Source organism: Kitasatospora cineracea (assembly GCF_003751605.1).
In the GTDB taxonomy this organism is placed as follows: domain Bacteria; phylum Actinomycetota; class Actinomycetes; order Streptomycetales; family Streptomycetaceae; genus Kitasatospora; species Kitasatospora cineracea.
In genome coordinates this window covers 1,592,515-1,648,432 of the sequence record NZ_RJVJ01000001.1, presented here as the reverse complement: position 1 = coordinate 1,648,432, position 55,918 = coordinate 1,592,515, and the positions used below count along the sequence as shown (strand labels likewise).

Sequence of the window (55,918 nt, the reverse complement as noted above, 5' to 3'; positions counted from 1 at the left end):
GTCGAAGACGAAACCGGTGCCGGTGCCGGACTCGCTGGAGCCCTCGGCCTTGATGGTGACGGTGGACGGCAGCGCCTTCGCGGCGATCCCGGCGACGGACTCGGGGGCCCGGTCCAGGTTCTGGTGGGTGTTGCCGACCGCCACGGTGGTGCTGTTGCGGCTGGCGCTGCTGCCGCCGCCGTTCTTGTCGTTGTTGGTGACGGAGGCGCCGATCGCACCGCCGGCCAGGCCCGCCACCAGGGCGACGGCCGCGACCAGGGCGACCAGCGAGCCGCGCTTGCGCTTGCCGGAGCCGCCGTCGCCGGGCTGCGGCGCGCCCCACGGCGCGCCGGGCCCGCCCGCGCCGCCGGCGGTGTCGCCGCCGGACGGGTGGCCCCAGCCGCCGACCGGGTGGCCGGCCCCGAACGGGTGCTGCGGCTGCTGGGGGCCGGCCGGGCCGCCGGGCGCGCCCGGGGCCTGCTGGAGCAGCGGCGCGGGGGCGACGGCCGGGTTGACCGCGGTCTGCGCCTCGTCCGGGCGGGCGAACGGGCCGGCCGGTTCGGCGACCGAGCCGTACGGGTTCTGGAACGGCGGCGGCGCGTCCACCGGAACGGCGGGGGCAGCCGGGGCGAGCGGTGCGGCCGAGGCGGCCGGGGGCAGGTCGGGCACCTTGCCGAGCTGGATGGTCTGCTCGACCGGTGCGGGCGCCGGAGCCGGAGCCGGGGCGGCGGCCGGGGCCGGGGGCAGCACCGGCGGCGGGGCGTCCAGGTAGGCGGGGGCGGGCGTACCGGAGCCGGCGGCCACCGCCTCGGTGCCGGCGGGCGCGGCGGCCGTCTCCGGCGGGGTGGTACCACTCGCGTGCTCGGTGCTCACGGACGACCTCCATCGCTGAACAGAACCTTCGGTGGCGAACCGCGGCGCTGAGGGCACGGCTCGCAACCTCGGTGCACAGTTTTTCCTATACCGGATTCGGACACCGTAAGCGGGCCCCTGAAGAAATGATGAGAAGCCTTAGGCGGCCCTGACATGCACATCGATGGTCCCCGCGGCGCGGTCCCGCGATGCGGACGCCCCTCCCCCGGCCTTGGCGTTCCTCCGTCCGGAGGCTAGCCTGTCGCTCCTGTAAACCGAAGAACGTCGCGGGAGCTTGGACCAGCCAGGCTGAGAGTGCGCCGGTTCGACCGTGGGCATGGCGGTGACGCCACCACGGCCGAGGGGGCGCTGACCGCCGGAACCTGTCCGGGTAATGCCGGCGTAGGGAGTATCGGCCATGACGGCTGTTCCGTCTGCCCAGATGTCCGACCGTGCCGCCGAGGCGCGGTCCGAGGCCCCGCTGACCCTCGACACCGCGCCGCCGCGCACCCTGGACTTCCGGGCGCTGTTCGCGCTGTGGGCCAACCTCGGGGTCAGCCTGATCGGCTTCACCAGCGCCGCGACGGTGCTCGGCGAGCGGGGCCACGAACTGGGCTTCACCGCCGCGGTGACGGCGATCGTCGCGGGCACCGCGATCGGCACCGCGATGCTGGCGGTGGCCGCCCTGGTGGGCGCCCGGACCGGCGCGCCGGCGATGGCGGTGCTGCGCGGCCTGTTCGGCACCCGGCTGTCGTACGTGCCGACGGTGCTGAACATCGTGCAGTGCATCGGCTGGGGCGTGTACGAGCTGACGGTGATCGCCTGGGGCGCGCAGACCGTGTCGGGCACCGCGGGCTGGCGGTGGCTGTTCGTGCTGCTGGCGGGCGTGCTGACCACGGTGCTGACGATCTGGCCGCTGGGCGCGATCGCGGTGCTGCGCAAGTACGTGGCGGTGGCGGTCGGCGTGGCGATGGTCTACTTCACGGTGCAGTTCGCCCGGGTGGGCTTCCCCGACCCGGGCGCGGGCAACTGGGACGGCTTCCTGGGCGCCACGGACGCGGTGATCGCGGTGTCGATCTCCTTCGTGCCGCTGGCCGCCGACTACACCAGGCACGCGCGCAGTTCGGCGAAGGCGTTCTGGGGGACGTTCTCCGGCTACACGGTGGCCCAGGTGTGGTGCTACGTGCTGGGCGTGGTGGCGCTGCTGCAGTCGGGCGGCGACGCGAACCGGATCTTCGAGTCGTTCACCGGCGTGGCCGCGGGCTGGGCGTTCCTGCTGGTGCTGGTGCTGCGGGAGACCGACCAGTCGTTCGCGAACGTGTACTCGACGGCGATGTCGATCCACAACCTGTGGCCGCGGGTGGACCGCCGGGTGCTGACCGGCGGGATCGGCGTGCTGGTGACGGTGCTGGCGCTGCGGATCAAGGAGTTCACCGACTCGTACTACGGGTTCCTCGGCCTGATCGGCTCGGTGTTCGTGCCGCTGTTCGCGGTGCTCGCGGTGGATTACTTCCTCGGTGCGGGCCGGCGCGGCTGGAACCTGTCGCAGGACGCCCCGGCGCGCTGGGTGATGCTGCTGCCGTGGGCGGCGGGCTTCGCGGTGTACCAGTTCCTGGCCCCGTCGAAGATCGGCGGCTGGTGGACCGGCCGTTGGGAGGACCTCCAGCAGCTGGTGCACTTCACCCCGGCGGCGTGGTCCTCGGCCTCGCTGTTCTCCTTCCTGGTCGCGGCGCTGGCCACCCTCGCGGTGACCGCGCTGGAGCGCCCGAAGGCGGCAGCAGGCCCGCAGCAGGACTGACCCGCGTCCGGCGCCGGCCCCCCGTTCACGCCCGCTCGTTCCCGTCCGTTCCCGTTCACGCCCGCCCGCTCCCGCCCGCTCCCGTTCACGCCTGCTCGTTCGCGTTCAGGGGACCAGCACCACCTTGCCGGTGACGGTGCCGGACTCGGCCAGGCGCAGCGCCTCGGCGGCGTCGGTGAGCGGGAGGCGGGCGGCGATCGGCGCGGTGAGCTCGCCGCGCCGCAGGGCGTCCAGGACGGCGGTCAGGTCGGCGCGCAGCCGGGCCCGGAAGCGGGCGGGGCGCAGGGTCCGGCCGGCCCAGATGTTGTAGAAGTGCGCGCGGCGGCCGTTCGGCAGGGCGTTCCACCACCAGGTGCGGGCGAGCACCTTGAGCACCGGCCACTGCTTGGAGCCGGTGTCGTCGCGGGTGGCGGCGCTGCCGTAGGCGACCAGGGTGCCGCCGGGGGCGAGCAGGCGCCAGGAGTCCAGGACGCTGCGGCCGCCGACGTGGTCGAAGACGGCGTCGACGCCGCCGGGGGCGAGTCGGCGGACCTGGGCCGGGACGTCGCCGGTGCGGTAGTCGACGGGGGTGACGCCGAGGGCGCGCAGCGCGTCGTGATGGCGGGCGGAGGCGGTGCCGATCACCTGCGCCCCGGCGGCCAGGGCGAGTTGGGCGAGCAGTTGGCCGACGCCGCCGCCCGCGCCGTGCACCAGGACGGTCTGCCCGGGGCGGACCTTGGCGTGCCGGTGCAGCAGCTGCCGGGCGGTGATGCCGTTGACGACCGCGGTCTCGGCCGCCGCGGGCTCCAGGCCGTCCGGGACGTCGACGGTGTCGGCGGGGTCTAGCAGGACGTGGCTGGCCCAGCCGCCGGTCTTCACCAGCGCGGCGACCCGGCGGCCCGCCAGCGCCGGGTCGGTGCCGGGCCCGGTGGCCGTCACCGTGCCGACCAGGTCGTAGCCCGGGACGAACGGGAACGGCGGCTGGTCGTAGTAGCGGCCGCGGCGCATCTGCTGCTCGGCGAAGGACACGCCGGTGGCCTCGACCGCGACCAGCACCTGCCCGGGGCCGGGCTGCGGCAGCGGCGAGCGGCGGATCCGCAGGCCCTCCGGCTCGACGATGCCGGGCAGGACGATCTCGACGAGCTGTTCTTCTCGCATGACGGTCTCCCATTCGATAGAGCCACTCACTTGAGTTAGACCCTCTAACAAGAACCGTTGTAACACCACGCCCCCGTGAGAGTCAACAACGAACGCGATAGGGTCTAACGGAAGAAAGAGGGTGCAACGCGACCCGCGGCAGCACCGCGACAGCCCGCGACAGCCCGCGGCAGCACCTCGGCGCGGTAGGACGAGAGGAACCCCCATGGAGACCGAGACCGGCACCCCCCGGGAGCGCTACCGCGCCCAGGTCCGCGAGGAGGTCAAGCGGCACGCCCGCGAGCAGATCGCCGAGGCCGGCGCCTCCGCGCTCTCGCTGAACGCGATCGCCAAGCGGATGGGCATGAGCGGTCCGGCGCTCTACCGCTACTTCGCCAACCGCGACGAACTGATCACCGACCTGGTCACCGACGCCTACCGCAGCCTCGCCCTGGCCCTGCGCGCCCCGGCCGAGGCGGGGGCCGACCTGCCGGCCCTGGCGGCCGCCCTGCGGCAGTGGGCGCTGGCCGACCCGCAGCGCTACTTCCTGCTGTACGGCACCCCCGTCCCGGGCTACCACGCCCCGTCGGAGACCACCGCCATCGCCACCTCGATCATGACCACGCTGCTGGACGCCGCCGTCCTCCACCAGACCCCGGCGGTCGACCCGGGCCCGGCCGACGCCCGCCTCTACACGCACCTGGCGCACCACCACGAGTGGGCCGGCGACCACCCGGCCCCGTCGCACGCGCTGCGCCGGGCGCTGGTGTTCTGGACCAGGCTGCACGGCGTGCTCTCGCTCGAACTGGCCGGACACTTCACCGGCATGGAGCTCGACGCCGACCTGCTGTACGCCTCCGAGGCGGAGTCCCTCGCCGGCCCGCGCTGACCCGGCCGCCCGCGTCCGCCCCGCTCCCGCCCACGCCCCCCACACAAACCCAAGCCCGCCCCGCCCGCGTCCGCCCCGCCCGCGTCCGCCCCACCCGGCCCAGGCCCCCGCCCACGCGCCCACGCGCAAACCCCCGCACAGGCCCAAGCCCGCCCCGCCGGCCGGTTGTTCACCCGCCCGCCACCGTGCCGGAGGACGGGCGACATCCGGTGCCGCGTACGGTGGTTCACGTGGACACCCAGCACAGCACGGCCGGTTCGCCCGGCGCTCCGACCGACCGCACCGCCGTCAAGGTGATCGCGCACCGGGGCTCCTCGGCGGCACTGCCGGAGCACACCGAGGCGGCCTACCGGCGGGCGCTGGAGGAGGGCGCGGACGGCCTGGAGTGCGACGTCCGGGTCACCGCCGACGGGCAGTTGGTGTGCGTGCACGACCGGACGGTGCGCCGGACCTCGGACGGGCAGGGCGTGGTGTCGGCGATGACGCTGGCTCAGCTGTCCGCGCTGGACTTCGGCTCGTGGAAGCACCCGGAGCGGCCGGAGCCCAGTCCGGTGCTCACCCTGGAGCGGCTGCTGGAGCTGACCGCGGACGCCGGGCGGCGGGTGGAGCTGGCGATCGAGACCAAGCACCCGGTGCGCTACGCGGGCCGGGTGGAGTCCGAACTGCTGCGGGTGCTGGGCCGGTTCGGGCTGCTGCCGACCGACCCGGCCGAGTCCTCGGTGCGGGTGATGAGCTTCTCCGAACTGGCCCTGCACCGGGTCCGGCGGGCCGCCCCGGCGGTGCCCCGGGTGTACCTGTGGGAGCGCCGGCTGCCGGTGCTGGGCCGGACCAGGTCGCTGCCGGGCGCCGCCACGATCGCCGGCCCGGGCATCGAGCTGGTGCGGCGCGACCCGGGCCTGGTGACGGCGCTGCGCCGGGCCGGGCACCGGGTGCACGTGTGGACGGTGGACCGCCCGGAAGACGTCGAACTCTGCCTGGAACTGGGCGTGGAGGCGCTGATCACCAACCGCCCGGCCGAGGTGCTGGCCCAGCTCGGCCGCTGAACCGGAACCCCCGCCGCCCCCGACCGCCCCGCCGCCCCTCGCCCGGCCCGCCCAGCCCGCCCCCTCGCCCAGCCCGCCCGGAAACCCGGTGGCCTCGACTTCCGCTCCGGTGGCACTCGCCCGCCAATCGCGTGACAGAAATACCGAACGGGGTATTTCCGGGGCCCGTTTCCCGCCGATCACCACCGCGGAACGTGAGACCTCCCTCACCTTTTGCCCGCGCGGCCGGCCAGATGTCGTTAATACCGCCATCGGATCGTCGAACGCCCGTTTCCGGGGCATTACCTGCGGGCATCCATCCCTCGGCAGAAGCTGAAGGAGGTCCGGGGGTGGCGTTGATGGTGGCGCGAGCTGTGCCAGTTCAGGCCGGGTCGACCTCATCGGCCATGGCGGTTCCGCACGGGCCGGCCAGTGTTTCGGCCGCGCGGCGCAGGCTGCGCGGCGATCTCGGTGACCGGTCGATACCGGAAGCGGTGATTGACGACGCGGTGTTGATCCTCTCCGAACTGCTCAGCAATTCCTGTCGGCACGCGAGACCGCTGGAAGCGGCCGCGGGCGCCGCCGGGGAGGACGCGGAGAGCGGTACGGTGCTGGTGAGTTGGCAGATGCGCGGCGACGGCCTGCTGACCCTCGAGGTGACGGACGGCGGGGCGAGCACCCGGCCGGTCCCGGCCCGCCCGTCGGTGACGGCGCACGGCGGCCGCGGGTTGAGCATCGTGGGCCGGCTCGCGCGGGACTGGGGCGTGCGGCACGCACCCGGTCAGGTGACGGTCTGGGCGGAGCTCCCGGCGTTCGGGCAGGTCGCGGACGGCGGGCGGCGGCGCAGCGCCTGAGCGGCCGGAACGGGAGGTTCCCGGCGAAGTAGGCTGCCCGGTGCAACGTCCGACGTCCCCGGGAGAGCCGCACCATGGCCAAGAAGGCCGCGAAGAAGCAGCCCAGCCAGTCCACCGCCGTCGAGGGCGAGGTCCCGGTCGTCGGGGCGCGCGAGGCCTGCCCGTGCGGCTCGGGCCGCCGGTACAAGGCCTGCCACGGCCGCCAGGCGGCGCACGCGGTGCAGGAGTTGGTGCACCGCCCGTTCGAGGGCCTGCCGGGCGAGGCCGACTGGGTGGCGCTGCGCGAGCTGGTCCCGGCCGCCACGGTGCCGCTGGTGCTGGCCGCCGGGGTGGCGGACGAGGCGGTCGGCGAGGTCCCGTCGGTGACGCTGGCGACGGTGCTGCCGCTGGCCTGGCCGGCGCTGCGCCGTCCGGACGGCTCGATCCTGCTGGGCCTGCAGACCCAGTCCTCCTCCGGCGACCTGAGCCGTGACCTGGCGGACGCGCTGGAGCTGGCGCTGGCCACCGAGCCGGGCACCCCGGTGCCGGCCCGCCGGACCAACCCGGGCGGCCGCCGCCTGCAGGAACTGCTGGACACCACGGCCGCGTTCGTCCCCGAGGTGCACACCGGCTTCGAGTTCTGGCTGGAGGACGCCGAGTCGGCGACCGGCGAGGTGGCGGCCTCGCTGGAGCGGGCCAACGCCTCGGCGATCCCGACCGAGAAGCTGGCCGGGGTGGACTCCGCGTACTGGTGCGGCACCCCGGACAAGAACCACCTGCGCTGGGTGATGGACGTCCCCGAGGAGCAGTTGCTGGACGCGCTGTCCCGGCTGTCGGCGGCCGGTGACAGCTCGCTGGGCGAGGGCACCAAGCTGGTCGGCTCGTTCCGGGCGCACGGCCTGACCGTCCCGGTGTGGGACCTGCCGCTGGAGATGACCGCCGCGGACGTGGAGAAGCCGGCCGTGGAGTTCGCCGGGAAGCTGGCCGCGGTGCTGGCCGCGCCCGCGCCGCTGACCGCGGAGGAGCGCCGGGCCCGGGCGAACCTGGTGAGCCGTCAGATCACCCTGAACTGACCGGAACTGGCCGGAAGGTGATGTGAGTCACATTTCCGGCCCGGTCAAAGGCCTTTCCGCGTGGACAAATTGGCGCGGAGCCGGATCTTTGTTACTGTTTGAAAGGTCCGACCGCTGGTGCATCCCCCGTCGCCAGCGGTCGGACTTTTCTCGTTTCCGGGCTGCGGCTTCCCCACCAGGCACCATAGCTGACGGGACATCATCAAAGAAGCAGGCCCGGCGCCCCGGCTCAGCCCTGCGGCAGCGCCACCGCGCTGGCCGTGATCAGCCCGCCCAGCAGCGTCCCGACCTCCGGCAGCCACGGCCGCCCCGGCCCCGGCCGGCGCACCCAGTGCACCGGGCCCGCCCCCGTCCGGGACGGCGGCAGCACCAGGTAGCCGCCCGGCCCGTGGTAGCGCAACACCCCGGGCACCCAAGGCCGTTCGGCCAGCAGCCCGCCCAGCTCCGGCAGCGTGTACGGCGCGGTCAGCAGCACGAACCGGCCCGGCGTGCCGAGCACCGGCCCGTACGGGACGCCGGTCTCCTCCAGGTGCCGCAGCAGCCACGGCCCGGCCGGCCGCGGCAGGCTCACCGCGCCCAGCGCCCGCCCGGTCGCCACCAGCACCGGGGCGCCCGGTGCGCGCCGCTCCCACCACCAGCGCACCATCCGCGGATCGGTGGTGGCCGCCTCCAGCGGCGGGTCGTCCGGGTGCCCGCCGGGCACCGCGCAGGCCCGGTCGCCGCACGAGCAGCGCCCCGCCGCACCGCGCGGCACCCGGGCTCCCGGCAGCACCGGCCAGCCGCACCCCTCGGCGGCCTTCAGGGCGGCGGCGAGCGCCAGCGAACGGCTCCGGCGGCCGGGCCACCACCGGCCGACGCGCTCCGGCAGCAGCTCTCGGCGGGGTGGGCGCATGGCGGCTCGTTCCTTTCCGCGTCCATCGGGGCGCACGGCACGGTCGGTGCGATCGTCTGATCGTTCGGATCGGCGTGGTCGGGGTGGCGGGCGGTGCGTGTGCGTCTCGGCTACCCGCTGCTGGAACGAGAATCCCCCATACGTCCGGATGGACGCGGCCGGGCGCCCCCCGGTTCCACCGTACGAGTGAGTGCGGGTCGCCCCGGGTGGCACCCCGGCGGCCTGCGCATACGATCCCTGGCACGTTCGGCCGCCGCACTCCTGGACATGCCCCGATCGGCCTGTGTACAAGTGGGGGAAACATGCCGAGTAGTGAGTAAAGACATCGTTTCGGTCGGTCTCGGTGGTCTTGCGTGACACGTTCCGGATTGTGGGGAGTTGCGACATGACCGACGTCCACCCGTTGACGTCCACGGCGCCCGCCGCCACGGCGCTGCCGCCCGCCCCGGCCGCCCCGGCGGCCGACCCGCTGCTGCTCCCGGAGCTCGGCGAGGTGCCCGCCGCCGACCTGCAGGACCGTTTGGCCGGATGGCTGTCCGATTTCACCAGCCTCCAGGAGCACCTCGAACTGCTGGCCCGGGCCGACGGCCTGGCCGGCACCCTGGACGCGCTGCTGGACTCCGGCGCGGCCCTGCTCGGCGCCCGCCGCGGCCTGGTGGTGACGCTGCCGCCCGGCTCCGAGGGCCAGCCGGCCCGCCCGGTCGGGCTCGGCCTGGACCGGGCGACGCTCGGCACGCTGGAGACCGTCCCGGTCGAGCACGGCCCGTTCGCCGGGCTGCTCGGCCGCCCCGGCCCGGAGGGCCGGCTGCTGATCGCCGACCTGGCCGCCGACCCGGCGGTCGGCCCCCGCTTCCGCGAGGTCGCCGAGCAGCTCGGCCTCGGCGCCTGCTACGCCCTGCCGCTGGCCACCGGCCCCGCGGAGGAGGTGCTCGGCGCGGCCGCCTGGTTCTACGACGAGCCCGGCAGCCCCGACGAGCGCCGCGAGCACCTGGTGCGCCGCTACTGCGAGTTCGCCGCCCCGCTGCTGGCCCGCCAGCTGGCGGCGGACCGGGCGGTGCGCGCCGCCGAGACGCTGCGCCGCTCGCTGCTGCCCGGCCACCTGCCCGCCCGCACCGGCCTGAAGGTGGCCGCCCGCTGCGTGCCCGCCGCGCTGGAACGGGCCGCCGGCAGCGACTGGTACGACGCGATCGCGCTGCCCGACGACACCGTGGGCCTGACCGTGGGCAGCGTGCTCGGCGGCGGCCCGGGCGCCGGCCCGCACGCGGGCACCGACGCGGCCGCCGCGATGGGCCGGGTGCGGGCCGCGCTGCGCGCCTACGCGGTGCTGGAGGGCGAGGACCCGGTCTCGGTGCTCGGCGACCTCGAACTGCTGCTGAAGACCACCGAGCCGACCCGCTCCGCCACCGCCGTCTACGCCTGCGTCGACCCGGCCGGGCGCCGGATCGCGCTGGCCGGCGCCGCCAACTGCCCGCCGGTGCTGCTCACCCGCTACGGCGCCAACTTCGTGGAGACCTCGCTGTCCGCGCCGCTGGGCATGCTCAGCTGCTGGGAGGCCCCCGGGGTGGAGCTCACCGCGGAGCCCGGCGACGTGCTGGTGCTGTACACCGAGGGCCTGGCCCGCCGCTTCGCCCCCGCCCTGCACGCCGGGCAGAGCGCGCTGCGCCGGGCCGCCGCCGACGCCCCGCGGGACGTCCGGCTCGACCCGGACCGGCTCTGCGCCCACCTGCTGGAGCAGGCCGGCGGCGGCGAGCCCGGCACCGACGACCTGGTGCTGCTGGCCGCCCGCTTCGAGTAGCCCCGGCCGGCCCGGCCGGACCCCGGACGCCCTTCCTCCGTTCGAACGGCCCTACGTACCATGGGGGCGACATCCGCCCGCACGCCCCGCGACCCGGGGACGGGCGGGCGGTAGCACGCGCAAGGAGGCGACGCAGTGACCGAGGACCGCAGCCCGGCGGTGTCCGAGAACCCCGAGGGTTCCGTCGAGGGCGAGGAGGCCGAGAAGCCGGTCAAGAGCCGCAAGAACGGCCTGTACGGCGAGATCTCCGACGAGCTCGCCGCGTCCATGCGCACCGGCTGGGCCGACACCGAGCTGCACGGCCTGCAGCCGGACGTCCAGGCCCCGTACGCGGCCGAGCGCCGCGCCAAGCTGTCCGCCGCCTTCCCCGGCGAGCGCCTGGTCGTCCCCGCGGGCAACCTGCGCACCCGGGCCAACGACACCGAGTACTCCTTCCGCGCCGCCAGCGAGTACGTCCACCTGACCGGCAACCGGACCGAGGACGCCGTCCTGGTCGGCGAGCCGGTCGAGGGCGGCCACGAGTTCGCGCTGTACCTGCTGCCGCGCTCCGACCGGGAGAACGGCGAGTTCTGGCTGAGCGGCCAGGGCGAGCTGTGGGTCGGCCGCCGCCACTCGCTGGCCGAGTCCGAGCAGCTGTACGGCCTGCCGGTGCGGGACGTCCGCAAGGCCGCCGAGGAGCTGGCCGCGGGCGACGTCCCGACCCGGATCGTGCGCGGCTACGACGCCGCGCTGGAGGAGGCCCTCGCCGAGCGGCTCGACGAGGAGGGGGACGACGAGCTGAAGGTGTTCCTGTCCGGGCTGCGCCTGGTCAAGGACGAGTGGGAGATCGGCGAGCTGCGCGCCGCCTGCGACGCCACCGTGAACGGCTTCACCGACGTGGTGCGCGAGCTGGACCGGGCCGTCGCCACCTCCGAGCGCTGGATCGAGGGCACCTTCTGGCGCCGCGCCCGGGTCGAGGGCAACGACGTCGGCTACGGCTCGATCGCCGCGGCCGGCCCGCACGCCACCACCCTGCACTGGGTCCGCAACGACGGCGACGTCCGCCCCGGCGAACTGCTGCTGCTGGACGCGGGCGTGGAGACCCACACCCTCTACACCGCCGACGTCACCCGCACCCTGCCGATCAACGGGCGCTTCTCCCCGCTGCAGCGCAAGGTCTACGACGCGGTGTACGAGGCCCAGGAGGCCGGCATCGCCGCGGTGCGGCCGGGCGGGAGGTTCCGCGACTTCCACGACGCCGCGCAGCGGGTGCTCGCCGCCCGCCTGCTGGAGTGGGGCCTGATCGACGCCTCGGTGTACGACCTGGAGAAGGTCCTGGAGCTCGGCCTGCAGCGCCGCTGGACGCTGCACGGCACCGGCCACATGCTCGGCCTCGACGTGCACGACTGCGCGCACGCCCGCCGCGAGCAGTACGTGGACGCGCTGCTGGAGCCCGGCATGGTGCTGACCGTCGAGCCCGGCCTGTACTTCCAGGCCGACGACCTGACCGTCCCCGAGGAGTACCGCGGCCTCGGCGTCCGGATCGAGGACGACATCCTGGTCACCGCCGACGGCCACGAGAACCTCTCCGCGGCCCTGCCCCGGCAGGCCGACGAGGTCGAGTCCTGGATGGCCGGCCTGACCGCCTGACCGTCCGCGCGGCACGTACCGAAGCCCCCGTCCGGCCGGTCCGGCGGGGGCTCCGTCGTGCTCAGTGGCGTCGGCCCCAGCCGGAGCAGGCCGCGCAGGTCGGGAGGTTCTTCGCATAACGGGCATGACGGAACACGGACATCTGACGCTCTCCGGACATGGTGGTGGAAGAGGACGGGGAACGGCCGCACCGGACCCCGATGTGATGACTCCTCATCCTCCCGGGAGGTTGTCTCCCGATTCCAAAGGTTTTCCGCCGCCGTCCGCCCCCGTCCGATCAGCCTGCGCCACCGTCCGTGCGCACCCGCCCACCCCGCCGCCGCTCCCGGCGGGCCGGCTCCCCGGACGGCTAGACTCGGCGCGAAACCGCCGACGGCCGCCCCGGGAGCACCACATGGCCGAGCCCGTGCCCATCACCATCGGAAGGCGCCCGGCGCCGGTGCACACCGTCGCGGTGTACGCCTTCGCGGGCATGGCCCCGTTCGAACTCGGCGTGGTGGTCGAGGTGTTCGCCCTCGCCCGGCCCGAGCTGGCCGGGCTGCTGGCCGCCCCCTGGTACGACGTCCGGGTGTGCGCCGAGCGCCCCGGCCACCCGCTGGAGGCGGTCGGCGGGTTCTCCCTGACGCCCCGCCACGGCCTGGAGGAACTCGCCGCCGCCGACACCGTCGTGGTGGTCGGGGTGCCCGACCCGCACGGCGACGTCCCGCCCGCCGTGGTGGCCGCGCTGCGCACCGCGCACGCCCGCGGCGCCCGGGTGGTCTCGATCTGCTCCGGCGCCTTCGCGCTGGCCGCCGCCGGACTGCTGGACGGCCTGCCCGCCACCACGCACTGGCGGTACGCGCCGGAACTGCGCCGCCGCTACCCGCACGTCCGGGTCGACCCGGACGTGCTGTACGTCGACAACGGCCAGGTGCTGACCAGCGCGGGCAGCGCCGCCGGCATCGACCTGTGCCTGCACCTGGTCCGCCAGGACCACGGCGCCAAGGTCGCCAACACCGTCGCCCGCCGCTTCGTCGTCCCGCCGCACCGGGACGGCGGGCAGGCGCAGTTCATCGAGGCGGCGGTGCGGCCGGTGGACGAGCCGGAGGACGGGGTGGCCCGCTCGATGCGCTGGGCGCTGGACCACCTCGCCCGGCCGCTGACCGTGCCGCTGCTGGCCCGGGCGGCCGGCATGTCCGACCGCTCGTACCTGCGGCACTTCACCGCCCGCAACGGGGTCAGCCCGATGCGGTGGGTGGCGATCCAGCGGATCGCGGCCAGCCTGCCGCTGCTGGAGTCGCCGGAGGGCAGCGTGGAGGAGATCGCCGCGGCGGTGGGCTTCGAGTCGGCGGCGACCTTCCGCCACCACTTCGGCCGCACCATGCGCACCTCCCCGACCGCCTACCGGCGCACCTTCGGCCGGGCCGCCTGACGCCGGGCGGCCCCGGCCCCGAACCGCTCGGGGACCGGGCTGCCCGAGCGCCGGACCGCCCGGCGCCGGCCCGCCGTCAGTCCTGCTGCTGCTCGCGCTCCAGCCGGTCCGCGTTGGCGTGGATCGCGTCCCGCAGCCACTGGGCCAGGCCGGGGGCGAGCTTCTCGTACGTCTCGGTGAACCGCGGGTCGGCGAGGTACATGTCGCCGAGGCAGCGGTGCATCTGCGGGCCGCAGTCGTAGAAGTTCAGGCCGATGTGCCGCCGGTGCTGCTCGGCGACCGACATCGCCTGCTCGCTGTCCGGGGCGGTGCCGGCGGTGAGCGCCGCCACCATGGCGTCGTTGATGCCGTCGGCCTCGGCCTTGATCCGCTCCCAGTCCGCCTTGGTGTAGCGGGCGGTGCGCTGCTGGGACTGCTTCCAGGCGTCGGTCTCGCCCCAGCGCTGCTGGGCCTCGTCCTCCCAGTCCTCCTGGTAGTCCTTGCCGAACACCTCGAACTTCTCCTCCGGGGTCAACTGGATCCCCAAGGTCCTCGCCTCCATCGCTCGCTCTACCGCCGCGGCGAGTTCCTCGAGCTTGCGGATCCGGTCGCCGATCAGCTCGCGCTGCCGGCGCAGGTGCTCGCTCGGGCCGACCGTCCGGTCGTCCAGGATCGCCGCGATCTCCTCCAGCGGGAAGCCGAGTTCGCGGTAGAACAGGATCTGCTGCAGCCGGTCCAACTCGGCCTCGCTGTAGCGCCGGTAGCCGGCCGGGGTGCGGTCGCTCGGCGACAGCAGCCCGATCCGGTCGTAGTGGTGCAGGGTGCGCACCGTGACCCTGGCGATCGCTGCCAGCCGTCCGACCGTGTAGCCCTCGTCCATCGCGTCTTCCTCCTTCCCGCCGCTGTGCGACCAGCCTGGGGCCTGACGCGACGTGAGGGTCAAGCCGCTCCGGCCCGGCCCCGGGCGGCGCGCTCCGCGGGCGGCTACTCGGACTCGCCGTAGCGGATCAGGTAGGCGGCGAACCGGTCCAGGTCCTCGTCGTCCCAGGAGGTGAAGCGGTCGGTGAAGGCCCGCCGCCGCTGCTCGTACGCCTCCGCCAGCAGCTGTTCGCCGGCTTCCGTCAGGTGCAGCAGCTGGCCGCGCTGGTCGTCCGGGTCGGCCTGGCGGCCCAGCAGCCCGAGCCGCTCCAGCGCGCCGACCTGCCGGCTGACGGTGGACTTGTCGAGCATGAAGTGCGACGCCAGGTCGGCGGCCCGGCACGAGCCCCGCTCCTTGACCAGGTCGAGCATGCTGTACGTGACCAGCGAGAGCTCGGGGTGCAGCTGGGCTGCCTTGTGGCGGGCCCGGCGGGCGAACGCGGTGAGCTCGCGCTGGATGGTCTCCAGCGCGGCGTCGCGGTCGGGCATGGCGTGGCTCCTTCGTCGTGCGGTGTTGCCGACCACGGTAGGGGTAGCCGCGCTCAGACGCCGACCGCCTCCTCCATCTCCTCCTCGGCGGCCTCCGCCGCGGGCTGCTCGACGGACTGCTCCGCGGTCCGCTCGGCGGCCTGTTCCGCGCCCGGCGCGACGGTCGGCGCCGGTGCCGGGGCCGCGGCGAGGGCCCGCTTCCGCTCGGTGCGGGCGGCAGCCAGGAGCAGCACCGCGCCGGCCGCGAGCCAGCCGAACAGGGTGGCGACGTGGCCGCCGAGCCCGGCCCGGCCGCCGAAGTGGACGTGGTCGCGGACGCCCTCCAGGAAGCCCGCGCCGTTCCAGAAGGAGTGCAGGGCGCGGTAGAAGCCGTTCTGCAGCTCGGGCTGGAAGATGCCGCCGGAGCTGGTGAAGTTGAGCATCACGAACAGCGCCATCATGGTCAGCGTGGTCCACCGGCCGAGGAAGGCGTGCAGGGCGGTGCCGATCGCGAGGATGCCCGCCGAGTACAGCCAGCTCATCGCCCAGACGCCGAGCAGGCCGTGGTCGACCAGGTGGAAGACCGGTCCGGCCAGCGCCGTGCCGAGCAGGCTGACCACCAGGGCGACGCCGAGGCCGAGCAGGGCCCGCACCCGCATCGCCAGGGCCGCGCCGGCCGCGCCGAGCACCGCGACCGAGCCGTAGGAGCCGATGCTCAGCGCCACCAGCAGGAAGAACAGGCCCTGCCCGGTCGGGTCGCCGGCCGGCAGCGGGGTCAGTTCCTGGACGGCCAGCGGCTTGCCCTGGTGGGCGGCGACCTGGGTGAACACCTTCTCGGCGGCGCTCGCCGAGGTCTCCGAGTTCGCGGTGGCCACCAGCAGGGTCGGCGCGTCGGCGTCCGGCACGTACGCGGCGACCAGGTCGCGGTCGAGCAGCCGCTGCCGGGCCGCGCCGGTGTCGGCCGCGGTGGTGACGTCCAGGCCGTCGCCGGCCTTGTCCTTGAGGGTCTGCGCCAGCACCTGGGCCTGCGGCCCCTGCCCGACCACCGCGACCGGTAGCTGGTGCGGGGCGGGGGCGTGGAAGGCGGACAGGTACGCGATCCCCATGCCGAGGCACATCAGCAGCGGTGTGACCAGGTGGGTGAGGACGTGCCGCAGGGCGGGGCGGGACACCGCTGACACCGAGGACATCACAACTCCATGGTTGGAAAGTACAACTATTATTTAGTTGCACTTTACAACGCGACAGTCCTCCGCAGCCATCCCCGGCCCCGCCCTGTGGCACACCTCACCCGCCTACAGCAGGTCGTCGAGCTCCCGCAGCAGGCGGCTCTTCGCCCGCGCCCCCACCAGCGACCGCACCGGCTCGCCGTCCTTGAACACCATCAGCGTCGGCATCGACAGCACCCCGTACGCGTTCCGGGTCTCCGGGTTCGCGTCCACGTCCAGCGCGACCACCGCCAGCCGCCCCGCCTGCTCCGCCGCCACCTCCGCCAGCACCGGCGCCAGCTGCCGGCACGGCGGGCACCAGTCGGCGGTGAACTCCACCAGCACCGGCCCCGGCACCGCCAGCACCCGCTCGGCGAAGTCCCGGTCCGTCACACTGTCCACGCCACCCATCGCGTCCTCCTGTCGTCGGTCGTCGTCACTCCTCGGTGCGGACCAGCTCGCAGCGCGGCTCGCCGCCGCCGGCCCCGGCCAGCGCGTCCCGGGCCGCCTCGGCCCGGGCCAACTGCCCGGCCACCGTCTCCCGGACCTCGCTCAACCGGGCCACCATGGCGTCCAGTTCGGCCAGCTTCGCCCGGTACACCTCCAGCGAGGCCGGGCACGAGTCACCCTCCGGGTGGCCCGCCTGCAGGCACTCCACGAACGGCCGGGTCTCCTCCAGCTCGAACCCGAAGTCCTGGAGCATCCTGATCTGCCGCAGCAGCCGCAGGTCCTCCTCGTCGTACGCCCGGTACCCGTTGCCCCCGCGCCGCGCGGGCAGCAGCCCCCGCGACTCGTAGTACCGGAGCGCCCTGGTGGTGGTCCCCGCCCGCTGCGCCAGCTCGCCGATCCGCATGCCACGACGCTAGACCTTCACCCCGACGTCAACGCCAGCCCCTTTTCCGCTGTCCGCCGTCCCGCGGTGATCGTTACGCTCACCCGATGACCGAACTGACCACGGCCCTGCTCGCGGCCTACGACGAGCACATGCGCGGCCTCGGCGTCCGCGCCGAGGCCGAGACCCACGACAGCGACGGCCCGTTGCTGCGCAAGTACGGCGGCTTCCGCGGCTTCGTCACCTCGCCCCGCCCCGACCTCGGCCTGCGCGGCGACGCGCTCGACGAACTCATCGCCCGCCAGCGGGAGTTCTTCGCCGCCCGCGGCGAGAGCGTCGAGTGGAAGACCCGCGGCCACGACCTCCCCGCCGACCTCCCGGCCCGGCTGACCGCCGCCGGCTTCGTCGGCGAGGAGCCCGAGACCGTCCTGGTCGGCCTCGCCGCCGAACTCGCCGCCCCCACCCCCGCCCCCGAGGGCGTCACCGTCCGCCAGGTCACCTCCCCCGCCGACATGCGGCGGATCGCCGCGATGGAGACCGAGGTCTGGGGCGAGGACTGGTCCTGGCTCGCCGACGACCTCACCACCCGCGCGAACGGCCCCGCGGACTTCCTGGTCCTGGTCGCCGAGACCGACGCCCCCCGCCCCGAGGTGGTCTCCGCCGCCTGGCTCAACCGCACCCCCGGCAGCGAGTTCGGCGGCCTCTGGGGCGGCTCCACCCTCACCGCCTGGCGCGGCCGCGGCATCTACCGCTCCCTGGTCGCCCACCGCGCCCGCTGGGCCCTCGACCACGGCATCCGCTACCTCCAGGTCGACGCCTCCCCCGACAGCGCCCCCATCCTGAGCCGCCTGGGCATGCACGCCGTCACCACCACCACCCCGTACGTCTGGACTCCGCCCACCGCCTGACCCGCCACCCGGTGCGCAGCAGCGGGGGCGCTGCGCGCGGCCGGACCCGGCCCGACGAACACCCTCTGACCTGCGGAAACACCTCCGGTCAGAAATTCCTCGGAAAATCTTCGGCAGCATGTAGAGAACCCCCCTCCCCGCTCCGACCAATGGACGCAAGCACGAACGGCCCGAACGAACCGAGGAAGTGGTCCCCGTGAAGTACCTGCTGATGACGTACGGCAACCAGGAGAAGTGGGCCGCCCTGTCGACCGAGGGCTGGACCGAAGCGGTCGCCCAGCAGGACGCGTTCAACAAGCGCTACCAGGAGACCGGCGAACTGATCGGCGCCTACGGCCTCGGCGACGCCGCGGTCAGCCGCCTGGTGCGCCGCCAGGAGGGCCTGCCCGCGGTCAGCGACGGCCCGTACCTGGAGACCAAGGAGTACATGGCGAGCTTCTACCTGCTCGACTGCGAGGACGAGCAGCGCGCCCTGGCGATCGCCGCCGACATGCCGTGGGCGGACCGCGAACCGGTGGAACTGTGGCCGATCCTGCACGAGGCGAAGTGAGCCCGACCGCCCCGGCCGCCGACCAGGACCTGCTGCGCGCGCTCGCGCCACAGGTCCTGGCGGCGTTGCTGCGCCGTCACACCGGCGCCTTCGACGCCTGCGAGGACGCGGTGCAGGAGGCGCTGCTCGCGGCGGCCGAGCAGTGGCCGAGGGAGGGGCGGCCGGCCAATCCGCGCGGCTGGCTGGTGACGGTCGCCTCGCGTCGGCTGGTGGACCTGGTCCGGGCCGACCGGGCCCGCCGGGAGCGGGAGGAGCGGCTGTTCCTGGCCACCCCGCAGTCCGAGCTGCTCGGCCGTCCGGCGGACGCCGACCCGGACGCCGACCGGGACGACTCGCTGGCCCTGCTGTTCCTGTGCTGCCACCCGGCGCTGACCGCGCCGAGCCGGATCGCGCTGACGCTGCGCGCGGTGGGCGGCCTGAGCACCGCGCAGATCGCGGCGGCGTTCCTGGTCCCCGAGGCCACCATGGCGCAGCGGATCAGCCGGGCCAAGCAGGCCATCCGCTCCTCGGGCCTGCCGTTCGCGCTGCCCGCCCCGGCCGAGGCGGACGGCCGGCTGCGCGAGGTGCTGCAGGTGCTGTACCTGGTCTTCAACGAGGGCTACACGTCCACCGCGGGCGGCGACCTGACGGCCCCCCGGCTGTCCGACGAGGCGATCCGGCTGACCAAGCTGCTGCACCGGCTGCTGCCGCGGGACGCCGAGGTGATGGGCCTGCTGGCGCTGATGCTGCTGACGGACGCCCGGCGCCCGGCCCGGACCGGCCCGAACGGCGAGCTGGTGCCGCTGGCCGAGCAGGACCGCACCCGGTGGGACGCGGCGGCGGTCGCGGAGGGCACCGCCCTGGTCGAACGGGCCCTGCCGGCCGGCCGGGTGGGCCCGTACCAGCTGCAGGCGGCGATCGCGGCGCTGCACGACGAGGCCCCGGACGTGGCCGCCACCGACTGGCCGCAGATCCTGGCCCTGTACGACCTGCTGCTCCGGGTCGCCCCGGGCCCGGTGCCCGCGCTGAACCGCGCCGTGGCCCTGGCCGAGGTCCGCGGCCCGGCCGCCGCGCTGGCCGAACTCGACGTGCTCTCAGCCGAGTTGGACCGCCACCACCGCTACCACGCGGTCCGCGCCGAGCTCCTCTCCCGCACCGGCGACACCCCCGCCGCCGCCACCGCCTTCCACCGCGCCGCCGCCCTGGCCCCCACCCTCCCCGAACGCCGCTACCTCACCGAACGCGCCCACACCCTGCCCCGGTAGCCCCGCGCAGCGGCCTTCGCCCCGCCGCGTACCACCTCGCACCACCCGCAGCGCAGCCCGAGCCGGCCTGCCCAGTTCGCGACGGCCCCGGAAAACCCCTCTCCCCCGCCACCCGGCCCTCGACGGCCCCAGGAGCCCCTCTCCCCCGCCGGCCCCGCGCAGCGGCCTTCACCCCCCGACCGCCGCCGCCACCGCCGCGTCGATCGCCCCGTACAGCTCCGAGCGCAGCCCGAGCCGGCTGGCCCGGATCTCGACGGCTTCGGCGACGGCGGGCTGGGCGTAGCGGTCCACCGACTCGCGGATGCCGTGGACGAGCGGGGCGCCGGCCTGGCCGAGTTCGCCGCCGATGACGATGGCGGCGGGGTTGAGGCAGTTGACCAGGTCGGCGAGGACGCGGCCGATGGTGCGGCCGGCTTCGCCGATGACGCGGGCGGCGGCCGGGATGTCGGCGAGCCGGTCGAGCGGCGGGAGGTCGACGTGTTCGCCGGGGCGGGCGCCTGGGGCGAGGACGTGGGCCAGGCGGCGGCGGACCTCGACGATGGAGGCGACGGACTCCAGGCAGCCGCGGTTGCCGCAGCGGCACCAGGTGCCGGTGTCGGGGAGCTGGATGTGGCCGATCTCGCCGGAGATGCCGCTGGCGCCGCGGTAGATGCGTCCGTCGAGCAGGAGTCCGGCGCCGATGCCGGTGGAGGCCTTGACGTAGACGAGGTCGTTGACGGTGCCGCCGGTGCCGTGGGCGCGTTCCCCGCGGGCGCCCATCTCGGCGTCGTTGCCGACCGTGACGGGCCGGTCGAAGACCCGGCCGAGTTCGGCGGCGGGGTCCATGCCGATCCACTGGGAGAGGGTGGAGGGGGCGCGGACCACGTTGGTGCGGGTGTCGAGGGCGCCGGGGATGCCGGCGGCGATGGCGGTGATCTCGTCGAGGCGGTGTCCGGCGGCGTCGAGGGCCTGGCGGGCGAGCGTCCCGGCGGCTTCGAGGACTTCGCGCGGGTGGTTGTCGACGTCGAGGTGGGCGGCGGCTTCGCCGAGGACGGTGCCGGAGGTGTCGGCGACGGCGGCGGTGACGTGGGTGTGGCCGAAGTCGAAGGCGAGCACCAGGGCGTGGGCGCGGCGCAGGGTGACGGCGGCGGCGCGGCGGCCGCGGCCGGCGGTCGTCGCCGCGGTGGCGGTGGTCTCGCTGACGAGCCCTTCGTCGAGCAGGTCGGTGACGGCGCTGCTGACGGCGGAGCGGGAGAGCCCGGTGAGCCGGCTGATCTCGGTGCGGCTGAGCGTGCCGTGCTCGCCGAGGACGGCGAGCAGGGCGGCCCGGGTGCGCAGGCGGCGGGCCGAGGGGGCCGGGGCGGCGGGGGCTGTCATGCACGGAACGGTAGCGGACTCGCCGACCATTTTCACCGTTGAACGGATTATTTGACATTCTGCTCGTCCTCTTGACGGACGAATTGGCCTATACCTATGGTCTAGGGCAGCAGTAGTACCTCATGTGCCGGTACGAGGACGCGCCGGGAGAGGAAGGCCGATGAACGCCACCCAGAGCCGTCATCGCTGGTGCGTCGAGATTCCGCACGCCAACGAGATCCGCTCCGGCCGCCACCTGTTCATCGTGGACGCCGCCGCCGAGGAGGACGCCCGCCGCGAGGCGATCGAGCGCGCCGAGTCGGCCGAGGCCCGCCGCCACCGCCGCGACGCCGACCTGGACCTGGCCCAGGTCACCGTGGTCCACCTGGGACTGCTCCGCACGCACTGATCCCCCGCCGGCCACCGGGCCCACGGGGGATCTCGCCGCTCGGAGGCGCTACGCCCGCCCGGCCGACTTCTGGGTCCGCCGCGCCAGCGAGTCGATCACCACGGCGGCCAGCAGCACCGCACCGGTGATCATGAACTGGATCGCGTTGCTCAGGCCCTGGATGTTCATCCCGGACTGGATCGAGCCGATCACCAGCGCACCGAGCAGCGCCGACCAGGTCGACCCCCGCCCGCCGAACAGGCTGGTGCCGCCGATGACGGCCGCCGCGATGGCGTTCATCAGCAGGTTGCCGCCGCCGGAGGTCTGCGAGGCCGACTGGATCTGCGCGGCCAGGAACAGGCCGCCGATCGCCGCCATGGTGGAACAGATCATGAACACCGTGATCCGCACCAACGAGACGTTGATGCCGGCCCGCCGGGCGCCCTCGATGTTCCCGCCCAGCGCGAACACCTTCCGCCCGTACGGGGTGCGGCGCAGCACGAACTCCAGCACCACCACGAAGACCACGAACACCAGCAGCGCCAGCGGCAGCCCCTTGTACTGGTTGAGCGTCCAGGCCACCAGGAACCCGACCACGGCCAGCGCCGCGCTGCGCACCAGGATGTCGGTGAGCGTCCGGTACGGGACCCCGGCCGCCTTGCGCCGCCGGGTGTCCAGCAGCGAGGAGCCGAGGAAGAGCACCACGCCGGCCGCCGCCAGTCCGTAGGCGGCGATCTGCTGCCCGTAGATGGTGGAGTACAGCCGGGAGACGATGTCCTTGCCGGACAGGTTGACGGTGCCGCTGGCGCCCAGGATCTGCAGCATCAGGCCGTTCCAGCCGAGGTTGCCGGCCAGGGTGACGACGAACGCCGGGACGCCGACCTTGGCGAAGAACAGGCCCTGCACCAGGCCGACCACCGCGCCGCCGACCAGCGCGGACAGCAGCGCCACCCACTGGTTGACGCCGTGGGTGACGTTCATGACCGCGAAGATCGCCGCGCACAGGCCGCTGACCGAGCCGACCGACAGGTCGATCTCGCCGAGCAGCAGCACGAACACCACGCCGAGCGCGATCATGCCGGTGCCGACGATCTGCTGGGAGAGGTTGGAGAGGTTCTGCGCGGACAGGAAGCTGCTGTTCAGCGAGCCGAACACGGCCCAGATGACGATCAGCGCGACCACCACCGGGGCCGAGCCGAGCTCGCCGCTGGTCAGCCGCCGCTTGAACTCGATCAGGTAGCCCTTGAGGCCCTCCTGCCGGACGATCAGCCGCGGGTCGACGGCCGGGGTGGCCTCCGCGGCGACCGGCACGGGCGCGTTGACGCCGCCGGTCGGCATGGAGTCCTCGGGCAGCGGCCGGTGCTCGGGCTCCGGGGTGTTCCCGCTCATCGCTCGCCTCCCTCACCGCGGGCCTGCCGGCGGGTCACGGCGTTGTCCGTGGCACCGGTGATGGCCGAGATGATCTGCTCCTGGTTGGTGGAGTGCTTGTCGAAGACCCCGTTGTTGCGGCCCAGCCGCAGCACCGCGACGGTGTCCGCGACCGCCATCACGTCGGCCATGTTGTGGCTGATCAGGATCACCCCGAGGCGCTGGTCGCGCAGCCGCTCGACCAGGTCGAGGACCTGCGCGGTCTGCTCGACGCCGAGCGCGGCGGTCGGTTCGTCCAGGATCACGACCTTGGGCGAGCCGATCAGCGCCCGGGCGATCGCCACCACCTGGCGCTGGCCGCCGGAGAGCGAGGCGATCGGGATCCGCACGCTGGGGATCCGGATGGAGAGGGTGTCCAGCAGCTGCCGGGAGCGCTTCTCCATGGCGACCTCGTCCAGGACCAGCCCGAACTGCTTGATCTCCCGGCCGAGGAACAGGTTGCCGACCACGTCCAGGTTGTCGCACAGCGCGAGGTCCTGGTAGACGGTGGCGATGCCCAGGTGCTGGGCGTCCTGCGGCCGGTGGATGGACACCGGCCGGCCCTCCCACTCGATGACCCCCTCGTCCGGCTGGTTGACCCCGGCGATGGTCTTCACCAGGGTCGACTTGCCGGCGCCGTTGTCGCCGACCAGCGCGACCACCTCGCCGGCCCGCACCTCCAGCTCGATGCCGGTGAGCGCCTGGACGGCGCCGAACCGCTTCGAGATGCCCCGCAGTGCCAGTACGGTCTCACCCGCCACCGCGACCACCTCCTCTCCGGTGGAAGGCGGTCACTGGATCCCGGCGGCCTGGCAGGCCGCGGCGTAGTCGGGGGTGCAGATCTGCTGCGCGGTGTACAGGCCGTCGGCGATCACGGTGGACTTGATGTTGTCCTTGGTGAGCACGGTCGGGGCGATCAGCAGCGAGTCGACCTTGGTGCCGCTGCCGTTGGTCGAGGTGGTGGGCTTCAGCGAGGCGCCCAGGCTCTGGCCCTGGGCCAGCTGCACCGCCATCTCGCCGGCCGCGTCCGCCTCCGGCTTGTACGGCTTGTAGATCGACATCGTCTGCGTCCCCGCCAGGATCCGCTGCACCGCGTCGAGCTGGGCGTCCTGGCCGGTCAGCGGGACGCTCAGGTTGGCCGCCTTGAGGGCGGTGGCGATGCCGGCCGCCATGCCGTCGTTGGCGGAGTAGACGCCGACCACGTTCGGGGCGCCGATCGCGGTGATCGCGGCGGCGGCCTCCTGGTTGGCGGTGTTCGGGTCCCACTGCGGGGTGTCGTACTCCTTGCCGATCTTCAGCTTGCCGTCGATCGCGCTGTGCGCGCCGGCCTTGAAGTCGGCCGCGTTCGGGTCGGTCGGCGATCCGTTGATCATGATGATCTGGCCGCTGGACGCCTTGTCGCCGACGGCCTTGACCAGCGCCTCGCCCTGCAGTTCGCCGACCTTGTGGTTGTCGAAGGAGACGTACGCGTCCACCGGGCCCTGGGCGAGCCGGTCGTAGGCGATCACCTTGACGCCCGCGTCGTGCGCCTTCTGCACCGAGGACTGGATCGCCTTGGAGTCGACCGCGTCCAGGATCAGCACCTGGTCGCCCTTGGTCAGCGCGGTGTCCACCTGGGTCTGCTGCTGCGTCGCGTCCTGGTTGGCGTTGTAGTAGTCGATCTGCGCGTTCGGCGCCAGCGACTTGATCTTCGCCTCGATCAGCGGGCGGTCGAACTGCTCGTACCTGGTGGTCTTGGACTCCGGCAGCAGCAGGCCGATCTTCACCGCCTGGTTCGCGCTGCCGGAGGAGCCCGAGGAGCCGGACGACTGCTTGGCACTGCCGCAGGCGGCCAGGCCCGCGGCGAGCGAGGCCGCGGTGGCCGCGACGGCGATCCGACGGAGACCGGTGTGCATGATGCCCTCTTCCTGTGGATGGCGCCCCCGTCACCGAGTGTGAGAACGCTCGGCCGCCGCCACGATCGGGGCTGGGCCGAGCGGGTGGCGGCGCCCCGTCCGGCCGGTCCGCCGGGGACCGGGCGAGGACGGGTGTGACTTCACCCGTCCGGGTTTGTATGCTTCGCTCGACTTCTACAGCCTTGTAGAAGTTCGGTCGACGGCAACGGGTGAGGGGGCGTCATGTCCGCGCGCAGGGCGAGGACCAGCCACGGCAGCACGCGCGGCCGCGGCCACCGGGTGCGGCGGATCGCGCTGTGGACCACCGCGGGCACCGTCTCGCTGACCGTGCTGGCCGGCGGGCTGCTGTACTACCGGCTCAACGGCAACCTGAGCACCTTCGGCAGCGACGGCCTCAGCAAGGAGCGCCCGGCCGCCGCCAGTGCCGACGCCGAGGGCCGCACCCCCGTCAACCTGCTGCTGATCGGCTCCGACTCCCGCGCGGGCGGCAACAAGGACCTCGGCGGCGGCCAGGACGGCGGCGCCCGCTCGGACACCGCGATCCTGCTGCACGTCTACGCCGACCACAAGCACGCCGTCGGGGTGTCCATCCCGCGCGACTCGCTGGTCGAGGTCCCGCCCTGCATGCTGCCGAACAAGACCTGGACCAAGGACCAGCCCAGCGCCATGTTCAACAGCGCCTTCTCGGTCGGCGACACCGACCAGGGCAACCCGGCCTGCACCCAGAACACCGTGGAGAAGCTCACCGGGCTGCGCATCGACCACACCATGGTGGTCAACTTCCAGGGCTTCGCCGACATGACCACCGCGGTCGGCGGCGTCGACGTCTGCCTGCCCAAGGCCGTCTACGAGGGCGACCTCGACCCCAACCTCGGGCACCGCGGCAAGGAACTGTTCAAGCAGGGCCACCAGACCATCTCCGGCCAGGCCGCGCTCGACTACGTCCGGATCCGGCACGGCCTCGGCGACGGCTCCGACATCGGCCGCACCAAGCGCCAGCAGGCCTTCCTCTCCTCGCTGATCAAGCAGGTCAAGGCGAAGGGCATGGACCCCACCACGCTGCTGCCGCTGGCCGACGCCGCCACCAAGGCGCTCACCGTGGACGAGGGCCTCGGCTCGGCCGGCAAGCTGGTCGACTTCGCCATGTCGCTCAAGAACCTCGACCTGCACGACATCAAGTTCCTCACCGTGCCCTGGCGCTACCAGGGCGAACGGGTCGCCCTGGTGCACCCCGACGCCGACCAGCTGTGGGCCGCGCTGAAGGCCGACCGCACCCTGGACGGGCAGGACACCGCCCCGAGCCCCGCCGCCGCCGACCCGAGCCCCGCCGCGCCCACCACCACCGCGCCCGCCGAGGTCGACGGCGCCGGCGTCCGGGTCGCCGTCTACAACGGCACCGAGACCGCCGGGCTGACCACCCGGGCCGCCCAGGCCCTGGAGGAGTCCGGGTTCACCGTCACCGGCCGGGCCAACGCCTCCTCCCGCACCCACCGCAGCACCCTGGTCGAGTACGGGGCCGGCGAGAAGGCCAAGGCCGAGAAGGTCGCCGCGCTCTTCCCCGGCGCCGTCCTGCAGGCCGGCGGCCAGGCTGGCGTCTCCCTCACCCTGGGCGCCGACTACGCCGCCGGCGGCGGCACCACCGCCGCCCCGCCGGTGCCCACCGGCCCGCTGCCCACCAGCGTCAGCCAGGCCCGCTCCGCCGACGAGGACGCCTGCGCCGACCTCACCTACGGCTGAAGCCCGCGACCGCACCCGCGCACCCGCACCGACCCCGCCCGCGCCGACCGCCGGGCACTCCACCACTCACGGGGGACAGCGGCGATGGACCCGCACACCGGCAGCGGCCCCACCCAGCAGGACCGGGCCGACTTCGAGTACGCCCTGGGCCGGGCCCTGGCCGACCCGGCGGTGCGCGCCGCGCTGGCCGACGACCCCCGGCGGACCACCCGGCTGCGCACCCTGGCCCGGCAGCACTCCGCCCGGATCCTGGCCGCCGCCGAACCCGAGTACCTGGCCTACCGGCGGCTCCGGGACACCGTCCCCGCACCGCCCGCCCGGACCGCCGACCGGCGCGAGCGGCTCACCGGCTGGCTGGGCGCGCTGGCCCTGGTCGTGCCGATCGTCAGCGGCAGCGCCGCCGCCGTGTTCTTCCTGCTCGGCGCCGTCCTCGACCTGTCCCGCCCGCACGCCGGACCGGCCGGGGAACTGCGCGCCGCCGCCTGGACCACCGTCGCCGTCGCGGTGGCCGGCGCGCTGGCCGGGCTGCTCGGTCTGCTGCTCACCGCCGCCTGGCGGCGCACCGACCCGGCCGGCGACCCGCAGCACGAGCAGCAGGTCGCGGCCGCCCGCACCGCCTGGCGCAGCACCCTGCTGGAACGCGGCCTGCTGCCGTTCCTGCTCGCCGGCCCGGACGACGGGCCCGGGCGCGCCGGCGGCTGAACCCGGCTCCCGCGGACCGCCGTTGACGAGCGGTCAGCCGGAGGACGGGAGCAGTCGGCCGAGCAGCCGGCGGCCGTCGGGCCAGTCGCCGAGGCCGGAGGCGGCGTTGATGTGGCCGAGCCGGCCGGCCTCGACGAGTTCGGCGCCGAGCGCGGCGGCGGTGGCCCGGGCGTGGTCGAGGGTGGCGTAGGGGTCGTCGGCGCTGGCCACCACGAGGGTGCGGAAGGGCAGCGGCGCGGGGCGCGGACGGTGGTAGCCGGTGGCCCCGGCGGGGAAGGCGGGGCCGTGCGGGTCGGGGGCGGCGACCAGCAGCGCGCCGACGACGTCCGGGTCGGCGTGGTCGGCGGCCCACTCCACCAGGGTGCTGCAGCCGAGGCTGTGGGCGACGACCAGCTTGGGTCCCGGGGTGCGCCGCAGGGCGGCGTCCAGGTCGGCGACCCAGGCGTCGCGCTCCGGGTCGTCCCAGGAGTCGTGCTCGACCCAGACGGCGCGCGGGTCGGCGGCGTGCCAGCGGTACTGCCAGTGCCCGGGACCGGAGTTGCCGATTCCCGCGAGGTGCACGTACGTGACGGATTCCATGGAGACCTCGTGCTCGGCCGCCCGGGGGCGGTCCGGGGGGCGGCCCCCGGATCCGCGGCGGGAGGGGTGGATCGTGTGTCCGCACCTTAACGGCAGGTTGCGCGGCGTGGCGCTCTCCGGCCGGTACCGGCCGGACCGCATGATGGCGCACTTCTTGACGCCGCGTCGGAAAAACCCCGGAACTCGCGCGTTGCTCCCCCGCCTGGGGCCCGCCCTGTGATAAATGGCCCGGTGGGAGGCGGTGAGCCGGCCGCGGGGGCCGGGTCGGACCGGGTACTGACGATCGATCAGGGCGCTGACCTGCGGTTCCAACTCCCCTTGTCCACCCCGGTGCAGACGCATCTTCACGCCGATGTGGACGATCGTTCACCTGTTCGCCCGATGATACGATCATCCCGCTTGGGGGAGCGGCGGGTTCACCCTGCGATGACGGGGATTCAGCAGTCGGCCGCCAGTCGCCTGAAGAGAGTCTTATGACGAAATACACAGCGAACCCATTGCTCTGGGTTCTCTTCCTCGTCCTGGCCGCCGCGATCCTCATCGTGGTCCGCCAGCGCAAGGCAGCCGCGGCACTCCGACAGGAGATCGACGGGCTCCGGGAGCACTACACCGACCTGGAACACCACTATACGCAGTCGGTCGCCTCCGCTCAGGAACAAGCGGACGAAGCAACCAAAACGGTATTGAAGTCCGCCATGCGGACGCTCCAGGGCCTCGCGGCGGAACAGCAGTTGATCCTCTCCCGGCTGCAGGTCAAGTACGGCGAGTCGGTGATCCTGCAGGACCTCCTGGAGGTCGACCACACCAACTCCCAGTTCGGCCGCCGCGCCCAGTCCATCGCCGTCCTGTGCGGCGGCTGGCTCGGCCGCCACCGCGACGTCGCCTCGGTGTACGACGTGGTGCGCTCCGCGCAGGGCCGCATCCGCCACTACCGCCGGGTGGAGATCCTCTCCCAGGTGGACTTCGGCATCTCCAGCCGCGCGGTGGAGCCGGTCGCCCTGGCGCTGGCCGAGCTGTTCGACAACGCGACCTCGTACTCCAGCCCCGACACCGTGGTGGAGGTCAACATCCGCACCGTGCCCAAGGGCGTGGTGGTCGTGGTGGACGACGCCGGCGTCGGCATGAACGACGAGGAACGGGCCCGCGCGGAACGGCTGCTGACCACCGACCGGGTCGCCGGCGTCGGCGGACTCGGCAACCCGCCGCAGTTCGGCCTCGCGGTGATCGGCGTGCTCTCCGAGCGCTTCGGCTTCGAGGTCTCGGTGGACTCCTCCTCCCCGTACGGCGGTGTCCGCTCGGTGCTGCTGCTGCCGCACGAGCTGCTCACCAACATGCCGGAACGGCGCCCCCAGCAGCCCGCCCCCGGCCCCGCCCAGCCCCAGGCACCCGTCCAGGGCCAGGCGCCCGTACCCGTCGCCCGACCGGCGGCGCAGCCGGTCCCGCTGCCCGCCGCCGCAGTCCCTCCCGCGGCGATCGAGTCGTTCGGCTCCACCGACGACGGCCTGCCCATCCGCCGCCGCAAGCGGCCGATGGCGATCGTCCCGACGGCCGAATCCGCCCCCTACGGCGCGCCCGCAGCGCCCGCCGCCCCCGCGTCCCGCTCCGGGGCGCAGACCGCGGCGATGCTGGGGGCTTTCCAGCGCGGCACCAGGTCCGGTCGCGCCACCCAGCGGGACGACGCGAACCAGACGACCAGCACCCGCGGTGCAAGCAGTGAAGGGCATGAGTTCTCGTGAACGACGATCTGTCTTGGATGCTCGACAGCGCGCTGGAGATCCCCGGGGCCCTGCACGCGGTCCTGATCTCCGCCGACGGCCTGCTGATGGCCCGCACCAGGGACATCGACAAGGACAACGCCGACCGGGTGGCCGCCGCGATGAGCGGCGTGCAGTCGCTCAGCCGCTCGCTCGGCTTCTTCTGCGACAACCCGACGCAGCGCTGGCAGCAGACCCTGGTCGAGTTCGACGGCGGCTGGGTGTTCCTGATCTCCGCCGGTGACGGCGCCTACCTGGGCGTCTCCGCGCTGCCGGACGTCGACATGCAGGACATCACCTTCCGGATGCAGCAACTCGTGGGCCAGCTCGGCAAGTTCCTCGCCGCGCCGCCCCGCGAGGACCTGGGGGTCCGCCGGTGAGGGGCAGCGGCGAGGACTTCGAGTTCGAGCCCGTGGACTTAGTCCGCGCCTACATCATCACCAAGGGGCGGGAGCTGCCCGACGAGCAGCAGCTGTCCCTGATCACCCTGGTCACCGCCACCCCGGAGGAAGGGCGCCGCCCCACCCGGCTCACCCCGGAGGAGCAGCGCCTGCTGGACATCTGCTCGGCCGGCTACCTCTCGGTCGCCGAGGTGGCGGGTCACACCCGGCTCCCGCTGGGCGTGGTCCGCATCGTCCTGGCCGCGCTCACCGAGAGCGGCCACCTGATGACCCGTCCGCCGGTCCCGAGGGCCCGGAACGCCGACAAGGACCTTCTGGAGGAGGTGCTCAATGGGCTTCACCGCAAGTTCGGATGACCGGGGCGGGCTGACCACCGACGACTACGTCGCCGGAGGTGCCACCCAGACCGCCGTGAAGATCCTGGTCGTCGGGCACTTCGCCGTCGGCAAGACCACCTTCATCGGCTCGATCTCCGAGATCGAACCGCTGTCCACCGAAGAGACCATGACCCAGGCCGCCGAGGCCGTCGACGACCTCAAGGGCGTCCGGGGCAAGACCACCACCACGGTCGCCCTGGACTTCGGCCGCCTCACCATCAGCGAACGCGTGGTGCTCTACCTGTTCGGTACCCCCGGGCAGACCCGCTTCGTCCAGATGTGGGAGGACATGGCCCGCGGCGCCCTCGGCGCGCTGATCCTGGTCGACCCCGAACGGCTCGCCGACTCCTTCCCCGTCATCGACCTGATCGAGCAGTACGGGCTGGACTACGCCATCGCCGTCAACCACTTCGACGGAAACCCGGAGCGCGCCGAGCGGGCGCTGCGGGAGGCCCTCGACCTGCTCGACGAAACCCCGGTCGTCACCTGCGACGCGCGCAACGAGAAATCGTCGGCCGCCGCACTCACCACTCTCGTCCGCTATTTGCTGGACCGCGCCAGCTAGGAGCAACACGCAGCCATGGACGCTCAGTCTTCCGCCCCGGTACCCCCGCCCGGGTGCCCGGCCCACGGCGGCCGAGTGCCGCTGTACGGACCGGAGTTCGCCGCCGACCCGCAGTCGTACTACGACTACCTCCGGCACTACGGCCCGACCGCCCCGGTCGAGCTCTCCCCCGGGGTGAACGCCACCCTGGTCACCGAGTACTCGGCCGCCCTGCAGCTGCTGCAGGACCCCACCTCCTACCGTCGTGACTCCCGCCGCTGGCGGGAGTTCAACGAGGGCCGGATCCCGATGGACAGCCCGGTGCTGCCGCTGCTGGTGCACCGCTCGAACGCGCTGTTCTCGGACGGCGCCGAGCACCTGCGGCTGCGTCAGGCCATCACCGACAGCATGGCCCGGGTCGACCAGCGCCGGCTGGCCCGCAGCACCCGGCAGGTCTCCGACTTCCTGCTCGCCCAGTTCGGCTACCGCGGCTCCGCGGACCTGCTGAGCACCTACGCCAAGCAGCTGCCGCTGTTCGTCTTCAACGAGCTGTTCGGCTGCCCCGCCGACATCGGCGACCGGGTGATGTTCGGCATCTCCGGCATGTTCGACGGCGTGAACGCCGAGCAGTCCGCCCAGGTGCTGTTCGGCGCGGTCGGCGAGCTGGTCGCGCTCAAGCGCAGCCGTCCCGGCGAGGACGTCGCCTCCTGGCTGCTGCAGCACCACGCCAAGCTCACCGACGAGGAGATGGTCCACCAGCTCTCGCTGCTGCTGGGCGCCGGCGTCGAACCGCTCGGCAACCTGCTCGGCAACACCCTGCACCGGCTGCTCACCCACGACGCCTACGCGCACCAGGGCGGTCTGATCGACGAGGCGATCGACGACACCCTGTGGGAGAACCCGCCGATCTCCAACCTCGGCCCGCACTACCCCGCCTCCGACGGGGAGTTCGCCGGCGAGAAGGTCCAGGCCGGCGACCTGCTGCTGGTCAGCTACGCGGCCGCCAACAGCAGCCCGATCCTGGCCGCCGAGCGCCGCGCCAGCAGCCGGGCCCACCTGGCCTGGAGCGCCGGACCGCACGCCTGCCCGTCCAAGGACCCGGCCCGGCAGATCGCCATGACCGCGCTGGAGAACCTGTTCAACAAGCTGCCGGACATCGAACTCGCCGTCCCGGAGCAGATGTTGAGCTGGCGCCCCGGCCCGTTCAACCGCGCGCTGGTCTCGCTGCCCGTCCGGTTCACCCCGAGCGAGTCGGCCCAGCGCCCGCAGCCCGCCGAGGCCGCCAAGCCGGTCCAGCCCGCACAACCCGCCGGAAAGGGTGGACGTTGGAGCCAGTTCCTCAACTGGTTGTCCAAGTGACCTTCACAACACTTGTCTCCCCGTCATTACGGCATGAACCCTGAAAAACCCGGGTAATCAGCGCGAATGCCCGCGCCATATGCCATGGCGCCGATGACCGGAGAACAGGAGGGTGTCGTGGACCACATATCCCAAGACGCCGCCGAGACCCGCAGCCCGTTCCTCCCCGGGCCCACCGCTCCCGGCGGCCGCCCTCTCCGCACCGACGTCCCCCGGCCACTCGGCCGGGGGACAGCTCTGTTGCCGCCCAGACCGTCCGGACGCACCGTCGGCGGCCACACGGCCCGTCAACTCCTCGACCTGTGCGCACTGGTGGGTCTGGACGCGAGCGACTCCGCCGCCTACGCCCGCGCCCTGACCGACGCGCTCGGCCCGGTGGTGCACCGCCCGCTCGACCTGCCGCCCGCCGTCCGGACCTTCCTCTCCGACGACCACACCCCCGTCGAGTTCTCGCTCTCGCTGTCCGCCGGCACCACCCCCTCGCTGCGGATCCTGCTCGAACCGGCCAGCGGCTTCGGCACCCTGGGCGAGAGCGGCCGGCTCGCCCTGCGCGCGGTGCACGAACTGGCCCGCCGCTGGGACATCGCCACCGACCAACTCGACCTGATCCAGGACCTCTTCCTCCCCGACGACCCGCAGGGGAGCTTCGCGCTCTGGATCGCCCTGGAGCTGTCCCCCGGCGGCGTCCCCCGGATGAAGGCCTACCTCAACCCCTCCGCGTCCGGCCCCGACCGGGCCGGGGCCACCGTGCGCGAGGCCCTGCGCCGGCTCGGCCACCACCGGGCGTACGACAGCCTCCCGCCCGCCGACCGGCTGGTCTTCCTCGCCCTCGACCTCGGCGACTGGGACACCCCCCGGCTGAAGCTGTACACCGCCCACCACGAGCTGCGGGCCTCCACCGTCAGCACGCTCAACCGGATGGCCGGCGGCCCCTCGCCCGCCGAGACCGAAGCCTTCCTGCACACCGCCTCCGGGCTGCCGGACGGCCGCGACGGCGTCTTCGACCGCCGCCCCGTGCTCACCTGCCACGCCTTCACCGACCCGGCGGCGGACCACCCCAGCGGCTTCACCCTGCACGTCCCGGTCCGCGACTACGCCCGCGACGACCGCGAGGTGCTGGGCCGCGCCGATACCCTGCTGACCCGGTACGGGATCGACCCCGCCGTGCTCCGCGACTCGTTGGGCGCCCTCACCCCGCGACGGCTCGAGGACGGCGTCGGCCTGATCGCCTACCTGGCCATGGTCCACCAGGAGGGGCGCGCCGCCCGGCTGACCGCCTACCTCTCCTCCGAGGCGTACCAGGTCCGCCCGCCCGGCGGACGGCCGAGCGGACCGCGGCCGGTGCGCTGACCCGCCGCACCGCCGCTCCCCGCCGTCCGCCGACGGCCGCAGCTGCCGGAGGAAACCCCGTGACCCCCTGTATCACGGGCATCCCGAGGAACCCTCCGCTGCGGCCCAGGTGCTACGCCTCCGCCAGCTGGCGCAGGTAGCCGTTCACGTCGACCTGGACCGAGGCCCCCGCCGACAGCCCGTACCGGCGGCCGATGCCCTCCAGGTAGCCGTCGATCTCCTTGCCCATCACGTCGGCGCCCGGCAGCATCGACTCGCCGGTCACCAGCCGCACCACCCAGCGCGCCTGCGCCTCCACCAGCCGGGTGATCGAGCCCACCGGGCGGACCAGGCCCAGGAAGTACAGCCCCGGCCGCTCCGGGTCCACCACCCGCCGGTACAGCCGCACCGGGCCCCGCCCGCCCGCCGGGTGGTCCGCCGGCAGGAACGGCATCGTCCAGCCGAAGCCGGTGCAGAACACCAGCGCGTCCGCCTCCTCGGCGCTCCCGTCCGTGAAGCGGACCGTGGACCCGGACAGCTCCGCGATGCCCGGACGCGGCCGGACCGCGCCGTGCCGGATCCGCTGCAGGATCTCGTCCGAGACCGTCACCGGCGACTGGAAGATCCGGTTCGGCGGCTCCGGCAGGCCGTACTCGGTCAGCGGGCCGCGGGCCACCCGCAGCGCCTCCTCGATGAACTCCTGCTGCTCCGGCAGCGACTTGGAGCTGAACCAGGGCGCCACCGCGATCATGTCCACCGACATGCCGAACAGCTGCTTGGGCACCACGTGCTGGCCGTTGCGCACCGAGAGCACGGTGCGCTCCGCGTGCCGCGACACGTCCGCCGCGATGTCCACCGCCGACGCCCCCAGGCCCACCACGACCACCCGCTGCCCGGCGAACTCGGCGCCGTCCACGTAGTCCATCGAGTGCAGCACCCGGCCGGTGAACGTCTCCGCCCCCGCCGGCAGCGGGTTCGGCAGCAGCGGCACGTCGTGGTGCCCCGACGCCACCACCACCTGGTCGAAGGTCCGGCTGCTCTCCACCCCCCGCGCGTCCCGGCTCACCACCGTCCATACGCCGTGCGGGTCCTGACGTATCGACACCACCTCGGTGCGGAACTCGACGTACGGCAGCAGCCCCGCCCGCTCGGCGAACTCCCGCAGGTACACCGCCATGTCCCGGTGGCTCGGGTACAGCGGCATCTCCTCCCCCATCGGGAAGGACTCGAAGCCGGTCAGCTGCTTCGCGCTGTTCAGGTGCAGCGCCCGGTACGCCGGCCCCGGCTCCCCCGCCGACGGCCGCCGCCAGATCCCGCCCACCCCGGGCGACTTCTCCAGGCAGACGAAGTCCAGCCCGCGCTCGCGCAGCGCGTACGCCGCCGCCAGCCCCGACAGCCCCGCCCCGATCACACAGACACCCACCGCGACCTCCAGGAATCGCTCAGCCGTTAACTCGCCGCTCCCCGAACAATCTTGACCCTCCAGCATAAGCAGCCCCCCGCACCACCCCCGAGGCCCACGAGCCCCACCGCCCGCACCCACCGCCCGCACCTGCCGCCCGCACCCGGAAACGACGAGAGCCCCCGGGCCGGTGGCCTGGGGGCTCTCTGCGGAGCGGGCGACGAGAATCGAACTCGCGCTCTAAGCTTGGGAAGCTCATGTTCTACCATTAAACTACGCCCGCAGCTGACGGACCGTCGGTGACGGCCCGATCAAGGACCACTGTACCCCATGGCGCCGGGCGGTGAGCGCAGGGTTTCCGCGGCGGCGAGCCTGGGCGGAGGGTGTCCGGTAGATCCCCTAATGTGACGCTGTCGGCGGAAGTGTGGGAAGGGGACCGATGGAGCAGCGCACCGTGGTTCGTTGTGCCGAGGGGCACGTGTTCAGTACGGCGGCGTTTCCGATGCAGCACTTGCAGGAGGGCCGGCTGGGCCCGGGGCGGCTGTTGCGGTGCCCCCGGTGCGGGCGGTTGCGGAGCTCGGTGCCGGCGGACGTCTCGGAGCTGTCGGCGGACGAGCTGGCCCGCGGGCTGCGGCTGGTGGCGGCGGAGTCGCTGGCGTAGCGGGCGGGCCGGAGCGGTCCACGGGGCGGGCGCTTTTGGGCGCCCGCCCCGCGGCACGTACCCTCGGGGGCGTGCTGCTCTCCGACAACGACATCCGTGCCGAGATCGACAAGGGGCGGGTCGTGATCGACCCGTTCGAGCCGTCGATGGTCCAGCCGTCGAGTATCGACGTCCGACTGGACCGCTTCTTCCGGGTCTTCGAGAACCACCGCTACCCGCACATCGACCCCTCCGAGGAGCAGCCCGACCTGACCCGGCTGGTCGAGCCGGAGAACGACGACGCGTTCATCCTGCACCCGGGCGAGTTCGTGCTGGCCTCCACCTACGAGGTGATCACGCTGCCGGACGACGTCGCCTCCCGGCTGGAGGGCAAGTCCAGCCTGGGCCGGCTCGGCCTGCTGACGCACTCGACGGCGGGCTTCATCGACCCGGGCTTCAGCGGTCACGTGACGCTTGAGCTGTCGAACGTGGCGACGCTGCCGATCAAGCTGTACCCGGGGATGAAGATCGGGCAGCTGTGCCTGTTCCGGCTGTCCTCCCCGGCCGAGCACCCGTACGGCTCGGAGCGCTACGGCTCGCGCTACCAGGGCCAGCGCGGCCCGACGCCGTCCCGCTCGTACCTGAACTTCCACCGCACCGAGGTCTGACCGGGGCGCACGCGGCGAGGGCCGGTCCCGTCCACCGGGGCCGGCCCTCGCCGCGTGCGCGCGCTCAGGCGCGGGCGGGGGTGGTGACGGCGACGAGTTCGGTGCCGTCCGCGGAGAGGGTCAGCTCGGTGCGCAGGGCGGTGAGCCGGCCGAGGCGGTGCAGGTGGGTACCGCCGCAGGCGATGGCGGCGGGGCCCTCGGGGAGCTCGGCGTGCCAGCGGCGGCGGGCGGTGAGCTCGGGGCCGGGGGTGTCGATGCCGATCGGGGCGTCGGCGGCGACCCAGGCGGCCAGCCGGGCGTTGACGTCCGCGGTGAGGGCGGGGAGGGCGTCGGCGAGCGCCGGGAGGGCGTCGGTGGCGTCGACGGTGAAGCCCTTCTTCTTCAGCGACTTGCCGATCCGGTAGGTGTCGGTGCTGGCGGTGGTGTCCATCACCGAGCTGTCCATGGCGAGGCTGTCGAAGTCGGGGTGGCCGAGGGCGTCGGCGCGGCCCGGGTCCTTGCGCCAGCGGTCGGCGAGCGCGCCGTTCAGGGCGAGGGCCAGCAGGTGGCAGCCGGTGTGCGCGGCCGACAGGCCGGCCCGGCGCTCGGCGTCGACGGCGAGCGCCGCGGTGCGCCCGACCGCCTCGGGCCCGAGCGCGCCGCCCGGCAGCACGTGCAGCACCAGCCAGGACCACTCCTCGTCGCCGCGCCGGACCGGGATGTCGGCGCCGACCGCGAACTCGCCGCCGGGCCCGGCCGCGCCGGTCAGGCAGTCGACCACGGGGTGGACGGTGCCGTCGACGGCGAGGGTGCCGAGGTCGGCGGGCTGGTCGGGCCAGGTGTGGTCGACCGGGTGGAACGGGGTCGCCGCGGTGACCACCGCGGTGCGGCCGTCCGGCAGGTCGTGCACGGCGAGGACCGGCGACTCGCCGGTCACCTCCCCGGCCGGAAAGCTGACGTGGGTGGTGGGCAGGCTCATGCGCGGGCTCCGGACGGGAAGTGAGGGTGGGCCGAACACCCCACCCTACAAAGCCGGACGGCCGCTCCGGTCAGCCCAGGGTGGGCAGTTTGATCAGCACCAGCAGCGCCAGCAGCTGCACCGCGGCGGCTCCGGCCGCCTTGCCCCAGGGCAGGTCGTGGATCCGCCGCACCATGACGGTCAGCAGCACCGCGCAGCCCACCCAGGTCGCCCAGCCGACCGCCTGCACCACGGGGTTGCCGATCGGCAGGAAGAGCGCGAGCAGCAGCCGCGGGGCGTCGGTGGTCCAGCTGATCAGCGCGGCCAGGCCGACCGTGGACTGCCAGGGGCCGTCGCCGCCGAACTGCCGGGCCAGCACGTAGGTGACCGCGGAGAGCACCCCGCCGGCCAGCGTGAAGCCGAGCGCGGCGCCGCCGATCGCCCACAGGGCGACCGCGAAGGCGGAGTGCACCACCTGGTCGTAGGTGGCGTCGAGGGCGAACACCGCGAGCACGCCGTACAGCAGCGACACGCACAGCGCGGGCAGCCACACCTGGTGGTCGCGCATCCGGTCGAAGGTGGCGCTCGGGCTGCGGTACATCCCGACCAGCAGCTGCCGCCAGGGCAGCCGGGGCCCGCCCGCGTGCGGCGCGGCCTGGCCGCCGGCCCGGTAGACCGCCACGTTGTCGGCCGGCCCGGGGGCCTGGCCGTAGCCGTCCTGGCCGTACCCGTCGTCGTAGCCGTACCCGTAGCCGTCCTGGCCGCCGTACGGGTACGCCGGCTGGTCGCCGTACGGGGCTCCGCCGTACGGGGCCTCGCCGTAGGGCTGCTCGCCGACCGCGAAGGCCCTGGTGTGGCCGGGCTGGTCGCCCGGGCCGACCGGGCCGGGGTGCGGGGCGGTGAAGTACTCGGGGACCCCGGTGGGCGCGCCCGGGTACGGGTCGCCCTGCGGGGCGCCCCAGCCGTGCCGGGGGTCGGCGCCCCGTCCGTCGTCGTGTCGATTGCCAGCCACGTCTCGACGGTACCCGCAACGGCTGACCCCCCGTCGGGTGATCATGGCGGCGGGGCCGGATTGCAGCCGTCCTGTGACGGTGCGCCCCGGCCCCGCCGAAGGCCGTGCGAAGTGGTGCGGGAGGTCAGCCGACGACGCCGGCGCCGGGTGCGTGCACCGCGGCGGCGTTGGTCAGGCCGGCCTCGCAGCCGCCGGGGCCGGCGGACAGCCGCACGGCGCCGACCGGGAGCCGGGTGCCGCAGGCGATCCGCAGGCCGGGCGGGAGCTCGTTCTCGGCCTCCAGGACGGCGCCGTCGCCGATCACCACGCCGTCCAGCGCGCAGCGCTCACCGATCCCGGCGTAGGCGCCGACGATGGAGTCCTTGACGTACGCGCCGGCCTCGATCCGGGCGCCCGGCAGCACCACGCTGCCCTCGACGATGGCGCCGGCCCCGATCCGGGCGCCCTCGGAGACCACGGTGCCGGAGCTCAGCACGGCGGCCGGGTCGACGGCCGAGCCGGGCAGCAGCAGCGCCTCGCCGGTGGGGCCGGGGACGGCCGGGGAGTCGACCTTGCCGAGCACCAGGTCGGCCGAGCCGCGGACGAACGCGCCGGGGGTGCCCAGGTCGAGCCAGTACGAGGTGTCGACGACGCCGCGCAGCAGCGCGCCGGTGGCCAGCAGCTCGGGGAAGGTCTCGCGCTCGACCGAGACCTCGCGGCCGGCCGGGATCCGGTCGATCACCGAGCGGGTGAAGACGTAGCAGCCCGCGTTGATCTGGTCGGTGACGATCTGCTCGGGGGTCTCGGGCTTCTCCAGGAAGGCCAGCACCCGCCCGTCCGGGTCGGTCGGGACGAGGCCGAAGGCGCGCGGGTCGGCCACCCGGGTGAGGTGCAGGGTGACGTCGGCGCCGGAGGCGCTGTGGCCGTCGCGCAGGGCGGCGATGTCCAGGCCGGACAGGATGTCGCCGTTGAAGACCAGCACCGGCTCGTCCGGGCCGCAGGTCAGGCCGGAGGCGGCGTTGCGGATCGCGCCGCCGGTGCCCAGCGGCTCCTCCTCGGTGAGGTAGACCAGCTCGATGCCGTAGGGGCTGCCGTCCTGGAAGTGGTCGACGAAGACCTCGGCGAGGTACGAGGTGGCGAGCACCACCCGGGTGACGCCGGCCGCGGCGGCCCGGGCGAGCTGGTGCGCGATGAACGGGACCCCCGCCACGGGCAGCATGGGTTTCGGCGTGTGGGTGGTCAGCGGACGGAGGCGGGTGCCCTTGCCGCCGACCAGCATGATCGCCTGGGTCATGGTTGTTGTCTCCCGTGGTCGAATCCGGCGGCCCGGCACGACAGGGTCCGGTGCGCTCGCTCGATGAACTGGCCGGGGCAGCGTGCCATGGCCTCCGACGGAACCGGCCCTTCCCGTGGTTCCGTCGCACACTCTATTTGCTCGAATATCGTCCCCGTACCACCACCCCGGTCGAGCAGGCGTGCGACCCGGCACACCGCTGCCGCGGCGGCGCCCGGCGCCGTGCCCCGGCCACCCGGCCCGGCGGGCGGCAGCGGGCCGCTCTGCCCGGATACGCCCCCCGGACCGGGCCCGGACGCGCCCGGACCCCGGAGCCGCAGCGGGCGTCCGGGGTCCGGGGTGCGCGGGTGCGTCAGGCGTCCACCGGCTCCGCGTCGGCGGCGGGGAGGGCCTTGACCGACTCCAGCAGCAGCTGGGCCACGTCGACGACCTTCAGGTGCTCCTTGGCCGCGCCCTCGTTCTTCTTGCCGTTGACCGAGTCGGAGAGCATCACCAGGCAGAACGGGCAGGCGGTGGAGACGATGTCCGGGTTGAGGGAGAGCGCCTCGTCCACCCGCTCGGTGTTGATCCGCTTGCCGATCCGCTCCTCCATCCACATCCGGGCGCCGCCGGCGCCGCAGCAGAAGCCGCGCTCCTTGTGGCGGTGCATCTCCTCGTTGCGCAGGCCGGGCACCCGGCCGATGATCTCGCGCGGCGGGGTGTAGACCTTGTTGTGCCGGCCGAGGTAGCACGGGTCGTGGTAGGTGATCAGGCCCTCCACCGGGTTCACCGGCAGCAGCTTGCCCTCGTCGATCAGGTGCTGCAGCAGCTGGGTGTGGTGGATGACCTCGAAGTGGCCGCCGAGCTGCGGGTACTCGTTGGCGATGGTGTTGAAGCAGTGCGGGCAGGTGGCGACGATCCGCTTGGTCGGCGCGTCCTCCAGCGCGGCGTTCAGGGTCTCGACGTTCTGCGCGCCGAGCATCTGGAACAGGAACTCGTTGCCCAGGCGGCGCGGGGAGTCACCGGTGCAGGTCTCCTCCTTGCCGAGGATCGCGAACTTCACGCCCGCGGTGTGCAGCAGTTCGGCGAAGGCCTTGGTGGTCTTCTTGGCCCGGTCCTCCAGCGCGCCGGCGCAGCCGACCCAGTAGAGGTACTCGACCTCGGCGGGGTCGATGTCCTCGCCGATCACCGGCACCTCGATGCCGGTCTCCTTCTTCAGCTCCTTGACCCAGTCCAGGCGCGCCTTGGTGGCCAGGCCCCACGGGTTGCCCTTGTTCTCCAGGTTCTTGAGCATCGTCCCGGCCTCGGTCGGGAAGCTGCTCTCGATCATCACCTGGTAGCGGCGCATGTCGACGATGTGGTCGATGTGCTCGATGTCGACCGGGCACTGCTCGACGCAGGCGCCGCAGGTGGTGCAGGACCACAGCACGTCGGGGTCGATGACGCCGTTCTCCTCGGCGGTGCCGATCAGCGGGCGCTCGGCCTCGGCCAGCGCGGACGCGGGGACGCCGGCGAGCTGCTCGGCCGTCGCCTTCTCCTCGCCCTCCATGTCCTTGCCGCCGCCGGCCAGCAGGTACGGGGCCTTGGCGAAGGCGTGCTCGCGCAGGCTCATGATCAGCAGCTTGGGCGACAGCGGCTTGCCGGTGTTCCAGGCCGGGCACTGCGACTGGCAGCGGCCGCACTCGGTGCAGGTGGAGAAGTCGAGGATGCCCTTCCAGGAGAAGTGCTCGACCTGGGAGACGCCGAACACGGCGTCGTCCGCCGGGTCCTCGAAGTCGATCGGGGCGCCGTTGCTGGTCATCGGGCGCAGCGCGCCGAGCGCGGTGGCGCCGTCCTCCTCGCGCTTGAAGTAGATGTTGAAGAACGCCAGGAAGCGGTGCCAGGCGACGCCCATCGAGGGGTTGACGCCGATGGTGATCGCCCAGGCGAAGGAGATGCAGATCTTCAGCATGGCGAACAGGTAGACCAGGTTCACCAGGGTGCCGTGCGCGGTGCCGTGGAAGGCGGCCGCGATCGGGTACGAGACCAGGTAGGCCGGGTCGTAGGAGTCGAGGCCCTCCAGGGCGCCCTCCAGGCCGCGCAGCATCATGATGCACAGGCCGATGCCGAGGATCGTGTACTCGACGTAGAACGCCTGCCAGGCGATCGAGCCGGCGAACCGGGACTTGCGGCCGGCCCGGGAGGGCAGGCTGAGCAGGCGGATCGCCATCAGGACCAGGATGCCCAGGGTGGTCAGGGTGCCGATCAGCTCGACGAAGATGTTCCACGGCAGCCAGTGGCCGATCACCGGGAGCGCGAACTCGGCGTCGAAGAGCTGCCCGAAGGCGTTCACCAGGGTGAGCACCAGCGAGAAGAAGCCGACCGCGACGAACCAGTGGGCGACGCCGACGACGCCCCAGCGGTTCATCCGGGTGTGGCCCAGGAACTCCTTGGCCACGGTGGCCACCCGCTGCGCGGGTTGACCGAAGCGGGTGCCGTCGGCGGAGCCGGTGCGCACCACCTTGTAGATGTACAGCGCCGCACGGGCGGCGAGCGCGGTGCCGATCACGAAGGTGACCAGCGAGATGACGATCGCTGCTAGCTGCATCGGCTCTCCGTCTCCAGCGGCTTGTTCCCAGTGGTACCAGTCCCCACAGAGTGTACTGGTCGGTAACTTGGAGGGCTGACCCGCCGGACATTACCGCGCGTTAACACCCCACCAGAAGATGTTCAAGGTATGGCGGCAGTCACTAAGTCCAGACTCACCCGCCCGGAGCAGCCCGCCCGCCCGCCACGACATAAGCGCTCAGTAAAGTTGAGCGACACGGACTCAAAGCTGTTGACGCCGCCGGATCGGTCGTGCATCCTTGAGCCCGTACTGCTCAACTTCTTCCCCGGAGGTATTCACGATGGCACGCGCGGTCGGCATCGACCTCGGTACGACGAACTCCGTCGTCAGTGTTCTTGAGGGCGGTGAGCCCACGGTCATCACCAACGCCGAGGGCGCTCGGACCACGCCGTCCGTCGTCGCCTTCGCCAAGAACGGCGAGGTGCTCGTCGGCGAGGTCGCCAAGCGCCAGGCGGTCACCAACGTCGACCGGACCATCCGGTCGGTCAAGCGCCACATGGGCACCGACTGGAAGATCGGCATCGACGGCAAGGACTTCACGCCGCAGCAGATCTCCGCCTTCGTCCTGCAGAAGCTCAAGCGGGACGCCGAGTCGTACCTGGGCGAGACGGTCACCGACGCCGTCATCACCGTCCCGGCGTACTTCAACGACTCCGAGCGCCAGGCCACCAAGGAGGCCGGCGAGATCGCGGGCCTGAACGTCCTGCGCATCGTCAACGAGCCGACCGCGGCCGCCCTGGCCTACGGCCTGGACAAGGACGACCAGACCATCCTGGTCTTCGACCTCGGCGGCGGCACCTTCGACGTGTCGCTGCTGGAGATCGGCGACGGCGTGGTCGAGGTCAAGGCCACCAACGGCGACAACCACCTCGGCGGCGACGACTGGGACCAGCGGGTCGTCGACCACCTGGTGAAGGTCTTCCAGTCCGGCCACGGCGTCGACCTGTCCAAGGACAAGATGGCCGTCCAGCGTCTGCGCGAGGCCGCCGAGAAGGCCAAGATCGAGCTGTCCTCGTCCTCCGAGACCTCGATCAACCTGCCCTACATCACGGCCTCCGCCGAGGGCCCGCTGCACCTGGACGAGAAGCTCACCCGCTCCCAGTTCCAGCAGCTCACCTCGGACCTGCTGGACCGCTGCAAGGTCCCGTTCCACAACGTGATCAAGGACGCCGGCATCCAGCTGTCCGAGATCGACCACGTGGTCCTGGTCGGCGGCTCGACCCGCATGCCGGCCGTCGCCGAGCTCGTCAAGGAGCTGACCGGCGGCAAGGACGCCAACAAGGGCGTCAACCCGGACGAGGTCGTCGCCATCGGCGCCTCCCTGCAGGCCGGCGTGCTCAAGGGCGAGGTCAAGGACGTCCTGCTGCTCGACGTCACCCCGCTGTCCCTCGGCATCGAGACCAAGGGCGGCATCATGACCAAGCTGATCGAGCGCAACACCACGATCCCGACCAAGCGCTCCGAGATCTTCACCACCGCCGAGGACAACCAGCCCTCCGTGCAGATCCAGGTCTACCAGGGCGAGCGCGAGATCGCGGCGTACAACAAGAAGCTCGGCATGTTCGAGCTGACCGGCCTGCCGCCGGCGCCCCGCGGCCTGCCGCAGATCGAGGTCACCTTCGACATCGACGCCAACGGCATCATGCACGTGGCCGCGAAGGACCTCGGCACCGGCAAGGAGCAGAAGATGACCGTCACCGGCGGCTCCTCGCTGCCGAAGGACGAGGTCAACCGCATGCGTGAGGAGGCCGAGCGCTACGCGGAGGAGGACACCAAGCGCCGCGAGGCCGTCGAGACCCGCAACCAGGGCGAGCAGCTCGTCTACTCGACCGAGAAGTTCATCGCGGACAACGCGGACAAGCTCCCGGCCGACGTCAAGACCGAGGTCGAGACCGCCATCGGCGAGCTCAAGGAGACCCTCAAGGGCGAGGACATCGCGGCCATCCGCACCGCCACCGAGAAGGTCTCCACCACCGCCCAGAAGCTCGGCGCGGCGCTGTACGCGCAGGCCGACGGCGCGGGCGCGGCGGCCGGTGCGGCCGGGGCCGGCGAGGCGGGCGCCAAGGACGACGACGTGGTCGACGCCGAGATCGTCGACGACGAGAAGCCCAAGGGCGGTGCGGCATGACGGAGAAGCCGCAGGGCGAGCAGCCCGGCGACGACTCCGCCGCCGAGGAGGCAGTGCTCAAGGCAGCCGAGGAGGCCGTCGCGGGCGCCGGTGCCGACGAGCTGGCCGCCGCCAAGCGCGAGGCCGGCGAGCGCACCGCCGACCTGCAGCGGCTCCAGGCCGAGTACCAGAACTACCGCAAGCGGGTCGAGCGTGACCGCTCCACCGTCCGCGAGATCGCCGTCTCCAACATCCTGGAGTCGCTGGTCCCGGTGCTGGACGACATCGGCCGGGCCCGTGAGCACGGCGAGGTGACGGGCGGCTTCAAGTCGGTCGCCGAGTCGCTGGAGACGGTCGTCGCCAAGCTCGGGCTGCAGCAGTTCGGCAAGGAGGGCGAGCCCTTCGACCCGACGATCCACGAGGCGCTGATGCACAGCTACTCGTCGGACGTGACGGAGGACACCTGCGTGCAGATCCTCCAGCCCGGGTACCGGATCGGCGAGCGGATCATCCGCCCGGCGATGGTCGCGGTCGCGGAGCCCCAGCCGGGCACCCAGACCACCGGCGAGCCGGACGGCGACAAGGCTGACGGTTCGTCCGACAGCTGAGTAGAGTCCCCGTGCGCTGCGGAGTCGTACGTCGTCCAGTACGGCGGCCGGCTCCGCAGCGCCGTATCAGGGCACCGCGCCGCGCGGTGCCGACAGGCAACAGAACTTCGGTTTCCCGGGAGGTGGCGGTCAAAGGCCATGAGCGCTAAGGACTACGTGGAGAAGGACTACTACAAGGTCCTCGGCGTGCCCAAGGACGCCACCCCCGCAGAGATCAAGAAGACCTACCGCAAGCTGGCCCGCGAGTTCCACCCGGACGCGAACAAGGGCGACGCCAAGGCCGAGGAGCGCTTCAAGGACATCTCCGAGGCCTACGACGTGCTCTCGGACGAGAAGCGCCGCAAGGAGTACGACGAGGCCCGCTCGCTGTTCGCGGGCGGCGGCTTCCGGCCCGGCGGTGCGGGCGGCGCGTCCGGCGGCTTCGACTTCGGCGACCTCTTCAACGGCGGCGGCGGCACGGGCGGCGGCGGGATCGGCGACGTGTTCGGCGGGCTGTTCAACCGCGGCGGCCGGCAGGCCGCCCAGCCGCGGCGCGGGGCCGACGTCGAGACCGAGGTCACGCTGAACTTCGAGGAGGCCGTGGACGGCGCGACCGTGCCGCTGCGGATGACCTCCCAGGCCGCCTGCCGCGCCTGCGCCGGCACCGGCGCCAAGGCCGGCACCACCCCGCGGGTCTGCCCGACCTGCGTCGGCGCCGGCACCGTCAGCCGCGGCCAGGGCGCCTTCGCGCTCTCCGAGCCCTGCCGGGACTGCAAGGGCCGCGGCATGATCGTCGACGACCCGTGCACCGTCTGCCACGGCAGCGGCCGGGCCTCCTCGGCCCGCACCATGCAGGTCCGCATCCCCGCCGGCGTGCAGGACAGTCAGCGGATCCGGCTCAAGGGCAAGGGCGCCCAGGGCGAGCGCGGCGGCCAGCCCGGAGACCTGTACGTCACCGTGCACGTCGACCCGCACCCGGTGTTCGGTCGCAAGGGCGACAACCTGACGGTGACCGTGCCGGTGAGCTTCCCGGAAGCCGCCCTCGGCGGGACCATCGAGGTGCCGACCCTGAACGGCCCGGCCGTGAAGCTCAAGCTGCCGCCCGGCAGCGCCAACGGCCTGACCATGCGGGCCCGCGGCAAGGGCGCCACCCGCAAGGACGGCACCCGCGGCGACCTGCTGGTCACCGTGGAGGTCACGGTGCCCAAGCACGTCGACGGAGACGCGCTGACCGCGCTGGAGCAGTACCGCGAGGCCACCGCCTCGGACGACCCGCGAGCCGCCCTGTTCAAGGCGGCGGAGGGAGCGTGAGACCCCGATGAGTCCCCACCCCGACAGTAGCCACGGCGGCGACGGCACCGGCCGGATCGGCCCCGGTCTCGGCGAGGGCCTGCCCGGCGGCGGCCGCCCGCGCGCCGCCGCCCCGCCCTACGTCCTCACCGAGGACACCCCGGTCTACGTCATCTCGGTCGCCGCCGAGCTCTCCGGCCTGCACCCGCAGACCCTCCGCCAGTACGACCGGCTCGGCCTGGTCAGCCCCGACCGCACCGCCGGCCGCGGCCGACGGTACTCCGCCCGGGACATCCAGCAGCTGCGCGAGGTCCAGCGGCTCTCCCAGGACGAGGGCATCAACCTGGCCGGAATCAAGCGCATCATCGAACTCGAGAACCAGGTCACCGCTCTGCAGTCCCGCGTCGGCGAACTCGTCGACGCCCTGGAGGGCGCCGCCGCCACCCTCCAGCAGCGCGAGGCCGCCGTCCACGCCTCCTACCGCCGCGACCTGGTCCCCTACCAGCAGGTCCAGCAGTCCAGCGCACTGGTGGTCTGGCGGCCCAAGCGCTGACCCCGCCGGAACGCACCGAGCCGCCGTCGCCCTACCATTCGGGGGGTGCCGGCGGCTCTCGGTTCCGTGAGAGAGTTCAGTCGGCCCAGCCATGATTCGTCCCACGGGGCGGGAAATGCCAGCCCACCCTGGGCGTGGAAACGCCTACGATCATCCGGACCGGTGGTACGCGTCCTGCGAGATGTCCACGTCAGCCCAGGGAGCCGCACATGCGAGGATCTGCAGGGATGAAAGCCGCCAGTGGCGGCCTCAGTTTCCTGTCGAATGACGCGCGTGCCCTGTTCCGGTCCGCACTCCACGGCAACGGACGGCTCTCGATCACCGACTTCGACGAGACTTCCCAGCCCGCGTTGGACGAACTGCTGACCATCGGCCTGCTCGTTCCCGAGATAGACGACCCGAACGTCGTGGTCGCGGTCGATCCGCAGCAGCTGTCCGAAGGGCTGAGCGACACCTGGCAACGTCAGGCCCTGGACCTGCTCACCCGTGCTGCCGCCCTCCGCGCCGACCTGCAGGACCTCGCCACCGTGTTCCACTCCCCCGACCAGGGCGGGGGGAGCATCGAGTACGTGCGCGGCAAGGTCCTGATCAATCAACGGGTGCAGCAGACCGTCGCCAGTGCGAAGGAAGAGATCCTGGCCGCCCAGCCGGGCGGCCCCCGCCCCTCCGAGGCGCTGTCCGGAATCATCGAACGCGACCTGGAGGCCCTGCGCCAGGGCATCGCGCTCCGGACGATCTACCACCCCAGCACTCGTTACCACGCACCGACCCGGGACTATGTTTCCACCATCAACCAGGCCGGCGGACGTTTCCGCACTTCCGACGAGCCCTACACCCGGTTGATTGTGATAGACCGCCGGGTCGCGGTGATCCCGGTGGCCGAGGATCTCAATCTGGCCGCGTTCATTCACGATCAAGCGATCGTCAGCTATTTGGTGACCGAGGTATTCGACCGGATATGGGGCCGGGCGCTCGACTTCAATGGCACCCGGGTAGTGCCCCACGAAGTGGTATCCGGGATGCGGCAAGCGATCATCGACCTGATGCTGGCAGGCGTCAACCACCGGGTGATCGCCCGGCGGCTCGGCATTAGCGAACGCACCCTGGCCAGGCACATCGCGGAGATGCGCGAGGAGTACGGCGTGGAGTCGCTGTTCCAGCTCGGCTACGCACTGGCGCGCACCCACGTCGAGGAACCCCCCGAGGGTGCCGGGGGCTTCGACTGATCGGGACGGTACCGGGCTCAGTTCCAGATCGTGTCGAGCAGGGCCATCTGCGCAGCCTGCACGTGATCGGGGGCCTTGATGTTCCAGATGGTGTCGTCGGCGGAGGCAGCGGTACCACCGAGCACCAACGCGGCTCCGACCGTCAAGGAGATCAGGACGATCCTGGCTACTCGGCGCATACGAGACATACCGCCCCTCCATCCTCTCGATCGTCGACTTCTCGGGTCGGCAACCTTCAAATCACACAACGCGCACCATAATGCCGTACCGGCCGCAACGAAAGCCAGGGGGCGGTCCCTTCAGGTGCGTCATCTCTCTGCCAGGCATCGAGATGCCATGGTCCCTCTGTGGACGTCGACGTAACCGACCAGGGACGATCAGTGAACTCTCGACCAGAGTGTGCGGCGAAAGTACGGGGGTGCCCACACACGGCATGTTCATGCGCAAACAACCATCCAGCTAGGCGAATGCAGAGCAGCATTCCGATGGACACACCACCCGTGGGGGGCGGAACACCCCGCGGCACCTATCTCGGAGTCGACATGTCTGAGCAGTACTCCCTGACTCACCCCGTCAGTGGCACCGAAGGACGCCGGGCACGCGTGTTCCTGGCCGCGCCGCTGATGCGGCTGACCGGGCCGGCGGACAGCGTGGTGACGCTGGCCAGCCGAACCCGGCTGACCACGTTGCGGAGCACGCTGCTGGACAGCGGGGCGGCGGTGTACAGCGCGCACCACAGCGACGCGTGGACGGTGGCGGGGCGGGCGCCGGAGCAGCGGGTGCCCTCGGACTTCCGGGCCATGCAGAGCGCGGACCTGGTGTTCGCGTACGTCGGTGCGCCGCTGTCGGCCGGGGTGAGCCTGGAGCTCGGGTGGGCTTCGGCGCTGCGCAAGCCGATCGTGCTGCTGGTGGACGAGGCGATCACGCACAACCCGCTGATCGCCACCATCGAGCAGGTCTCGCCGGTGCTCCCGCTGGTCTTCGACGACACCTGGTCGCAGGAGGCGCTGCACCACACCGTGGAGACCGCGCTGGACTGGGCCGGGATGGCGCTGTCGCTGCGCGGCGGCTTCTGGACCGCGCCGGGCGACCAGTTCCCGCGGCCGCGCCGCGAGCACGCCGGCCCGTACGGCTTCTGGTCCCCGGAGATCGCCACCGGCTGACGGCCCGTCACCCGGTCAGTCGGTTCCCCGCATCTGCCAGCCCAGTTGGAACAGGGTCTCCGCGTCGTGGAGTTCGCGCAGCCGGGAGATGTGCGCGGCGACGGTCCGTTCGCCGAGGCCCAGCCGGGAGGCGATCGCCTTCTGGGTCAGGCCCTGGGCGAGCAGCCGGCCGACCTGTTCGTGGACCGGGACGACGCTCTCGCCCTCGTGCTCGGCGGAGCGCCACTGGACCCGGTCGGCCCGCTCCCAGTCCCGTTCGAAGGCGGCGACCAGGAACGAGACCACCGCCGGGTCCTCGACGAACGCGGCACTGGAGTTGTCCGCCGACGCCGGGACGACGGCGATCCGGCGGTCGAAGACCAGCATCCGGCTGAACGGTTCGCTCAGGGTGCGGAACCGGCCTCCCCAGCCGGTGACCCGCTCCGCCCAGCGCACCGTCGGCCCGTCCAGCAGCGCGGTCGGCTCGTAGACGGTGCGGATGCTCGCCCCGCGCTCCAGGAAGCGGCGGGTGCGTTCCAGCGACTCCTCCAGCAGGTCCGCCGGCCCGGCGCCGCCCGGGTGCAGCGACAGCTCCTCCTCGCGCGCCTCGCTCGCCAACTGCAGGACGCGGTGCCGGATCTGCTCGGTCCGGTCGACGTGCTGCACCACGCTGGAGCGGTCGGCCCGGCGCGGGGTCGCGTCGTAGGCGTGGGTGAGGTCCTCCAGCAGCGCGGGCATCTCCTCCGCGCGCAGCAGCATCCGGGTGCCCTCGGCGCGCAGTTCGGCACTGATCCGGTCGCTGACCGCCCGCGGGTCGACCGCCGTCAGCGACTGCTCGGCCGCGTCGTGCACCAGCAGCCCGAGTTCCATCAGCCGCAGCACCCCGGTCGGGTCCTGCTCCACCGCCTCGCGGAACGACACCCGTCCGCCCTGGTCCAGGATCTGCTGGTAGAGCCGCCGCTCCGACTCGCTCGGCAGTGCGGCCGCGTTCGCCTCGCTCACAGCCCACCCTCCTTCTCGGCCGTCCGCCCCGGGCGCTGGTCCCCGGGCGGTGCGGCGGGTCGTCCGGACGCCCCGCGCAGCTGCCAGCCGAGCTGGAACAGGGTCTCCGCATCGTAGAACTCGCGCAGCCGGGCGATGTGCCCGGCCACCGTCCGCGGCGACAGGCCCAGCCGGGAGGCGATCGCCTTCTGGGTCAGCCCGGCCGCGAGCAGGTCGGTGAGTTCGGACGGGACACCGGTCGGACGCGGACGGCCGGCGGCGGCCTGCCAGTCGACCCGCTCGGCCCGCGACCAGTCGCGCTCGAAGCGGTCCACCAGGGTGGCCAGCACCGCCGGGTCCTCGATGATCATCGCCTGCCGGTCGTCCGCGGCGGCCGAGACCACCGCCGCCCGCCGGTCGAAGATCACCATCCGCTGGAACGGCTCGTCCAGCACCCGGAAGCGCTCGCCCGCCGCCGTGAGCGTCGCCGCGTAGTCCACCGTGGGCGGATCGGCGAGGGCACCCGGCTGGTAGAGGGTGCGCAACTCGATGCCGGTGGCCAGGAAGCCCAGCGAACGGGCCCGGGTCTGCTGCATCACCCGGACCGGCCGGGCCCCGCCCGGCTGCGCCGCCAAGGTCTCCTCGCGCATCTCGGACTCGATCCGGGCGATGTGGTGCGCGATCTGCTGCCCCGCCACCAACCGCAACGGCCGGGACGGACGGCCCCGCCGCGGCGCCGCGTCGTACGCCTGGACCAGGTCCTCCAACCGGGACGCGGCGTGCTCGGCCGCCCGCAGCATCCCGTTCGCCGCGCTGCGCAACTCCGCGCTCGCCCGCTCCCCGAACGCCCGCGGGTGCGCGGCCGTCAGCACCTGCCCGTGGTCGTGGTGCAGCAGCAGCCCCAGCTCGATCAGACCGAGCGTGGCGTCCGGGTCCTGCTCCATCGCCTCCCGCAGCAGCACCATCCCGCCCTGGGCGACCACCTCGCGGTACAGCGCCCGCTCGGCCTCGTCCGGCAACCGGACGCTCATCGGGCGCCTCCCCGCATCAGCCGGCCGAGCCGAGACAGGACTTCGCGGTAGAGGGCGCGATCGGCGTCGTCCGGGACGGTGTTCACCGGTCGCCGTCCCGCATCAGCCAGCCGAGTTGGAAGAGGGTCTCGGCGTCGTAGCGCTCGCGGAGGCGGGCGATGTGTTCGGCGACGGTGCGTTCGGAGACGCCGAGGCGGGAGGCGACGGCGCGCTGGGTGAGGCCGGTGGCGAGCAGGCGGCCGATCTGCTCGGTGGGCGGGGGGACGGTGGTGCCGGCGAGGTCGTGCCAGGGGACGCGTTCGGCGCGGTCCCAGTCGCGGTGGAAGAGGGCGACCAGGTGGTCGACCACGGCGCGGTCCTCGATGAAGGCGGCGGTGCGGTTGTCGGCGGAGGCGGAGATGATCACCGTCCGGCGGTCGAAGATCAGCATCCGGGTGAAGTCCTCGTCCAGGGAGCGCAGTCGCATGCCCCAGCCGGTGGCCCGCACCGCGTAGTCGATCACCGCCGGGTCGGACTTCACGGTCGGCTGGTAGAGGATGTCCATCCGGGCGCCGGCGGCCAGGGCCTTCTCGGCGCGGGCGCTCTTCTCCAGGTACACCACCGGGCGGTGGCCGGGCTGGGCGGCCAGCACCTCCTCGCGGAAGTCGGCCTCGATCTGGAGCAGGCGGTGCCGGATCCGGTCCACGTCCAGCACGTGGGTGATCTGCCGGCCGTGGTCCTGCGGGCGGACGGCGCTGTCGAACGCGTCGGCGAGGACGTCGAGTTCGGTGGGGACGTGCTCGGCGGCCGCGAACATCCGGGTGCCCGCCTCGCGCAGTTCGCGGCTCAGCCGGCCGCTGACGGTGCGCGGGTTGACGGCGGTGAGCTGCTCGCTCTCGTCGTGCTGGACCAGCAGTCCGAGCGCGAGCAGCCGGGCGGTGGCGGCGGCGTCCTGCTCGGTCGCCTCGCGGACCGAGACCTGGCCGCCGGCCCGCAGCACGGCCAGGTAGAGCGCCTTCTCGGTCGGCCCGGGGGCGGGCGGCGCGGGGCGGGCGTCAGGCATCGTGCTTGCCCCTCCGCATCAGCCAGCCGAGTTGGAACAGGGTCTCGGCGTCGTAGCGCTCGCGCAGGTGGGCGATGTGGGCGGCGACGGTGCGTTCGGAGAGGCCGAGGCGGGTGGCGATGGCCTTCTGGGTGAGGCCCTGGGCGAGCAGGCGGCCGACCTGGTCGACGGCGGTGCGGGTGGGGGCGCTGTCGAGGAGGCTGTGCCAGGAGACGCGTTCGGCCCGGGTCCAGTCGCGTTCGAAGTTGGCGACGATCATGGCCACGGTGGCGGGGTCGGAGATCACCGCGGCCCGGTCCGGGTCGTCGGCGGCGGGCACCACGGCGGTGGTCCGGTCGAAGACCAGGGCGCGCTGGAAGGGCTCGTCGAGCAGCCGGACCTCGCCGCCGGCCCGGGTGACGGTGGCGGCGTAGCGGACCGTGGCGGGTTCGGTGAGGACGGTCGGCCGGTAGAGGGTGAGGATGCGGCAGCCGCGGTGCAGGATCGGGAGGTCCTGGCTCAGGGAGAGTTCCAGGGCGGCGGGCACCAGCGGTCCGGGGTGCGAGGTCAGGGCCTCCTCCCGGCAGGTGGAGCCGAGTTGGGCGATCCGCTGGCGGATGTGTTCGCGGCCGGTGAGCTGGTGGTCGGCCGGGACGGGCTCGGCCGGGCGGGGCACGCTGTCGTAGGCGGCGATCAGCGGGTCGAGGTCGGCGGCCAGGCGTTCGGCCAGGTTGAGCAGGCGGGTGGCCTCGGTGTTCATCTCGGTGCTGAGGGTGTCGGCCACGAAGCGCGGGTTGACGGCCAGGTAGGAGCCGTCGAGGCCGTCGGAGACCAGCAGGCCGGTGCGCAGCAGCCCGGCGAGGACGTGCTGCCGCTGCGCGGGGACGGCGTCGGCCGCGATCCGGCCGCCGGCTTCCAGCACGTCCAGGTAGAGGCGCCAGGCCGCCGCGTCGATCGGCCCGCAGGCCCCCGTGGGCGCGGGGACGCGGTAGGCCGTCGGCCCGAAGGCGGGACGGAGGGGTGCCTGGACGGTGGAGGCCGGGACGGGAGCGGGAGCGGGTGCGGGGGTCGGGTCAGCCACGTCCGCCGCCTCCCCGCATCAGCCAGCCGAGCTGGAACAGGGTGCCGGCCCCGTACAGGTCGCGCAGCCGGGAGATGTGGCCGGCGACGGTGCGTTCGGAGAGGCCGAGGCGGGTGGCGACGGCGCGCTGGGTGAGGCCCTGGGCGAGTAGGCGGCCGACCCGGTCGGTGATGGTGCGGGTGAGGGTGCGGGCGTCGAGGCCGTGCCAGTGGACCTGTTCGGCGCGGGCCCAGTCGCGTTCGAAGCCGGCCACCAGGTAGGCGATCGCGGCGGGGTCCTCGACGAACGCGGCGCGGCTGTGGTCCTCGGCGGCGGGGATCACGGCGACCCGCCGGTCGATGACGATCAGGCGGAGGAACGGCTCGTCCAGGACCCGCAGTTGGGCGCCGTGCTCGGTCATCGCGGTGGCGTGCCGGACGGCGCTGTCCGCGGTGAGCGCGACGGGCTGGTAGAGGGCCCGCAGGGTGGCGCCCCGGCTGAGCATCCGCCGGTCCTGGGTGTGGGCGAGTTCGAGGACGGCGGGCGGGCGGAGCCCGGGCTGGGCGCTGAGCAGTTCGAGGCGGCAGTCGGAGACCAGTTGGGCGATCCGCAGCCGGATGCCCTCCTGGCCGTCGACGTAGACGGCCTGCCCGGTCCGGTCGGCGGGCCGGGGGACGGCGTCGTAGGCGCGGGCGAGCGGGTCGAGCGCGGCGGGCAGCCGGCCGGCGTCGAGCAGCAGGCGGGTGGCGCGGGAGCGCAGGTCGGCGCCGAGGCGTTCGGCGACGGCGCGCGGGCTGACCGCGACGTAGCAGCCGTCGATCCGGTTGGGCAGCATCAGGCCGATCGCCACCAGCTGGTCCAGCAGGGCCCGTTGGCGTTCGGGGGTGCGGCCGGTGCCGAGCGGGGGCGGCGCGTCCAGCGGGATCCGGCCGCCGGCGGCGAGGACGGCCAGGTAGAGCTGGGTGGCCTCCTCCTCGGGCAGTCCGGCTTCCGGGCCGAACGGGAGGTCGGCGTCGGCGGACGGGAGGTCGGCGCCGACGGACGGGAAGTCGGTGTCGGCGGTTGCCGGGCCCGGGTCGGCGGACGGCGCGGGCGGACCGTCGAGCAGGTCGGTCGGCGCTCCGGCCGGGCCGGTGAGCGCACCTGACGGCGCGTCGGAGGGCCCGCCGGGTGTGCCGGGCCGACCGGCGTCCGGATCGGACTTCGGGTGGTCCGCTGCCACGTCGAGCACTCCCTGCCGTCTTCCTCCGCTTGCGGATGATGATTCCAGCAGGGCCGTCGGGTGCGACGGCGGGAGTCACCCCCGCGGACCGGGCGCGTCCCCCGGGCCGGGTGCGGTCTGCACCCGGATCCCGGAGGACCCGCTCGTGTTACGCCAGCGTCATGGCGCTTCGGTGAGGCGGAGCAGCAACGCCTCACCGATCCGGTCACGGTAGCCACCACCACACGTGGCGTCCCGGCCGGTGCTCTTCCCCCCGTTGCGCAGATACGAACGCACCTGTCGCCCCCACGCGAAGAGCAAGTCGCCGACTCGGGCTGCGGCTGCCCCGGACGACCTGGCGTGACTCCACCCTCACAGCGGGGCGAACTCCGAACAAGTGCTCTCCGGCTGCAGGTTCCCGCAAGTGCAGGAACCTGCAGCAAACACCTCGCTGCCGCGCCCCGAATCTCGCCTTTCCCGGAATGCCCCCCTCCTCTGAGCGGCCATTCGCCGCTCGGCGGCGGGCGTCCGGAACGGTGGCGTCGCGGCGGCCCGGAATGTCACTGCCCCGGACCGGAATTCGGCAATCCTCCGCCGAATCCACCGATCCGGAATCCGTCGCACCGAATGCCGCCCGGCTCCCGGGCGCGGTCACCCGCCGTCCCGGCACCCGCCACCGTCAGGGCCGCCCGGGCCGCCCCGGGACCGCTCCGGGCGCACGTCAGAGCAGGCGGCCCGCCCGCAGGCCGGTCGCGGTCCGGGCCAGCGCCACCGCCCAGGCGGCGAGCAGCAGCAGGTAGAGCGCGGCGGCGAGGGCGGTGAATCCGCCGAATCCGGTGTGCCGGGCCAGCGCGGTGGCTCCGGTGACGAGGGTGCCGACCGGGAAGGTGAATGCCCACCAGGTCATTGCGAACGGCATTTCGGCACGCAGTGCACGCAGGTTGGCAACGAGTGCCACCGCCAGCCACAGCAGCGCGAATCCCATCACCGTGACGCCGTACACCTCGGCCAGCGCCCGGGCGGCGGCCGCCGCGCCGGGACCCGCGCCGGGCAGCGCGATCGGCACCGCGTCGGCGAACTGGTGGACGGCGGTGGTGGACTGGCCCAGCGGCCCGAGGACCAGGAACAGCGACGGGGTGAGCACCAGGGCGGGCAGCTTGCTGTGCAGCAGTCCGCCGAGGACCACCGGCAGCAGCGCCAGGGTGGCCAGCAGGCTGGCGCCGAACATCGCCACGCACCCGTACAGCAGCGCCTGCCGGGCCGCCCCCGCGGGCAGGTGCGGCACCAGGGCGGGGCCGAGCGCCGCGGACACCATCGGCGCGACCACCGGCAGCAGCCAGGTCGGGTTGGCCTCCAGCGCGGACAGCCGGTGCCGGGTGATCATCAGGTAGGGCAGCCCGGCGGCCACCACCAGCGCGTACCCGGTGCCCACCGTCCACAGCAGCACGTCCAGCGCGAGGGCCGGGCCGGTGCCGAGCAGCGGGCCGCCGACGGTCAGCGCGCCGTAGCCGACGGCCAGCAGGGCCATCGGCGGGCAGCCGTAGAAGACGGCGGCGGACGGGTCCTCCAGCAGGGTGCGCCGGGCCTGCTCGCGGTGCCGGGTCAGGTGGACGGCCCGGCCGGCCAGCAGGGCGGCCAGCATCAGCAGCGAGAGCGTCCAGACCGCCTCGGCGAGGGCGGTGCGGCCGGGGACGTCCACCGGCAGCGCGGCGGCGGCGTTGCCGGTGATCGCGGTGCCCATCACGGCGGCGTACCAGTTGGGTCCGAGCCGGGAGAGGTCGAGGGAGCGCAGGGTGGTGCGCGGCGCGAGGAGGGTTGCCATGGCTCCACCCTCCGCCGGTACCGGGGACGCGGGTAGCGAGCCGTCCGCTATGAGGACATAGCCTGGGCCTATGGCCCTCTCCCCGCACGTCCCGGAACTCGGCGCCCTGGAGCTGCTGCTCGCCGTGGCCCGGCTGGGCAGCGTCGGGCGGGCCGCCGCCGAACTGGGCGTCAGC

At 73.3% G+C, this 55,918-nt stretch carries 52 protein-coding genes, 1 tRNA gene and 1 pseudogene (2 of these 54 running past the window's edge); 28 read left to right on the top strand and 26 right to left on the bottom strand.

The features are described 5' to 3' along the window. Nucleotides 1-852 carry the 5' portion of a S1C family serine protease gene (locus EDD39_RS07460; protein ID WP_123554179.1) on the bottom strand. It extends 843 nt beyond the left edge of the window, so 852 of the gene's 1,695 nt are visible here — the first part of the coding sequence; the start codon lies at nt 850-852; its stop codon lies beyond the left edge, outside the window. Nucleotides 853-1,273: 421 nt separating this feature from the next. Between EDD39_RS07460 and EDD39_RS07455 the strand changes: the two genes are divergently transcribed. Further along, nucleotides 1,274-2,629: a purine-cytosine permease family protein gene (locus tag EDD39_RS07455; RefSeq protein ID WP_244256632.1), complete on the top strand. Its 1,356-nt coding sequence runs from the start codon at nt 1,274-1,276 to the stop codon at nt 2,627-2,629. A gap of 105 nt (nt 2,630-2,734) precedes the next feature. On the opposite strand, the gene EDD39_RS07450 is transcribed toward EDD39_RS07455, so the two are convergent. After that, nucleotides 2,735-3,766 carry a medium chain dehydrogenase/reductase family protein gene (locus EDD39_RS07450; protein ID WP_123554175.1) on the bottom strand — a complete coding sequence of 344 codons (1,032 nt, stop codon included), beginning with the start codon at nt 3,764-3,766 and terminating at the stop codon, nt 2,735-2,737. A gap of 205 nt (nt 3,767-3,971) precedes the next feature. Between EDD39_RS07450 and EDD39_RS07445 the strand changes: the two genes are divergently transcribed. From EDD39_RS07445 to EDD39_RS07430, 4 genes are all read left to right on the top strand, one after another. Beyond that, entirely contained in the window at nt 3,972-4,634 is a 663-nt protein-coding gene (locus EDD39_RS07445; RefSeq protein ID WP_123554173.1) for a TetR/AcrR family transcriptional regulator, read from the top strand. Between the two features lie 230 nt (nt 4,635-4,864). Next, nucleotides 4,865-5,677 carry a glycerophosphodiester phosphodiesterase family protein gene (locus EDD39_RS07440; RefSeq protein ID WP_123554171.1) on the top strand — a complete coding sequence of 271 codons (813 nt, stop codon included), beginning with the start codon at nt 4,865-4,867 and terminating at the stop codon, nt 5,675-5,677. 338 nt (nt 5,678-6,015) lie between these two features. After that, on the top strand, nt 6,016-6,510 hold the full coding sequence (locus EDD39_RS07435; RefSeq protein ID WP_244257128.1) for an ATP-binding protein: 495 nt from the start codon (nt 6,016-6,018) through the stop codon (nt 6,508-6,510). Nucleotides 6,511-6,584: 74 nt separating this feature from the next. Continuing rightward, a complete protein-coding gene (locus EDD39_RS07430) occupies nt 6,585-7,562 on the top strand; it encodes a DUF5926 family protein (protein ID WP_030457494.1) in 978 nt (325 codons plus the stop codon). A gap of 229 nt (nt 7,563-7,791) precedes the next feature. On the opposite strand, the gene EDD39_RS07425 is transcribed toward EDD39_RS07430, so the two are convergent. Beyond that, the gene (locus tag EDD39_RS07425; RefSeq protein ID WP_123554169.1) at nt 7,792-8,454 is read right to left on the bottom strand and encodes a bifunctional DNA primase/polymerase; all 663 of its coding nucleotides are present in this window, start codon (nt 8,452-8,454) and stop codon (nt 7,792-7,794) included. A gap of 385 nt (nt 8,455-8,839) precedes the next feature. Here EDD39_RS07425 and EDD39_RS07420 point away from each other — a divergent pair, with 385 nt between their 5' ends. The 3 genes from EDD39_RS07420 (at nt 8,840) to EDD39_RS07410 (ending at nt 13,289) form a co-directional block, all read left to right on the top strand. Further along, nucleotides 8,840-10,249 carry a PP2C family protein-serine/threonine phosphatase gene (locus tag EDD39_RS07420; protein ID WP_123554167.1) on the top strand — a complete coding sequence of 470 codons (1,410 nt, stop codon included), beginning with the start codon at nt 8,840-8,842 and terminating at the stop codon, nt 10,247-10,249. Between the two features lie 135 nt (nt 10,250-10,384). After that, on the top strand, nt 10,385-11,878 hold the full coding sequence (locus tag EDD39_RS07415; RefSeq protein WP_123554165.1) for an aminopeptidase P family protein: 1,494 nt from the start codon (nt 10,385-10,387) through the stop codon (nt 11,876-11,878). A gap of 394 nt (nt 11,879-12,272) precedes the next feature. Continuing rightward, entirely contained in the window at nt 12,273-13,289 is a 1,017-nt protein-coding gene (locus EDD39_RS07410; protein ID WP_030457498.1) for a helix-turn-helix domain-containing protein, read from the top strand. A gap of 76 nt (nt 13,290-13,365) precedes the next feature. On the opposite strand, the gene EDD39_RS07405 is transcribed toward EDD39_RS07410, so the two are convergent. From EDD39_RS07405 to EDD39_RS07385, 5 genes are all read right to left on the bottom strand, one after another. Then, nucleotides 13,366-14,148, bottom strand: a complete 783-nt coding sequence (locus tag EDD39_RS07405) for a MerR family transcriptional regulator (protein WP_123554163.1) — start codon at nt 14,146-14,148, stop codon at nt 13,366-13,368. 104 nt (nt 14,149-14,252) lie between these two features. After that, nucleotides 14,253-14,675 (bottom strand): MarR family winged helix-turn-helix transcriptional regulator, encoded by a 423-nt coding sequence (locus EDD39_RS07400; RefSeq protein ID WP_030457500.1) that lies wholly within the window; start codon nt 14,673-14,675, stop codon nt 14,253-14,255. A gap of 53 nt (nt 14,676-14,728) precedes the next feature. Further along, nucleotides 14,729-15,844: a hypothetical protein gene (locus EDD39_RS07395; protein WP_123554161.1), complete on the bottom strand. Its 1,116-nt coding sequence runs from the start codon at nt 15,842-15,844 to the stop codon at nt 14,729-14,731. Between the two features lie 105 nt (nt 15,845-15,949). Then, entirely contained in the window at nt 15,950-16,273 is a 324-nt protein-coding gene (locus EDD39_RS07390; protein WP_030457502.1) for a thioredoxin family protein, read from the bottom strand. A gap of 25 nt (nt 16,274-16,298) precedes the next feature. Beyond that, a complete protein-coding gene (locus EDD39_RS07385) occupies nt 16,299-16,715 on the bottom strand; it encodes a MerR family transcriptional regulator (RefSeq protein WP_030457503.1) in 417 nt (138 codons plus the stop codon). 86 nt (nt 16,716-16,801) lie between these two features. Here EDD39_RS07385 and EDD39_RS07380 point away from each other — a divergent pair, with 86 nt between their 5' ends. From EDD39_RS07380 to EDD39_RS07370, 3 genes are all read left to right on the top strand, one after another. Beyond that, the gene (locus EDD39_RS07380) at nt 16,802-17,602 is read left to right on the top strand and encodes a GNAT family N-acetyltransferase (protein ID WP_123554159.1); all 801 of its coding nucleotides are present in this window, start codon (nt 16,802-16,804) and stop codon (nt 17,600-17,602) included. Nucleotides 17,603-17,798: 196 nt separating this feature from the next. Then, nucleotides 17,799-18,152 (top strand): YciI family protein, encoded by a 354-nt coding sequence (locus EDD39_RS07375; protein WP_123554158.1) that lies wholly within the window; start codon nt 17,799-17,801, stop codon nt 18,150-18,152. Next, nucleotides 18,149-19,396, top strand: coding sequence for an RNA polymerase sigma factor (locus EDD39_RS07370; protein ID WP_123554155.1), 1,248 nt, complete (start codon nt 18,149-18,151; stop codon nt 19,394-19,396). Before EDD39_RS07375 ends, EDD39_RS07370 begins: the two co-directional genes overlap by 4 nt. 168 nt (nt 19,397-19,564) lie before the next feature. Here the strand turns inward: EDD39_RS07370 and EDD39_RS07365 are convergent, their stop codons facing one another. Next, nucleotides 19,565-20,752, bottom strand: a complete 1,188-nt coding sequence (locus tag EDD39_RS07365) for an ROK family transcriptional regulator (RefSeq protein WP_162869964.1) — start codon at nt 20,750-20,752, stop codon at nt 19,565-19,567. A gap of 160 nt (nt 20,753-20,912) precedes the next feature. Between EDD39_RS07365 and EDD39_RS07360 the strand changes: the two genes are divergently transcribed. Next, nucleotides 20,913-21,140, top strand: coding sequence for a hypothetical protein (locus tag EDD39_RS07360; protein ID WP_030457509.1), 228 nt, complete (start codon nt 20,913-20,915; stop codon nt 21,138-21,140). Nucleotides 21,141-21,188: 48 nt separating this feature from the next. On the opposite strand, the gene EDD39_RS07355 is transcribed toward EDD39_RS07360, so the two are convergent. Genes EDD39_RS07355 through EDD39_RS07345 form a run of 3 tightly spaced genes read right to left on the bottom strand, consistent with a single transcriptional unit; the run spans nt 21,189 to nt 24,421 of the window. Next, nucleotides 21,189-22,457: a sugar ABC transporter permease gene (locus tag EDD39_RS07355; RefSeq protein WP_123560202.1), complete on the bottom strand. Its 1,269-nt coding sequence runs from the start codon at nt 22,455-22,457 to the stop codon at nt 21,189-21,191. Nucleotides 22,458-22,504: 47 nt separating this feature from the next. Continuing rightward, nucleotides 22,505-23,287, bottom strand: coding sequence for an ATP-binding cassette domain-containing protein (locus EDD39_RS07350; RefSeq protein WP_369794874.1), 783 nt, complete (start codon nt 23,285-23,287; stop codon nt 22,505-22,507). Between the two features lie 30 nt (nt 23,288-23,317). Then, nucleotides 23,318-24,421, bottom strand: coding sequence for a sugar ABC transporter substrate-binding protein (locus EDD39_RS07345; protein WP_123554151.1), 1,104 nt, complete (start codon nt 24,419-24,421; stop codon nt 23,318-23,320). Between the two features lie 222 nt (nt 24,422-24,643). Between EDD39_RS07345 and EDD39_RS07340 the strand changes: the two genes are divergently transcribed. Together EDD39_RS07340 and EDD39_RS07335 are read left to right on the top strand one after the other, a co-directional pair. Then, nucleotides 24,644-26,158 carry an LCP family protein gene (locus EDD39_RS07340; protein WP_123554149.1) on the top strand — a complete coding sequence of 505 codons (1,515 nt, stop codon included), beginning with the start codon at nt 24,644-24,646 and terminating at the stop codon, nt 26,156-26,158. An 84-nt stretch (nt 26,159-26,242) separates the two neighbouring features. Then, nucleotides 26,243-26,860, top strand: coding sequence for a hypothetical protein (locus EDD39_RS07335; protein ID WP_123554146.1), 618 nt, complete (start codon nt 26,243-26,245; stop codon nt 26,858-26,860). 33 nt (nt 26,861-26,893) lie between these two features. On the opposite strand, the gene EDD39_RS07330 is transcribed toward EDD39_RS07335, so the two are convergent. Next, entirely contained in the window at nt 26,894-27,439 is a 546-nt protein-coding gene (locus EDD39_RS07330; protein WP_123554144.1) for an RBBP9/YdeN family alpha/beta hydrolase, read from the bottom strand. A 473-nt stretch (nt 27,440-27,912) separates the two neighbouring features. On the opposite strand from EDD39_RS07330, the gene EDD39_RS07325 reads away from it, so the two are divergent. The 6 genes from EDD39_RS07325 to EDD39_RS07300 all read left to right on the top strand — a co-directional run bounded on the left by EDD39_RS07325 (nt 27,913) and on the right by EDD39_RS07300 (nt 33,224). Then, entirely contained in the window at nt 27,913-29,175 is a 1,263-nt protein-coding gene (locus tag EDD39_RS07325; RefSeq protein ID WP_123554142.1) for an ATP-binding protein, read from the top strand. Further along, nucleotides 29,172-29,573, top strand: coding sequence for a roadblock/LC7 domain-containing protein (locus EDD39_RS07320; protein WP_030457517.1), 402 nt, complete (start codon nt 29,172-29,174; stop codon nt 29,571-29,573). Before EDD39_RS07325 ends, EDD39_RS07320 begins: the two co-directional genes overlap by 4 nt. Continuing rightward, on the top strand, nt 29,570-29,950 hold the full coding sequence (locus tag EDD39_RS07315; protein ID WP_030457518.1) for a DUF742 domain-containing protein: 381 nt from the start codon (nt 29,570-29,572) through the stop codon (nt 29,948-29,950). The genes EDD39_RS07320 and EDD39_RS07315 overlap by 4 nt, the downstream gene beginning before the upstream one ends. Next, a complete protein-coding gene (locus EDD39_RS07310; RefSeq protein ID WP_030457519.1) occupies nt 29,925-30,536 on the top strand; it encodes a GTP-binding protein in 612 nt (203 codons plus the stop codon). The genes EDD39_RS07315 and EDD39_RS07310 overlap by 26 nt, the downstream gene beginning before the upstream one ends. Nucleotides 30,537-30,551: 15 nt before the next feature. After that, complete coding sequence (locus EDD39_RS07305) at nt 30,552-31,874, top strand: cytochrome P450 (RefSeq protein ID WP_123554140.1); 1,323 nt, start codon at nt 30,552-30,554, stop codon at nt 31,872-31,874. A gap of 240 nt (nt 31,875-32,114) precedes the next feature. Beyond that, complete coding sequence (locus tag EDD39_RS07300; RefSeq protein WP_244256631.1) at nt 32,115-33,224, top strand: tryptophan dimethylallyltransferase family protein; 1,110 nt, start codon at nt 32,115-32,117, stop codon at nt 33,222-33,224. A 112-nt stretch (nt 33,225-33,336) separates the two neighbouring features. Here the strand turns inward: EDD39_RS07300 and EDD39_RS07295 are convergent, their stop codons facing one another. Together EDD39_RS07295 and EDD39_RS07290 are read right to left on the bottom strand one after the other, a co-directional pair. After that, nucleotides 33,337-34,626 (bottom strand): flavin-containing monooxygenase, encoded by a 1,290-nt coding sequence (locus EDD39_RS07295; protein ID WP_123554137.1) that lies wholly within the window; start codon nt 34,624-34,626, stop codon nt 33,337-33,339. A gap of 191 nt (nt 34,627-34,817) precedes the next feature. Beyond that, nucleotides 34,818-34,888: transfer RNA gene (locus EDD39_RS07290), tRNA-Gly, on the bottom strand. A gap of 449 nt (nt 34,889-35,337) precedes the next feature. Between EDD39_RS07290 and dcd the strand changes: the two genes are divergently transcribed. Beyond that, the gene (gene dcd / locus EDD39_RS07280) at nt 35,338-35,913 is read left to right on the top strand and encodes a dCTP deaminase (RefSeq protein WP_030457523.1); all 576 of its coding nucleotides are present in this window, start codon (nt 35,338-35,340) and stop codon (nt 35,911-35,913) included. Nucleotides 35,914-35,977: 64 nt separating this feature from the next. On the opposite strand, the gene EDD39_RS07275 is transcribed toward dcd, so the two are convergent. The 4 genes and pseudogenes from EDD39_RS07275 to EDD39_RS07260 form a co-directional block, all read right to left on the bottom strand. Next, nucleotides 35,978-36,871 (bottom strand): alanyl-tRNA editing protein, encoded by an 894-nt coding sequence (locus tag EDD39_RS07275; protein ID WP_123554135.1) that lies wholly within the window; start codon nt 36,869-36,871, stop codon nt 35,978-35,980. 70 nt (nt 36,872-36,941) lie between these two features. Beyond that, complete coding sequence (locus EDD39_RS07270) at nt 36,942-37,862, bottom strand: Yip1 family protein (protein WP_244256630.1); 921 nt, start codon at nt 37,860-37,862, stop codon at nt 36,942-36,944. A 199-nt stretch (nt 37,863-38,061) separates the two neighbouring features. Further along, nucleotides 38,062-39,135, bottom strand: a pseudogene (gene manB / locus EDD39_RS07265) (mannose-1-phosphate guanylyltransferase); the annotation flags it as partial. A 352-nt stretch (nt 39,136-39,487) separates the two neighbouring features. Continuing rightward, on the bottom strand, nt 39,488-41,701 hold the full coding sequence (locus EDD39_RS07260) for a (Fe-S)-binding protein (protein WP_123554130.1): 2,214 nt from the start codon (nt 41,699-41,701) through the stop codon (nt 39,488-39,490). A gap of 301 nt (nt 41,702-42,002) precedes the next feature. Here EDD39_RS07260 and dnaK point away from each other — a divergent pair, with 301 nt between their 5' ends. From dnaK to EDD39_RS07235, 5 genes are all read left to right on the top strand, one after another. Beyond that, on the top strand, nt 42,003-43,850 hold the full coding sequence (gene dnaK / locus EDD39_RS07255) for a molecular chaperone DnaK (RefSeq protein WP_123554128.1): 1,848 nt from the start codon (nt 42,003-42,005) through the stop codon (nt 43,848-43,850). Beyond that, the gene (grpE, locus tag EDD39_RS07250) at nt 43,847-44,437 is read left to right on the top strand and encodes a nucleotide exchange factor GrpE (RefSeq protein WP_030457529.1); all 591 of its coding nucleotides are present in this window, start codon (nt 43,847-43,849) and stop codon (nt 44,435-44,437) included. The genes dnaK and grpE overlap by 4 nt, the downstream gene beginning before the upstream one ends. A 138-nt stretch (nt 44,438-44,575) precedes the next feature. Then, the gene (gene dnaJ / locus EDD39_RS07245; protein WP_030457530.1) at nt 44,576-45,727 is read left to right on the top strand and encodes a molecular chaperone DnaJ; all 1,152 of its coding nucleotides are present in this window, start codon (nt 44,576-44,578) and stop codon (nt 45,725-45,727) included. A 7-nt stretch (nt 45,728-45,734) separates the two neighbouring features. Beyond that, nucleotides 45,735-46,259: a heat shock protein transcriptional repressor HspR gene (locus EDD39_RS07240; protein ID WP_244256629.1), complete on the top strand. Its 525-nt coding sequence runs from the start codon at nt 45,735-45,737 to the stop codon at nt 46,257-46,259. A gap of 227 nt (nt 46,260-46,486) precedes the next feature. Further along, entirely contained in the window at nt 46,487-47,485 is a 999-nt protein-coding gene (locus EDD39_RS07235; protein WP_162869962.1) for a helix-turn-helix domain-containing protein, read from the top strand. A 17-nt stretch (nt 47,486-47,502) separates the two neighbouring features. Here EDD39_RS07235 and EDD39_RS39385 read toward each other — a convergent pair whose 3' ends face one another. Then, the gene (locus EDD39_RS39385) at nt 47,503-47,673 is read right to left on the bottom strand and encodes a hypothetical protein (protein WP_162869961.1); all 171 of its coding nucleotides are present in this window, start codon (nt 47,671-47,673) and stop codon (nt 47,503-47,505) included. Nucleotides 47,674-48,087: 414 nt separating this feature from the next. Here EDD39_RS39385 and EDD39_RS07230 point away from each other — a divergent pair, with 414 nt between their 5' ends. Continuing rightward, a complete protein-coding gene (locus tag EDD39_RS07230) occupies nt 48,088-48,648 on the top strand; it encodes a TIR domain-containing protein (protein ID WP_030457533.1) in 561 nt (186 codons plus the stop codon). Nucleotides 48,649-48,663: 15 nt separating this feature from the next. Here the strand turns inward: EDD39_RS07230 and EDD39_RS07225 are convergent, their stop codons facing one another. The 6 genes from EDD39_RS07225 to EDD39_RS07200 form a co-directional block, all read right to left on the bottom strand. Beyond that, nucleotides 48,664-49,629: a LuxR C-terminal-related transcriptional regulator gene (locus EDD39_RS07225; protein WP_123554123.1), complete on the bottom strand. Its 966-nt coding sequence runs from the start codon at nt 49,627-49,629 to the stop codon at nt 48,664-48,666. Beyond that, on the bottom strand, nt 49,626-50,639 hold the full coding sequence (locus EDD39_RS07220; protein ID WP_123554122.1) for a LuxR C-terminal-related transcriptional regulator: 1,014 nt from the start codon (nt 50,637-50,639) through the stop codon (nt 49,626-49,628). Before EDD39_RS07220 ends, EDD39_RS07225 begins: the two co-directional genes overlap by 4 nt. An 82-nt stretch (nt 50,640-50,721) precedes the next feature. Beyond that, nucleotides 50,722-51,681, bottom strand: a complete 960-nt coding sequence (locus EDD39_RS07215; protein WP_123554120.1) for a LuxR C-terminal-related transcriptional regulator — start codon at nt 51,679-51,681, stop codon at nt 50,722-50,724. Further along, a complete protein-coding gene (locus tag EDD39_RS07210) occupies nt 51,674-52,741 on the bottom strand; it encodes a helix-turn-helix transcriptional regulator (protein ID WP_123554118.1) in 1,068 nt (355 codons plus the stop codon). Before EDD39_RS07210 ends, EDD39_RS07215 begins: the two co-directional genes overlap by 8 nt. After that, nucleotides 52,734-53,942: a LuxR family transcriptional regulator gene (locus EDD39_RS07205; RefSeq protein WP_148089404.1), complete on the bottom strand. Its 1,209-nt coding sequence runs from the start codon at nt 53,940-53,942 to the stop codon at nt 52,734-52,736. The genes EDD39_RS07210 and EDD39_RS07205 overlap by 8 nt, the downstream gene beginning before the upstream one ends. A 700-nt stretch (nt 53,943-54,642) precedes the next feature. Continuing rightward, nucleotides 54,643-55,743 carry an SLAC1 family transporter gene (locus tag EDD39_RS07200; RefSeq protein WP_123554113.1) on the bottom strand — a complete coding sequence of 367 codons (1,101 nt, stop codon included), beginning with the start codon at nt 55,741-55,743 and terminating at the stop codon, nt 54,643-54,645. Nucleotides 55,744-55,813: 70 nt separating this feature from the next. On the opposite strand from EDD39_RS07200, the gene EDD39_RS07195 reads away from it, so the two are divergent. Further along, nucleotides 55,814-55,918 carry the 5' end (the start) of a LysR family transcriptional regulator gene (locus tag EDD39_RS07195; RefSeq protein ID WP_123554111.1) on the top strand. It continues 825 nt past the right edge of the window, so 105 of the gene's 930 nt are visible here — the first part of the coding sequence; the start codon lies at nt 55,814-55,816; its stop codon lies off the right edge, out of view.

Bases quoted from the DNA above. Each gene is read 5' to 3' on its own strand.
- EDD39_RS07455 (WP_244256632.1), top strand. From the start codon at position 1,274: ATGTCCGACCGTGCCGCCGAGGCGCGGTCCGAGGCCCCGCTGACCCTC.
- EDD39_RS07450 (WP_123554175.1), bottom strand. From the start codon at position 3,766: ATGCGAGAAGAACAGCTCGTCGAGATCGTCCTGCCCGGCATCGTCGAG.
- EDD39_RS07445 (WP_123554173.1), top strand. From the start codon at position 3,972: ATGGAGACCGAGACCGGCACCCCCCGGGAGCGCTACCGCGCCCAGGTC.
- EDD39_RS07435 (WP_244257128.1), top strand. From the start codon at position 6,016: ATGGTGGCGCGAGCTGTGCCAGTTCAGGCCGGGTCGACCTCATCGGCC.
- EDD39_RS07430 (WP_030457494.1), top strand. From the start codon at position 6,585: ATGGCCAAGAAGGCCGCGAAGAAGCAGCCCAGCCAGTCCACCGCCGTC.
- EDD39_RS07425 (WP_123554169.1), bottom strand. From the start codon at position 8,454: ATGCGCCCACCCCGCCGAGAGCTGCTGCCGGAGCGCGTCGGCCGGTGG.
- EDD39_RS07420 (WP_123554167.1), top strand. From the start codon at position 8,840: ATGACCGACGTCCACCCGTTGACGTCCACGGCGCCCGCCGCCACGGCG.
- EDD39_RS07410 (WP_030457498.1), top strand. From the start codon at position 12,273: ATGGCCGAGCCCGTGCCCATCACCATCGGAAGGCGCCCGGCGCCGGTG.
- EDD39_RS07405 (WP_123554163.1), bottom strand. From the start codon at position 14,148: ATGGACGAGGGCTACACGGTCGGACGGCTGGCAGCGATCGCCAGGGTC.
- EDD39_RS07400 (WP_030457500.1), bottom strand. From the start codon at position 14,675: ATGCCCGACCGCGACGCCGCGCTGGAGACCATCCAGCGCGAGCTCACC.
- EDD39_RS07395 (WP_123554161.1), bottom strand. From the start codon at position 15,844: ATGTCCTCGGTGTCAGCGGTGTCCCGCCCCGCCCTGCGGCACGTCCTC.
- EDD39_RS07390 (WP_030457502.1), bottom strand. From the start codon at position 16,273: ATGGGTGGCGTGGACAGTGTGACGGACCGGGACTTCGCCGAGCGGGTG.
- EDD39_RS07385 (WP_030457503.1), bottom strand. From the start codon at position 16,715: ATGCGGATCGGCGAGCTGGCGCAGCGGGCGGGGACCACCACCAGGGCG.
- EDD39_RS07380 (WP_123554159.1), top strand. From the start codon at position 16,802: ATGACCGAACTGACCACGGCCCTGCTCGCGGCCTACGACGAGCACATG.
- EDD39_RS07365 (WP_162869964.1), bottom strand. From the start codon at position 20,752: ATGACAGCCCCCGCCGCCCCGGCCCCCTCGGCCCGCCGCCTGCGCACC.
- EDD39_RS07360 (WP_030457509.1), top strand. From the start codon at position 20,913: ATGAACGCCACCCAGAGCCGTCATCGCTGGTGCGTCGAGATTCCGCAC.
- EDD39_RS07355 (WP_123560202.1), bottom strand. From the start codon at position 22,457: ATGCCGACCGGCGGCGTCAACGCGCCCGTGCCGGTCGCCGCGGAGGCC.
- EDD39_RS07345 (WP_123554151.1), bottom strand. From the start codon at position 24,421: ATGCACACCGGTCTCCGTCGGATCGCCGTCGCGGCCACCGCGGCCTCG.
- EDD39_RS07340 (WP_123554149.1), top strand. From the start codon at position 24,644: ATGTCCGCGCGCAGGGCGAGGACCAGCCACGGCAGCACGCGCGGCCGC.
- EDD39_RS07335 (WP_123554146.1), top strand. From the start codon at position 26,243: ATGGACCCGCACACCGGCAGCGGCCCCACCCAGCAGGACCGGGCCGAC.
- EDD39_RS07330 (WP_123554144.1), bottom strand. From the start codon at position 27,439: ATGGAATCCGTCACGTACGTGCACCTCGCGGGAATCGGCAACTCCGGT.
- EDD39_RS07325 (WP_123554142.1), top strand. From the start codon at position 27,913: ATGACGAAATACACAGCGAACCCATTGCTCTGGGTTCTCTTCCTCGTC.
- EDD39_RS07310 (WP_030457519.1), top strand. From the start codon at position 29,925: ATGGGCTTCACCGCAAGTTCGGATGACCGGGGCGGGCTGACCACCGAC.
- EDD39_RS07305 (WP_123554140.1), top strand. From the start codon at position 30,552: ATGGACGCTCAGTCTTCCGCCCCGGTACCCCCGCCCGGGTGCCCGGCC.
- EDD39_RS07275 (WP_123554135.1), bottom strand. From the start codon at position 36,871: ATGAGCCTGCCCACCACCCACGTCAGCTTTCCGGCCGGGGAGGTGACC.
- EDD39_RS07260 (WP_123554130.1), bottom strand. From the start codon at position 41,701: ATGCAGCTAGCAGCGATCGTCATCTCGCTGGTCACCTTCGTGATCGGC.
- dnaK (WP_123554128.1), top strand. From the start codon at position 42,003: ATGGCACGCGCGGTCGGCATCGACCTCGGTACGACGAACTCCGTCGTC.
- grpE (WP_030457529.1), top strand. From the start codon at position 43,847: ATGACGGAGAAGCCGCAGGGCGAGCAGCCCGGCGACGACTCCGCCGCC.
- dnaJ (WP_030457530.1), top strand. From the start codon at position 44,576: ATGAGCGCTAAGGACTACGTGGAGAAGGACTACTACAAGGTCCTCGGC.
- EDD39_RS07240 (WP_244256629.1), top strand. From the start codon at position 45,735: ATGAGTCCCCACCCCGACAGTAGCCACGGCGGCGACGGCACCGGCCGG.
- EDD39_RS07235 (WP_162869962.1), top strand. From the start codon at position 46,487: ATGAAAGCCGCCAGTGGCGGCCTCAGTTTCCTGTCGAATGACGCGCGT.
- EDD39_RS39385 (WP_162869961.1), bottom strand. From the start codon at position 47,673: ATGTCTCGTATGCGCCGAGTAGCCAGGATCGTCCTGATCTCCTTGACG.
- EDD39_RS07220 (WP_123554122.1), bottom strand. From the start codon at position 50,639: ATGAGCGTCCGGTTGCCGGACGAGGCCGAGCGGGCGCTGTACCGCGAG.
- EDD39_RS07215 (WP_123554120.1), bottom strand. From the start codon at position 51,681: ATGCCTGACGCCCGCCCCGCGCCGCCCGCCCCCGGGCCGACCGAGAAG.
- EDD39_RS07200 (WP_123554113.1), bottom strand. From the start codon at position 55,743: ATGGCAACCCTCCTCGCGCCGCGCACCACCCTGCGCTCCCTCGACCTC.